Annotated in this window: 50 protein-coding genes and 2 pseudogenes; 27 read left to right on the plus strand and 25 right to left on the minus strand. The window is 57.5% G+C overall.

The annotated features are described in order from the left end of the window. Positions 1–353: 353 nt before the first annotated feature. From FQ187_RS25535 to FQ187_RS25545, 3 genes are all read left to right on the plus strand, one after another. Complete coding sequence (locus tag FQ187_RS25535; RefSeq protein WP_149631594.1) at positions 354–1,163, plus strand: glycosyltransferase family 2 protein; 810 nt, start codon at positions 354–356, stop codon at positions 1,161–1,163. Between the two features lie 84 nt (positions 1,164–1,247). Next, on the plus strand, positions 1,248–2,051 hold the full coding sequence (locus FQ187_RS25540; protein WP_149631595.1) for a 2OG-Fe(II) oxygenase: 804 nt from the start codon (positions 1,248–1,250) through the stop codon (positions 2,049–2,051). A 91-nt stretch (positions 2,052–2,142) separates the two neighbouring features. After that, entirely contained in the window at positions 2,143–2,628 is a 486-nt protein-coding gene (locus tag FQ187_RS25545; RefSeq protein WP_178122765.1) for a GNAT family N-acetyltransferase, read from the plus strand. Between the two features lie 44 nt (positions 2,629–2,672). On the opposite strand, the gene FQ187_RS25550 is transcribed toward FQ187_RS25545, so the two are convergent. After that, positions 2,673–2,981 (minus strand): panthothenate synthetase, encoded by a 309-nt coding sequence (locus tag FQ187_RS25550; protein ID WP_149631596.1) that lies wholly within the window; start codon positions 2,979–2,981, stop codon positions 2,673–2,675. A gap of 292 nt (positions 2,982–3,273) precedes the next feature. Here FQ187_RS25550 and FQ187_RS25555 point away from each other — a divergent pair, with 292 nt between their 5' ends. Genes FQ187_RS25555 through phnE form a run of 4 tightly spaced genes read left to right on the plus strand, consistent with a single transcriptional unit; the run spans position 3,274 to position 6,504 of the window. Next, positions 3,274–4,125, plus strand: a complete 852-nt coding sequence (locus tag FQ187_RS25555; RefSeq protein WP_149631597.1) for a putative selenate ABC transporter substrate-binding protein — start codon at positions 3,274–3,276, stop codon at positions 4,123–4,125. Then, entirely contained in the window at positions 4,122–4,919 is a 798-nt protein-coding gene (locus tag FQ187_RS25560; RefSeq protein ID WP_149631598.1) for a phosphonate ABC transporter ATP-binding protein, read from the plus strand. The genes FQ187_RS25555 and FQ187_RS25560 overlap by 4 nt, the downstream gene beginning before the upstream one ends. Beyond that, complete coding sequence (locus tag FQ187_RS25565) at positions 4,913–5,740, plus strand: ABC transporter permease (protein ID WP_149631599.1); 828 nt, start codon at positions 4,913–4,915, stop codon at positions 5,738–5,740. Before FQ187_RS25560 ends, FQ187_RS25565 begins: the two co-directional genes overlap by 7 nt. Then, positions 5,737–6,504 carry a phosphonate ABC transporter, permease protein PhnE gene (gene phnE, locus FQ187_RS25570; RefSeq protein WP_149631600.1) on the plus strand — a complete coding sequence of 256 codons (768 nt, stop codon included), beginning with the start codon at positions 5,737–5,739 and terminating at the stop codon, positions 6,502–6,504. The genes FQ187_RS25565 and phnE overlap by 4 nt, the downstream gene beginning before the upstream one ends. 26 nt (positions 6,505–6,530) lie before the next feature. On the opposite strand, the pseudogene FQ187_RS25575 reads toward phnE, so the two are convergent. Next, positions 6,531–6,857, minus strand: a pseudogene (locus FQ187_RS25575) (hypothetical protein); the annotation flags it as partial. Between FQ187_RS25575 and FQ187_RS25580 the strand changes: the two are divergent. Next, entirely contained in the window at positions 6,762–7,652 is an 891-nt protein-coding gene (locus FQ187_RS25580) for a LysR substrate-binding domain-containing protein (protein WP_149631637.1), read from the plus strand. The pseudogene FQ187_RS25575 and the gene FQ187_RS25580 overlap by 96 nt on opposite strands. A gap of 294 nt (positions 7,653–7,946) precedes the next feature. Further along, positions 7,947–8,165 carry a hypothetical protein gene (locus FQ187_RS25585; RefSeq protein ID WP_134418621.1) on the plus strand — a complete coding sequence of 73 codons (219 nt, stop codon included), beginning with the start codon at positions 7,947–7,949 and terminating at the stop codon, positions 8,163–8,165. On the opposite strand, the gene FQ187_RS25590 is transcribed toward FQ187_RS25585, so the two are convergent. Beyond that, complete coding sequence (locus FQ187_RS25590) at positions 8,153–8,389, minus strand: LysE family transporter (RefSeq protein WP_256667441.1); 237 nt, start codon at positions 8,387–8,389, stop codon at positions 8,153–8,155. The two genes, FQ187_RS25585 and FQ187_RS25590, sit on opposite strands and share 13 nt — an antisense overlap. A 37-nt stretch (positions 8,390–8,426) precedes the next feature. Next, a complete protein-coding gene (locus FQ187_RS25595; protein WP_149631601.1) occupies positions 8,427–9,515 on the minus strand; it encodes a DUF3616 domain-containing protein in 1,089 nt (362 codons plus the stop codon). 347 nt (positions 9,516–9,862) lie between these two features. On the opposite strand from FQ187_RS25595, the gene FQ187_RS25600 reads away from it, so the two are divergent. Next, positions 9,863–10,531, plus strand: coding sequence for a polysaccharide lyase family 7 protein (locus tag FQ187_RS25600; protein WP_149631602.1), 669 nt, complete (start codon positions 9,863–9,865; stop codon positions 10,529–10,531). A 16-nt stretch (positions 10,532–10,547) separates the two neighbouring features. On the opposite strand, the gene FQ187_RS30565 is transcribed toward FQ187_RS25600, so the two are convergent. Together FQ187_RS30565 and FQ187_RS30570 are read right to left on the minus strand one after the other, a co-directional pair. Then, the gene (locus FQ187_RS30565; RefSeq protein WP_256667442.1) at positions 10,548–11,759 is read right to left on the minus strand and encodes a M48 family metallopeptidase; all 1,212 of its coding nucleotides are present in this window, start codon (positions 11,757–11,759) and stop codon (positions 10,548–10,550) included. 51 nt (positions 11,760–11,810) lie between these two features. Next, positions 11,811–12,488, minus strand: coding sequence for a hypothetical protein (locus FQ187_RS30570; protein WP_256667443.1), 678 nt, complete (start codon positions 12,486–12,488; stop codon positions 11,811–11,813). Between the two features lie 237 nt (positions 12,489–12,725). On the opposite strand from FQ187_RS30570, the pseudogene FQ187_RS25610 reads away from it, so the two are divergent. The 4 genes and pseudogenes from FQ187_RS25610 to FQ187_RS25625 all read left to right on the plus strand — a co-directional run. Beyond that, positions 12,726–12,968: pseudogene (locus tag FQ187_RS25610) on the plus strand (phage infection protein); the annotation flags it as partial. A gap of 156 nt (positions 12,969–13,124) precedes the next feature. Then, positions 13,125–13,688 (plus strand): chorismate mutase, encoded by a 564-nt coding sequence (locus FQ187_RS25615; RefSeq protein WP_149631603.1) that lies wholly within the window; start codon positions 13,125–13,127, stop codon positions 13,686–13,688. Between the two features lie 68 nt (positions 13,689–13,756). After that, complete coding sequence (locus FQ187_RS25620; protein WP_149631604.1) at positions 13,757–14,185, plus strand: nuclear transport factor 2 family protein; 429 nt, start codon at positions 13,757–13,759, stop codon at positions 14,183–14,185. Between the two features lie 181 nt (positions 14,186–14,366). Next, on the plus strand, positions 14,367–16,082 hold the full coding sequence (locus FQ187_RS25625; RefSeq protein ID WP_149631605.1) for an amidase: 1,716 nt from the start codon (positions 14,367–14,369) through the stop codon (positions 16,080–16,082). Between the two features lie 64 nt (positions 16,083–16,146). Here FQ187_RS25625 and FQ187_RS25630 read toward each other — a convergent pair whose 3' ends face one another. Both FQ187_RS25630 and FQ187_RS25635 read right to left on the minus strand, forming a co-directional pair. Then, positions 16,147–17,208 (minus strand): sterol desaturase family protein, encoded by a 1,062-nt coding sequence (locus FQ187_RS25630; RefSeq protein ID WP_256667446.1) that lies wholly within the window; start codon positions 17,206–17,208, stop codon positions 16,147–16,149. A 97-nt stretch (positions 17,209–17,305) separates the two neighbouring features. After that, on the minus strand, positions 17,306–17,695 hold the full coding sequence (locus FQ187_RS25635) for a cytochrome c family protein (RefSeq protein WP_149631606.1): 390 nt from the start codon (positions 17,693–17,695) through the stop codon (positions 17,306–17,308). 113 nt (positions 17,696–17,808) lie between these two features. Between FQ187_RS25635 and FQ187_RS25640 the strand changes: the two genes are divergently transcribed. Next, a complete protein-coding gene (locus FQ187_RS25640) occupies positions 17,809–18,117 on the plus strand; it encodes a hypothetical protein (protein ID WP_149631638.1) in 309 nt (102 codons plus the stop codon). Here the strand turns inward: FQ187_RS25640 and FQ187_RS25645 are convergent. Together FQ187_RS25645 and FQ187_RS25650 are read right to left on the minus strand one after the other, a co-directional pair. Further along, positions 18,101–19,375, minus strand: coding sequence for a glucarate dehydratase family protein (locus tag FQ187_RS25645; protein ID WP_149631607.1), 1,275 nt, complete (start codon positions 19,373–19,375; stop codon positions 18,101–18,103). The two genes, FQ187_RS25640 and FQ187_RS25645, sit on opposite strands and share 17 nt — an antisense overlap. Then, entirely contained in the window at positions 19,372–20,346 is a 975-nt protein-coding gene (locus tag FQ187_RS25650) for an MFS transporter (protein ID WP_178122766.1), read from the minus strand. Before FQ187_RS25650 ends, FQ187_RS25645 begins: the two co-directional genes overlap by 4 nt. Before the next feature lie 106 nt (positions 20,347–20,452). On the opposite strand from FQ187_RS25650, the gene FQ187_RS25655 reads away from it, so the two are divergent. The 4 genes from FQ187_RS25655 to FQ187_RS25670 all read left to right on the plus strand — a co-directional run bounded on the left by FQ187_RS25655 (position 20,453) and on the right by FQ187_RS25670 (position 24,161). Further along, complete coding sequence (locus FQ187_RS25655; RefSeq protein ID WP_149631609.1) at positions 20,453–21,355, plus strand: LysR substrate-binding domain-containing protein; 903 nt, start codon at positions 20,453–20,455, stop codon at positions 21,353–21,355. A gap of 255 nt (positions 21,356–21,610) precedes the next feature. Then, a complete protein-coding gene (locus FQ187_RS25660; protein WP_149631610.1) occupies positions 21,611–22,171 on the plus strand; it encodes a YSC84-related protein in 561 nt (186 codons plus the stop codon). A gap of 273 nt (positions 22,172–22,444) precedes the next feature. Continuing rightward, the gene (locus FQ187_RS25665; protein ID WP_256667447.1) at positions 22,445–22,888 is read left to right on the plus strand and encodes a phospholipase D-like domain-containing protein; all 444 of its coding nucleotides are present in this window, start codon (positions 22,445–22,447) and stop codon (positions 22,886–22,888) included. Positions 22,889–23,300: 412 nt separating this feature from the next. Continuing rightward, complete coding sequence (locus FQ187_RS25670) at positions 23,301–24,161, plus strand: phosphotransferase (protein WP_149631611.1); 861 nt, start codon at positions 23,301–23,303, stop codon at positions 24,159–24,161. Between the two features lie 15 nt (positions 24,162–24,176). Here FQ187_RS25670 and FQ187_RS25675 read toward each other — a convergent pair whose 3' ends face one another. From FQ187_RS25675 to FQ187_RS25700, 6 genes are all read right to left on the minus strand, one after another. Then, positions 24,177–24,635: an N-acetyltransferase gene (locus FQ187_RS25675; protein WP_149631612.1), complete on the minus strand. Its 459-nt coding sequence runs from the start codon at positions 24,633–24,635 to the stop codon at positions 24,177–24,179. A 119-nt stretch (positions 24,636–24,754) separates the two neighbouring features. Continuing rightward, a complete protein-coding gene (locus tag FQ187_RS25680) occupies positions 24,755–26,167 on the minus strand; it encodes a cytosine permease (RefSeq protein ID WP_149631613.1) in 1,413 nt (470 codons plus the stop codon). Between the two features lie 50 nt (positions 26,168–26,217). Beyond that, a complete protein-coding gene (locus FQ187_RS25685) occupies positions 26,218–26,958 on the minus strand; it encodes a TorF family putative porin (protein ID WP_149631614.1) in 741 nt (246 codons plus the stop codon). Positions 26,959–27,068: 110 nt separating this feature from the next. After that, positions 27,069–28,811, minus strand: coding sequence for an amidohydrolase (locus FQ187_RS25690; protein ID WP_149631615.1), 1,743 nt, complete (start codon positions 28,809–28,811; stop codon positions 27,069–27,071). A gap of 18 nt (positions 28,812–28,829) precedes the next feature. Continuing rightward, the gene (locus tag FQ187_RS25695; RefSeq protein WP_149631616.1) at positions 28,830–30,698 is read right to left on the minus strand and encodes an amidohydrolase; all 1,869 of its coding nucleotides are present in this window, start codon (positions 30,696–30,698) and stop codon (positions 28,830–28,832) included. Between the two features lie 149 nt (positions 30,699–30,847). Then, positions 30,848–31,870, minus strand: coding sequence for a helix-turn-helix transcriptional regulator (locus FQ187_RS25700; protein WP_149631617.1), 1,023 nt, complete (start codon positions 31,868–31,870; stop codon positions 30,848–30,850). 223 nt (positions 31,871–32,093) lie between these two features. Between FQ187_RS25700 and FQ187_RS25705 the strand changes: the two genes are divergently transcribed. The 5 genes from FQ187_RS25705 (at position 32,094) to FQ187_RS25725 (ending at position 34,884) form a co-directional block, all read left to right on the plus strand. After that, positions 32,094–32,393, plus strand: coding sequence for a hypothetical protein (locus tag FQ187_RS25705; protein WP_149631618.1), 300 nt, complete (start codon positions 32,094–32,096; stop codon positions 32,391–32,393). Between the two features lie 101 nt (positions 32,394–32,494). Then, positions 32,495–32,842, plus strand: coding sequence for a metalloregulator ArsR/SmtB family transcription factor (locus FQ187_RS25710; protein WP_149631619.1), 348 nt, complete (start codon positions 32,495–32,497; stop codon positions 32,840–32,842). Between the two features lie 71 nt (positions 32,843–32,913). Next, positions 32,914–33,384, plus strand: a complete 471-nt coding sequence (locus FQ187_RS25715) for an arsenate reductase ArsC (protein ID WP_149631620.1) — start codon at positions 32,914–32,916, stop codon at positions 33,382–33,384. An 11-nt stretch (positions 33,385–33,395) separates the two neighbouring features. Continuing rightward, entirely contained in the window at positions 33,396–34,088 is a 693-nt protein-coding gene (gene arsH / locus FQ187_RS25720) for an arsenical resistance protein ArsH (protein ID WP_149631621.1), read from the plus strand. An 85-nt stretch (positions 34,089–34,173) separates the two neighbouring features. Then, on the plus strand, positions 34,174–34,884 hold the full coding sequence (locus FQ187_RS25725) for a bifunctional 2-polyprenyl-6-hydroxyphenol methylase/3-demethylubiquinol 3-O-methyltransferase UbiG (protein ID WP_149631622.1): 711 nt from the start codon (positions 34,174–34,176) through the stop codon (positions 34,882–34,884). Here the strand turns inward: FQ187_RS25725 and FQ187_RS25730 are convergent. From FQ187_RS25730 to FQ187_RS25750, 5 genes are all read right to left on the minus strand, one after another. Then, positions 34,853–35,431: a DUF4157 domain-containing protein gene (locus FQ187_RS25730; RefSeq protein WP_149631623.1), complete on the minus strand. Its 579-nt coding sequence runs from the start codon at positions 35,429–35,431 to the stop codon at positions 34,853–34,855. The genes FQ187_RS25725 and FQ187_RS25730 overlap by 32 nt on opposite strands. A gap of 96 nt (positions 35,432–35,527) precedes the next feature. Continuing rightward, the gene (locus FQ187_RS25735; RefSeq protein WP_149631624.1) at positions 35,528–35,857 is read right to left on the minus strand and encodes a DHCW motif cupin fold protein; all 330 of its coding nucleotides are present in this window, start codon (positions 35,855–35,857) and stop codon (positions 35,528–35,530) included. 180 nt (positions 35,858–36,037) lie between these two features. Next, positions 36,038–37,186, minus strand: a complete 1,149-nt coding sequence (gene yiaY / locus FQ187_RS25740) for an L-threonine dehydrogenase (protein ID WP_149631625.1) — start codon at positions 37,184–37,186, stop codon at positions 36,038–36,040. Between the two features lie 747 nt (positions 37,187–37,933). Continuing rightward, the gene (locus FQ187_RS25745; protein ID WP_149631626.1) at positions 37,934–38,884 is read right to left on the minus strand and encodes an alpha/beta fold hydrolase; all 951 of its coding nucleotides are present in this window, start codon (positions 38,882–38,884) and stop codon (positions 37,934–37,936) included. A 62-nt stretch (positions 38,885–38,946) separates the two neighbouring features. Then, the gene (locus FQ187_RS25750) at positions 38,947–40,152 is read right to left on the minus strand and encodes an MFS transporter (RefSeq protein ID WP_149631627.1); all 1,206 of its coding nucleotides are present in this window, start codon (positions 40,150–40,152) and stop codon (positions 38,947–38,949) included. Positions 40,153–40,257: 105 nt separating this feature from the next. Between FQ187_RS25750 and FQ187_RS25755 the strand changes: the two genes are divergently transcribed. After that, positions 40,258–40,899 (plus strand): TetR/AcrR family transcriptional regulator, encoded by a 642-nt coding sequence (locus tag FQ187_RS25755; RefSeq protein ID WP_149631628.1) that lies wholly within the window; start codon positions 40,258–40,260, stop codon positions 40,897–40,899. A gap of 424 nt (positions 40,900–41,323) precedes the next feature. On the opposite strand, the gene FQ187_RS25765 is transcribed toward FQ187_RS25755, so the two are convergent. From FQ187_RS25765 to FQ187_RS25775, 3 genes are all read right to left on the minus strand, one after another. Beyond that, on the minus strand, positions 41,324–42,538 hold the full coding sequence (locus FQ187_RS25765) for a serine hydrolase (RefSeq protein ID WP_149631630.1): 1,215 nt from the start codon (positions 42,536–42,538) through the stop codon (positions 41,324–41,326). A gap of 88 nt (positions 42,539–42,626) precedes the next feature. Further along, positions 42,627–43,367 carry a TorF family putative porin gene (locus tag FQ187_RS25770; protein WP_149631631.1) on the minus strand — a complete coding sequence of 247 codons (741 nt, stop codon included), beginning with the start codon at positions 43,365–43,367 and terminating at the stop codon, positions 42,627–42,629. A gap of 88 nt (positions 43,368–43,455) precedes the next feature. Next, positions 43,456–45,195 (minus strand): amidohydrolase, encoded by a 1,740-nt coding sequence (locus FQ187_RS25775; protein ID WP_149631632.1) that lies wholly within the window; start codon positions 45,193–45,195, stop codon positions 43,456–43,458. Positions 45,196–45,301: 106 nt separating this feature from the next. Here FQ187_RS25775 and FQ187_RS25780 point away from each other — a divergent pair, with 106 nt between their 5' ends. After that, on the plus strand, positions 45,302–46,216 hold the full coding sequence (locus tag FQ187_RS25780; protein ID WP_149631633.1) for a LysR family transcriptional regulator: 915 nt from the start codon (positions 45,302–45,304) through the stop codon (positions 46,214–46,216). A gap of 573 nt (positions 46,217–46,789) precedes the next feature. Further along, positions 46,790–47,188 (plus strand): hypothetical protein, encoded by a 399-nt coding sequence (locus FQ187_RS30575; RefSeq protein WP_149631634.1) that lies wholly within the window; start codon positions 46,790–46,792, stop codon positions 47,186–47,188. Between the two features lie 233 nt (positions 47,189–47,421). On the opposite strand, the gene FQ187_RS25795 is transcribed toward FQ187_RS30575, so the two are convergent. Then, complete coding sequence (locus FQ187_RS25795) at positions 47,422–48,117, minus strand: tRNA (adenine(22)-N(1))-methyltransferase TrmK (protein ID WP_306108658.1); 696 nt, start codon at positions 48,115–48,117, stop codon at positions 47,422–47,424. Positions 48,118–49,161: the final 1,044 nt, after the last annotated feature.

Below are 49,161 nucleotides of genomic sequence, written 5' to 3' on the forward strand. Positions count from 1 at the left end.
CGCGACTAGAGGAAAGAACCATGAATTAAGGACAGGAAAGGCCTGTTTTTCGACCGACTCATGATTTTTTGAACCTCAAGCAGAGAGGGCATGAAAAATCGGTGGGTACTTCAGACCTTCCCTAGCGGGACGTGTAACGAATTAAGTCACGGATGTTTACCTACAGCGCAGATCCTTATACGATGAAGTCCGCATATACTGCTCTCCATCAGGTCCGGGTAAGCTATGGTTATTATGCACAACAAAGCGGCTTAACAAATTGTGCTTTATAGTCACGCAAAATTTTGCGCAGACAAATAAGCGAAAGCTGCGTACAGGCTGAATTACATGTAATATCAATGGGCGCCCGAACAATGAACAACACTAGTTTCCTGGCTGACAGCTCTAAAAACTTCAGCATAGTTATAGTCAATTACAAAACACCAGAAATCACCAAGATATGCTTAGACTTATTGCACCAGCATGTGGGCAGCCTTAGCGTCCCAATATGGGTAGTTGACAACTATTCCGCCGATGAAAGCACTGAGTATTTACGAACTCTTGACTGGATCAATTTAATCGAGCGCTCTGTTTCCGAACCAGAACCTGGGCATATCGCGCACGGCAAAGCACTTGACCTGGTTTTGGAGCGAGTTGAAACTGATTATTTATTTTTGATGCACACCGACACATTTGTTTTCGATAAAAATGTTTTTCCGATGATGCTGAATAAATGCTTGAAAAACCAAAAAACCGTAGCCGTCGGTTGTGTTGAGCAAATAAATCGCGGCACAACCAGAACACTTTGGCGCTTTAGCTCACGACTATTCCAACACCATTTCAGACGTATGAAAATCTCCATCGGATTACGCTCCAGAGAACCAAGACCGTACAAAGAAGTCTACTTGAAGAGTTTTTGCACATTGTGGAACTGCAAACTTATCAAACAGCACAACATGCATTTTTCGATGGATGATCGTGTGCCAGGCTACACACTCCAAGACCGCATGACCGAACTTGGCTATGTCGTTGAAATGTTATCACCGCGTAAAATCTTCAGTTATCTGGATCACATCCAGGCCGGCACTGTCGCAGCGGCTGGCGGCTATGAAAAGACTCATAGACGAACCAAAATGTACAATAATATCCTTAAGCGCCTGAAGAAAGACGACAGCAAAAGTTAAGCTACGAAGAGACGCAACGAGCAGGGCTGCTGGACTCTGCTTTAAGTCACCGACAAGTATTTATATTAAGTTATTGGAGCGGTAATGGCACCCATCACTCAAGCACTACCTATGACCCTCTCTCCGGAGCTTGATTTCGACCAGAACGCCGCCAGCGCCTTGGGTTCCTCATTGGCTAGTCGCTATATCCAGGCTACGCCATTTCCGCACATTGTCATCGATAATTTCTTGGATGAAGAGCTGATTGCGAGTATCTGCTCGCACTTCCCAATCGAGCCAACCAACAACGAAATGCTCTACGAGCGCGGCTATAAAGGTCAACAAAAACGTCAAATCAGTCCCAACGAATGCACCCCCTACTTAAAGACTGTTTTCAACGCCTTTAACTCAGCCCCCATGTTGCAGTTTCTTGAAAAGCTCACAGGTATTGAAGGCTTGATACCCGACCCCTACTTTGCTGGTGGCGGCTTGCATGAAACAAAAAGTGGTGGTTTCCTGGGGGTACACTCGGATTTCAGACTCAACAAAAAGCTTAATGTTGAGCGTAGGTTAAATATCATAATTTATCTAAATGAAGACTGGCGAGAGGAATACGGCGGCAACCTTGAACTCTGGGATGTCGACATGAAGACCTGTCTTAAAAAAGTCCTGCCCATTTACAACCGATGTGTCATTTTCAATACCGACAAAGACAGCAATCATGGACATCCAGAGCCTTTAACAACTCCAGAGCACATCACGCGCAGGTCTATAGCGCTTTATTACTACACCGCAGGGACCATGGTGATCGATCCCGCACAAAGAAATAAAACCCACTACAAGCCAAGGCCCAAAGATCGTTTAAGCCTGAAGTACTACCTGGGCAAACTAATCAAGAAAAAGAACTAGACTACGAAAGCAGCCATTGCGCAACGACAAGGCATTTCCTCCCTCGACACGCTTATGGGACGATAAAGTTTCGCCATCTTCAAGGAAGATCATGGACATTCGATTGACGGAAGCCAAAGACTGGATGTTTTTGAAGCAAGTCCGTCTTGCTGCGCTTCTGGACACGCCGACAGTGTTTGGTGTGAGTTACCAAACGGCCGCTCATTACAGTGACGAGCAGTGGAAAGAACGCGCCTCGTCAGCGGCCGGACCGGAATTCTGGTTGGCCATCAAGGACGATAAACCGGTGGGAATGATCGGTGCCGGGGTCAGTCAAGCGAATCGCTATAACCTGATCGGAATGTGGGTTGAACCCGCTGCACGTGGTTCTGGTGTGGCAGCTCAGCTTGTTGAGGCGGTGAAATCTCGCGCGATCGGAAAAGGGCATGATCGCGTTTTTCTGGATGTCTCCCCGGACAATGCAAGAGCCTCGAGCTTCTATCTAAAGCAGGGTTTCTCTTTCATCGATGAATGGGAACCTTTGGTCAGTCATCCGCATATCACGGTTCAGACCATGCTTTGGACTGTACGGAACTGACCAACAGGCGGATCGGGGCCGTCAGTACCGACCCCAATGGCCTCTCAGCACGCCCACGTTTGCCCGAGTGTCACCAGATCGGCCTTTTGCAGATCCTGTGCGCTCATCACAATACGGAATTTGCAGCTGGCGTTGAAGTTGAGAAAAAAGGGCTCCGCCAATGCGGGGATGTCGGAGGGGTCTTGTACGTCGACCACAAAAATCCCACCACGCTTGCCATCTTGCTCGGTAAAGTACGCTGCCTCCGGTTTGATGCTGTTCAGGATGCGCTCAATAACCTCACCCACCTTCCCCGCTTTGACAAGGGAGCTGAAGGGTTCATTAGGGCACTCGACCATCAGTAACATCCTCATCATTCAATCCTCTGTTCAACTTGCAACCTTGTAGTGTCTTCAAGAATAGCGAAGCGTGAGCTAACCCTCGTGCCGGGTTACGGGCGGTCATGAAACATGGCGATTTCGGGCTGCTAAAAGCGCTAACCCAAGGATCATCCTGGCAGGATCGACTTCAGGCTTGTCGCACTAACAATTGGGCCAAAAGCGGTCAATTTCACTCCATTTCGTTTACCCTCACAAAGTGCCACGCAGCAATCAGCTTGCTGCCTGGCGTATCTACACTTTTGCTTTAATGCACCGGAGAATTTTCATGCTCAACCGTATCCTGGCATTGGCTGTCGGCTTGACGCTGTCTTTTGGCACCCTGTTGGTGCAGGCCGCCGACACCCTGAAAGTCAGCGCGATTCCCGATGAAGCCCCGACCGAACTGCTGCGCAAGTTCAAGCCGCTGGGCACCTACCTGGAACAGCAATTGGGCATGAAGGTCGAGTTCGTTCCCGTGAGCGACTATCCGGCCGTGGTCGAGGCGCTGGCCACTGACCGAATCGATATGGCCTGGCTGGGCGGCTTCACGTTCGTGCAGGCACGCCTGAAAACCGGCAATGCCATTCCGCTGGTACAGCGCGAACAGGACGCCCAGTTCACCAGCAAATTCATCACCGCCGACCCGGCCGTCAAATCCCTCGCCGATCTCAAGGGCAAGACCTTCGCCTTCGGTTCAGTGTCCTCCACGTCGGGCAGTCTCATGCCGCGCTATTTCATGCTGAAGGACGGCATCAAACCGGAAACGTACTTTAGTCGCGTGGGCTACTCCGGTGCCCATGACGCCACTGTCGCCTGGGTCCAGGCCGGCAAGGTGGACGCCGGGGTACTGAACGCCAGCGTTTGGGAAAAACTGGTCGCCGCCGGCAAGGTCGACACCACCAAGGTCAGAGTGTTTGCGACCACCCCGGCCTACTACGACTACAACTGGACGGTACGCGGGACCCTCGACCCGGCGTTGGCGGCCAAGATAAAGGCCGCCTTTCTGGCGCTCGATCCGGCGAACCCGAAGGACAAGGAGATTCTGGATCTGCAGGCCGCCAGCCGATTCATCGAAACCCAACCTGAGAACTACAAGGGCATCGAGGAAGCCGCGCGCGCCGCCGAACTGCTCAAATGACGTTGCATCTGACCCAGGTCAGCCTTACCCACGTTAACGGCGTCCATGCGTTGCGTGGTGTGGACCTGCACATCGGCGCCAGCGAACAGGTCGCCATCATCGGTCCGTCCGGCGCGGGCAAGTCGAGCCTGCTCAACCTGCTGGCCACCGCCCTGCGACCGGACGACGGCGAGCTGCAGGTGCTCGGCGAGCGTGCCTGGCAGCTGTCTGCCCGTCAGCGTCAGCGTCTGCGCGCGCGCATCGGCCTGATCCATCAAGCGCCCCCGCTGCCACCGCGCCAACGCGTGGTCACTGCGGTTCTGGCTGGAAAGCTGGGTCAGTGGGGTCTGGGCAAAAGTCTGCTGAACTTGCTGCATCCGGTGGATATTCCGGGCGCACGCGCGGCATTGGCCAGGCTCGACCTCAGCGACAAGTTGTTCACGCAATGTCAGCAACTGTCCGGTGGACAGCTACAGCGCGTGGGCATTGCCCGCGTGTTGTATCAAGCGCCCGAGGTGTTGCTGGCCGATGAGCCGGTTTCGGCCATGGACCCGGTGTTGGCCGAGCACACGCTGTCGGTGCTCTGTCGCCATGCCCGGCAGCACAACGTCACCCTGGTCGCCAGCCTGCATGCGGTGGAGCTGGCCCTGGCGCACTTTTCGCGCATCATCGGCTTGCGTGATGGACAAGTCCTGTTCGACCTTGCGGCCAGCGACGTCGACCGCGAGTTGCTCGACAAGCTCTACGCCAACGAACAACTGCAATCTCCACCGATTACTCCAGCGCCCTTGAGTGTGCAGATCCCCCGATGCTGACCCGTGATACCCGAGATCCGGCCACCCGGCCCCGCCTGCTGCTCACCTTGCTGGCCCTTGCCCTGCTGTGGCCAGGCATCCGCTTCAGCGAGCTGGACCTCAGTGTGCTGGTGGCGAGTGACAGTCAGAGCGAGATGGGCCGGTTTGTCTCAGCCTTCTGGCCACCGGCCCATGGCGAGGAATTCATTGAGCTGTTATTGCAGGCCACCCTGCAGACCCTGGCCATCGCCACGGCGGGCATGGCCCTGGCGTTGTTGTTGGCCGTCCCCGCCAGCCTGCTGGCCAGTCGGGCTCTGTCGCTGTCTGCCGCCTCCCGTGCCGGCCACCCAGGCTATTGGGGCCAACTGCTGCGTTGGCCGGTACGCGGCTTACTGATCTTCCTGCGCAGCGTGCCGGAAATCGTCTGGGCGCTTTTGTTCGTGCGCGCCGTCGGACTGGGCCCGACGGCCGGGGTGCTGGCCATTGCCATTACCTACAGCGGGATGTTGGGCAAGGTCTACGCGGAAATTTTCGAGTCGGTCGATCAGCGCCCGGCCCACGCGCTATTGCAGGCTGGCAGCGGTCGGCTCGCAGCCTTTTTCTACGGAATCCTGCCCAATGTCGCTGCGGAGCTGCTGTCGTACACGGTGTACCGCTGGGAATGCGCCATCCGCGCCTCGGTAGTGATGGGCTTCGTCGGTGCCGGCGGTCTGGGCCAGCAAATGGATTTGTCGCTACGCATGTTCGCCGGCGGTGAAGTGGCCAGCTTGTTACTGACATTTCTCGTCCTGGTACTGCTCGCCGATCATCTCAGCCGCCTGCTGCGCTGGAGGCTGGCATGAATCGCCTGATCAACCTGGTGCTGCTCCTGTGTATCGGCGCAGCGGTGATCGCCTCGTTCATCTTCCTGGGCATCGACCTCGGCGAACTGGGTGGCAGCGGTAACCTGAAGCAGATGGGCGCTTATGCGCAGCGTTTTCTCAGCCCGGACCTGAGCGCGGGCCATCTGCAAGCCATCGGCCACGGCGCTCTGGAAACCATCGCCATGTCCGCCCTTGGCACCCTGCTCGCGGCGGTAGTGGGTCTGCTGTTGGCATTGCCCGCGGCCGGGCGCTTCGGCTGGCCTTTGCAGAGCGCTTCGCGTCTTGTGCTCAACGCCTTGCGCGCGGTTCCGGAACTGGTGTGGGCTGCGCTGATGGTCCTGGCCGCCGGGCTCGGCCCCAATGCCGGCACCCTGGCCTTGGCCTTGCACACCACCGGCGTGCTCGGCCGGCTGTTCGCCGAAGCGCTGGAAAACACCCCGCCAGAACCGGCCGAAGCCATCCGCTTGCAGGGCGGCAATGCCGTATGGGCGTTCTGTTACGGATCACTGCCCAACCTGTTGCCACAGTTACTGGCCTACATCTTGTACCGCTGGGAAAACAATATCCGCATGGCCAGTGTGCTCGGCTTCGTCGGCGCCGGTGGTTTGGGGCAAATGCTCTATGTCAGCCTCAGCCTGTTCCAGGAGGCTCAAGCCAGCACCGTGATACTGGCCATGCTGTTGCTGGTTTTTGCCGTCGATACTTTGAGCAGCTGGAGCCGTCACCGCTGGGTCAAGGCCTGACTCATATTTATCGTCGCCTGATGAAGTCATTTCGCGGTGGCAGTCTTGAACTTGGTCCAGGTGCGCATGCGCGCCCGCATATCGGACTGGGGGATGTCCTTGCCCGGAATCAGCCGTGCGTAAGTGACCTCATCGAGGTAAATATCCGGGTTGTTGCGCGTGGTCGCATCGACGCTCGGACGTGCGTTGGCATTGGAGGTGGGGTAGCCGAGCGACAGGCACAGGTTGCCGTTCACCAGGTCGGTGACCGGCTGCGACTGGAACTTGCGGATGTACGGGCGAAGTTTCAGCAACAGTTCACCCTTCGCGGCTTTGAAGCCGCCGCCCGGCTGGGCAGTTTCCACAAGGCGGCCGCAGAGTTGCACCTCACCCAATCGGCGATCAGTCAGCAGATCCGTAGCCTTGAGGCATACCTTGAACAACCCTTGTTCTTTCGCAGTGGACGCAGCGTCAGCCTGACCGATGCCGGTCACGACCTGCTCAGCACCACCCAAGCGTTGCTGCAACAACTGGCCGTCGGCATTCGCCGCCTTGGGCAGTACCAGAAACCCAACCAACTGGTCCTCAACACCACCCCGGCACTCGCCCGTCACTGGCTGCTGCCACGCTTGGGGGATTTTCGCCGCGAGCATCCGGATGTTGATCTGTGGATTTTCAGTACCGATGAACTCCCGGACATGACCACCCAGACCATCGACCTCGCAGTGCGCGATGACATCAGTTCCCAAGCCGAGTGCAGCTTCAAGGTGCTGCACGCCGACCGCCTCTATCCGGCGTGTCACCCGAACCTGTTGGCGCTGCCACGCGAACAGCGCACAACCCTTCACGGCGAGCGGGAAATGGATTGGAGTCACTGGGCGGTGGAGGCTGGCATCGATGTCGGCCAGAAAGATCAGGGGCTGAATTTCTCCGACCCCGGCCTGCTGCTGGACGCCGCGTGCGCGGGGCTCGGTATCGCCCTGGTCAGCCAGTTATTGAGTCGGCAGGCGCGCGCCCAAGGATTGTTGCAACCCTTGGTGGAGCAAACCATTCGCGGTCCGAACTGGGCCATGCTGATCCACCGTGACAGTGAGAACAATGCGCTGGCGCGAAGCTTCAGTCAGTGGCTGCTGGGTAACCTGGAAGCGGCAGACCCGATGACTGAGTGAAGCCCTCACCCCACGGTTCGCGCAGCGCGTACTTTCGCGTATCGCGAGAGTCCGATCTTGATGCCAACCAGGATGGGGGCGGCGACTACCATCGTTGCGCGTCTCCAACCTGAAGGACTGGCTGCCCATCCAACGGCCCAAGGATCTTGTGGCTATCGGAGACTCCATTTTTGTTCGCGTAGATACCGAGCAACTAGCAGCCGTCGCTCATAGTCGGTAGGTTGCCTCCACCCAAGCACCACCCATTGGCGGTTTGGCAGGACCCGCCAGAGTTCACCATCAAGTGAGGTTCAAATGGACAGCACACCGGGGCTGGAAATCGAGGAGGCCGCCTATAACGAATTCTTCGGCCTTTGGAACCAGGGAATGTTCGAGAAGCAGCGCCTGGGTCAAGCCTTCTATAACTATTTCCGCCTGCATCGCCTCACCGACCAAGCGTCCTTGTTTGGCCTCTATGAGGCTGACGGGGAGAAAGCGTTGGTCACGATTTCACGCCTGTTTCAGATCAAGTAGCCTCTCTTTCTTGGATTACTCAGAGTCAGCACGGCTCCGGCGAGAAGGCCCGCGCCTGCTGAGCGCTTTGGAGGTGCCTGCATTTGTTCGGTGTTCTTTGACCATAAGTTCCAGGCGATGAACAGGATAAAGGCAACGCCGAGCCATTTCACCGCGATGAAGACCGACTCGAACTGCTGGGTCAGTGCGGCAAGTCCGAAGGTGGCGACCAGCAGCCCAGGCAAACTGATCTACAGGCCGCGTTGATGTCGATGTGCGTGGCTAATCCAGGATGAACAGGTCCCCTTCCACATCCGTATCGCCGTGTTTACGACTCTCCGCCGCAGAGTCGTAGACGATCAGCAGAGCCTCCCCAAGCTGCTCGCCCGATTGGAACAGACACATGCCCTCAGCGTGATCGTTGCCTTGCCCGAAAGGCACCTCCAGCACCTTCTCCAATTGATCGGTGAAGACCACGCGTTCCTCGTCGGACGCGAAACCGCCGCGCCAGCGGAAGACCGTTACCGGACCGTCCTGCTCCATGGTGGGGCCCGCCAGGATCAGCAGATCGTCACCGCGGGTGCACAGGTCACGCAAGCCCAGGCCATTGAGCGCGAAGAAGTGCTTACGGTAGCGGCGCCCATCCGGACCGATCTTCTTCAGCACCAGCGTGTCAGACGAGGCGTCATTCAACTCGGGTTCGATCTCCAACAACACGGCCCAGCCGCGTAGAACCGGTCCACGCAGCCCCAGCAGAAGGCGCGAGCCGATCGCCACCAACCCTTCGATATCGAAGCCGTTGTCCTTACCCGGGATACGCAGGAAGTCGCGTAGCTGAGGATCTTCAGCAATCGCCGCGGTCAGGTCGTTACCGACTTCGTTGCCCTGCAACCGCGCCGCCGTACGTCCATCGGCATCCACTTTCCTGGCGAGTACATAGCTGTCGTTCTGCACCACAGGGATGCGGGCCAGCAGAAAGCGATTGCCGTCCGCCTCTACCGTCGACAGGCGCTTGATATTCTTCTGTGCAGAAGTGCCGGCCTCGGCCTTCTTGCGCTTCAGGCTATGGGAGCCCACCACCCAGAGGTAACCACTGTCATGGACATAGGCCAAGCCCTCGATATCGATCTCGGCGTCTTGTTTCGGTAGGGGCAAATCCAGATATTCCAGGAGTGGAAATGATTGGTGCTCGTCGCACCTTACGCCGCCGCCGGGCGTAGCATTCTGGATTTTCAGGCGTTCCAGGCTCGTGGTTTCGTCGTTCGCCACCCAGAGTGTGTCGTCAATCTGCTGAGCGACCGAAAGGCCATCGCGCAACGACGCAAACGCCGGATCAAAGCTCAACAGCGCAAAATTGCTTCGGTCGCTCATGAGCGGTCTCCTGTCTTTATGACGCGGCGCGCCGGTTATTCAGAACCAGATTCTGCGCGTGTTCTTCGTCCAGTGCATGCACTCGTCCTGGCCGACCGGTCCACCGCTGATGGTTTGGTTCCTTCGCTGCCGCAAGCCAACCCACAATAGTTCCGTCAACTTCCAAAATAGCCGACTAACGGTAACGCCCGTGGGCACAAAGCCTGCAATAACTCCATCGACGAACATTTGACGTCAATCTACCGCCATACGAATTTCCTAATCAGCAGACCCAACTGACACAGCTCAATAGCGCAGGTTCGAGCGCAACTGTGGCCGCAACATTCTCCGCATACAGGATTCTTGACATGATCGACCTCGCCACCTGGAATTTAAGCATCCCTGAAGGCAGCCCACCGGCCACCATAGAAACGCCTCGACTGGCGCAAGGGTTCAAGGACCAGTATTTCAGTTCTGAAGCCGCTACCCTTTCCTTCTGGGCACCTGTGACCGGTTCCAGGACGGCCAACGCTATTTACCCGCGTAGCGAGTTGCGGGAAACCTATAGCGATGGAACGCTGCGCAACTGGCAGTATTCAGCGGCGGATAACACCCTGCGCGCGAGTCTGGCCGTCAATCAGGTTCCGAGCACCGGCAAGATCGTGATTGGCCAGATTCACAACAAGGACAGCAACAGCCCCATGGTGAAGCTGGAGTACCAGTACAAAACGTCGACTTCGACGGGAAACATTGTCGCCAAGGTGCGCATGCGTCCCGACGATGAAGAAGGCCAGGTCATTACCATTGCGACGGGTGTGCCGCTCAACCGCGACTTTTCCTACCAGATCCACCTCAGCCCGAAGGGCGCGCTGGGCATCAGCGCAGCAGGATACAACTGGAGAACCACCATCGACCCGAGCTGGAAGACCAAACCACTGTATTTCAAAGCCGGTGCGTATGTGCAGGACAACACCGGCTATCCCAGCGAGGGTGGAAAAGTGACGTTCAGGATACTGGAGATCCATCACAAAATTTAGTCGCTTCATTGGGTCACTACCGTCGGCACGCCGATCCGAAGGGTGAAGACTTTAGTGGATTTCCTCGTCGATCGGCTACCAAGTGGCTAGCTGTCAGTGAACTCAACCGCGCAGGCCGCAGATGCCCTCGAAGCCTTTCAAAACCATTGCGTGCGCATCCAGTGGGATACGCTGCTATCGCAGGCGGGTGTCGAAGGTGGCGGCACGCATCCTTACATGGTGCCATCACGTTCACTATCGCAAAAAAGGCGAGCGGGACAAGGAATGCATCAGATTGGTGGCGGAGGCTTCCCAGAGAAGAGTTATCCTGAATTATGAACGCTCTTTCCTGCGCCCGGTGCTGGATTGAGTTAACTAACCTTAAGGGGGCCGGTCGATTGCGCAGCTTCGGCATCCAGTCCAGTCGTCTCAGGCATTCCGCATAGCCGTGCAAGCTCCACACATTGTCCAGATGCCAGGACGCACGGCTGAGGGTGTTGTCCAGTCCCAGATCGGCTCGATAGGCCTGCAGCGCTTCTTCTACCCTGCCCTGCTCCAAAAGCAACGCGCCCAACGCATGTCTGACCGGTTGCATCCAGCCCCATGGCTCGTCGTAAGGCAGGTTGTCGTCCAGTGACAGCGCCTGGCGCAAGTGGGCGAAGGCGTCGTCGTAATTGCCTTTACGGTACTCGATTTCCCCGCTCAGCATGCCTGCGGCAACCGCCAGAATGTCGGTGCATTTATTGTTGAACAGGTAGCGTGTGTCCGGCACTCGGGTCCAGGCTTCGAGGAGTAGTCGCTGTTCGGCTTCTGCGGCGGCGATATACCCGGTGGCCGCATGCGCCACGCCTCTGGCGTAATGCAGCATCGCCGTGGTCACGCAGTACAGCGCCTGGTCGTTCGGCAGCGGGGTGGCGAGGATGTCCTGCCATTTGCCGAAGCGTATCTGCACGTGGACCTTCATCGACACGAAGCCCTCCAGCCAGTCGGCCATGGGCGGTTGCTCCACGCGCAGCAGTTCTTCCCTGATGGTTGACATCAGTTGATCGGCGGCTTCCAGGGCCGGTTGGTATTGCCCGAGGAACATCGCCGAATAGAGTTTGAAGTGGTAGTTGTGGCATCGATACAAGGTGTAGAAGTTGAGCGGCCCTTCCTGTTCCAGGTATTTGCTGTCGGCCAGAATCGCCCGGCTATTGGTGACCATGGCCCCACGGTAGTCACCGCAGAGCACGTCGATGTGCGACGGCATATGGCGCAAATATCCCGCATCCGGCACCAGGTCACGCAGGACATCGCCGGCTCACAACGCCCGCTCCGGGTAGGGCGACATTTCCAGGGTGTGGACGTACATGTGCAGCACGCCGGGGTGCGGCGCATCGCCGTGCTGCGCCATCCGCCGTAGCGCCCGTTCCAGCACGTCTACCGTTTCAAGCGTGTCGGCGCCCGGCGCCGGTTTACCGGTTTTCAGATCCCACAATTGCCAGGGTGTGCGGTCGATCAACGCTTCGGCAAACAGCGCAACGACATCGGGATCTTCGGGAAAGGCTTTGTAGACATCGCGCATGGACGCCGCATAGGCATCGTTCCAGGCGAAGAGTTGGTCGAGGCTGGAGGCCTGATCGGCCTGGTAGCGTTGCTCCAGCGCCCGGATCAGCGCCTGTTCCACCGGTGTTGCGCCGTCGATATGTCCCAGCGCGGTTTGCGTCGCCAGTCGGGCCTGGGCCACGGCCTCTTTCAACTCCTGTTCGATGAAGGCATCCCAACGCTGGTTGTAGTTGGGGCCCGAAGCGTAGGCGATGCCCCAGTAGGCCATCGCGCAATCGCGGTCGTGTTCGATCGCCTTTTGGAAACAGCGTATGGATTCGTCGTGGTTGTAGCCGTAGCACCATACCAAGCCACGATCGAACCAGCGCTGGGCCTGGGACGAGTGGGTCGTCACCGGGCGGCTGTAGGTGCCCAAATCGTAATAGTCGTGCATCGATTTATCCTCTCGACCAGAGCAGGGAACCTCGCAGGAAATCCTTGCGGACGTGGAGAGCCTCGACAGTTCAAGAGGTCCAGCATACCCCTGCGGTTCTGGCTGAGCGGCAGAGCCGACGACAGGAGGATCATTGCCGGCGTCGATAGTCACCATCAACTCAATGAAGTTCTCATAAAAAATCCGCGGCGTAACATCAGCGCCATACCCAACAACTACACCCCGGAGCACACCATCATGAAACGCCAAATCCTCCTCAGCATCGCTTTCTCGGTTTTTGCAGTTAACGCTTTCGCCGCTACCTCTGCTCACCCGGTTGTCGCTGAAGGCGGCTCGGATCGTCTGATTGAAAGTCGTGTGGCTGAGGGTGGTTCGGATCGTCTGATCGAAAACCGTGTGGCTGAAGGTGGTTCGGATCGTCTGATCGAAAACCGCGTGGCAGAAGGTGGTTCGGATCGTCTGATCGAAAACCGCGCCGCATAAATGAATAGCTTTACCGAAGCACTCAACGAAAAGCCCGGCCTGACAAGCCGGGCTTTTTCGTGCACAAAATAAATCGATCCCTGCTTAATGCCTCCGCCGCACCTGTGATACTTAACACCTGATTGTAAGTCCCGTACCCGATGAGGTTTGCCGATGCCCCGTTCCCCACATTTACCGCAATTGCTGATCTGCGCCGTCCTCGGTTTACTCGCCAGCAGCGCACAGGCCAGCGCGCCCTCCCCGGCGCCGGATAGCTTGCAACCGCTGCTGGTAACGTTGAACGAACGTCTGAGCATTGCTGATCTTGTGGCGCTGACCAAGTGGGACAGTGGCAAATCGATCCAGGACAGTGCCCGGGAAGCGCAAGTCGTCGCCAACGCCAGGAAGCTGGCCGTTGACCGCACACTGGACCCCGACGAGTTCGCTGAATTGATCGCCGCCCAGATTGAAGCCAACAAGCTGGTGCAGTACGGGCTGGTGGCTCAATGGCGAGCGGCTGGCAAGGCGCCGGACACGCCGCGGCCAGACCTCGCCAATCAAATCCGGCCACAGCTCGATGTGCTGCAAAACCGCCTGTTGCAGCAATACGCTGACTTCGCGCCCTATCGCAATGACCCGGAATGCGAGAACTGGCTGGCCACGGCACGATCCGGCCTGATCAAGGACAGTCTGCATGGTCAGGCACTGATACGCGCCACCGGGGAACTGTGTCGCTGAGCGATCGTGAAACACTGCATGTGCAACACTGAAGCGTTTGCCAACCAACAAAAATACAGGAGTTGAAAATGTCTGAACTGAAACTGCATCCCAAAGCCGCTGAATCCCTGAACCAGTGGCACGACATGATCAGCAAGGGTGACTTGAGCGCCTTGCCCGGTTTGTTGGACCCTCAGGCGATATTCCGCTCCCCGATGGCTCACACGCCTTACCCGGGTGCAGCCGTGGTATCGATGATTCTCAACACGGTCATCGAGGTATTTGAGGATTTTGTCTACCACCGGGAACTGTCCACCGCAGATGGGCTGAACGTCGTCCTGGAGTTCAGCGCCAACGTCGACGGGAAAGCGTTAAAGGGCATCGACATGATCCGGTTCAACGAACAAGGAAAAATCGTTGAGTTTGAGGTGATGGTCCGTCCCTTGAGTGGCCTGCAAGCCTTGGGCGAGCAAATGGGACAACGCCTTGGCGCTTACCTTGCGGCCAGCAAAGGCTGAAGACGTTGCATCGCCTTGGGCGATGCCTCTGCTCCCGGCTTGGTGTTAAATAGAGCGCGTAAAGCAGCGCAACGAGAACACCGATGAATACCCATTTTGAGATTAGTGATGTCCCTGAGCCCAACATTCAGCGTGATGGAAACATTCATCGCGTCGCCCGTCAGCAGACGGTGGTAACAGCATGATCGAGGTCACCGAAGTTTCCATTGCCGAACTGCGTGCTGCGCTCGAATCTGGCCAAACCACTGCGGTTGAGCTGGTCCAGGCCTATCTCGCCAGGATCGATGCCTACGACGGACCTGACACGCCCACCGCCCTCAACGCGGTGGTGGTTCGAAACCCCGAGGCACTGAACGAAGCGCAGGCGTCCGATGCCCGTCGGGCCAAGGGCGAGACGCTGGGTCCGCTCGATGGCATTCCCTATACGGCCAAGGACAGTTACCTGGTGAAAGGGCTCACTGCCGCCTCCGGCAGTCCCGCCTTCGCGAACCTGATTGCTTATCGCGATGCATTCACGATCGAACGGCTTCGCGCTGCTGGCGCGATCTGCCTGGGCAAGACCAATATGCCGCCGATGGCAAACGGCGGCATGCAGCGCGGGGTCTACGGTCGTGCGGAAAGCCCCTACAACGCTGACTATGTCACCGCCCCCTTCGCCTCGGGTTCATCGAACGGCGCCGGTACGGCAACCGCCGCCAGTTTCGCGGCATTCGGTCTCGCGGAAGAAACTTGGTCGAGCGGACGCGGCCCTGCATCGAACAATGGTTTGTGTGCCTACACGCCTTCGCGCGGGGTGATCTCGGTGCGCGGCAACTGGCCGTTGACGCCGACGATGGACGTTGTCGTGCCGTTTGCCAGAACCATGGCCGACCTGCTCGAGGTGCTCGACGTGGTGGTGGCGGATGATCCCGACACCCGTGGCGATCTGTGGCGGATGCAACCCTGGGTGCCGATTCCGAGTGTCGCTTCGGTGCGTCCCGCTTCCTATGCCGAGTTGGCCGTGAAGTCCGATGCACTGGCAGCAAAGCGTTTCGGCGTGCCCCGTATGTACATCAACGCGGATCCGGATGCGGGCACGAGCGATGCGCCTGGCATCGGTGGTCCGACGGGACAGCGAATCATCACCCGTCCTTCCGTGATCGGGCTCTGGGAAGAGGCACGCAAAGCACTAGAAGCCGCTGGCGCCGAAGTCATCGAAGTCGATTTCCCGCTGGTCTCTAATTGCGAGGGCGATCGCCCGGGTGCGCCGACCGTATTTACGCGGGGCCTGGTGTCCAAAGAATTCCTGCATCATGAGTTGTGGGACCTGTCGGCCTGGGCGTTCGATGATTTTCTGCGGGCCAATGGCGATCCCAAGTTGAACCGCTTGGCCGATGTCGACGGACCGCTGATTTTCCCCCACGACCCGGGCACGCTCCCCAACCGGGAGGACGACCTTGCCGCAGGCATGGACGAGTACGTGAAGATGGCCGAGCGCGGCATCACACCGTGGGACCAGATCACCACCGTTCCTGACGGACTGCGCGGACTTGAACAAACGCGTCGAATCGATCTTGAGGACTGGATGGATCGGCTGGGGCTCGATGCGGTGCTATTCCCGACGGTCGCCGACGTGGGTCCGGCGAATGCCGATGTCGATCCGAAGTCTGCGGATATCGCGTGGAGCAACGGCATCTGGGTCGCCAACGGCAACCTCGCCATCCGGCACCTGGGCGTTCCCACGGTCACTGTGCCGATGGGCGTCATGCCGGACATTGGCATGCCCGTGGGGCTGACATTTGCCGGTCGTGCTTATGACGATTCGACGCTGCTGCGCCTGGCTTCGGCGTTCGAATCGATCGGGTCAAAACGACTGATCCCGCCTCGAACCCCACCCTTGCCGGTTGGCCAACAATAGAACCGGCGGGATTGGAGCTTTACACGCTCCCATCCCGACCACTGGTTTAACGTCGCCCCGGCATTCAGCGCCAACGTCGGCGGAAGAGTGTCAAAGGGAGTTTTTCTGCGAGACGCGACGGCCATTCCATGGCACGCCTGGCGGGGATCTTGCGGGCGATGTCCACAAAGGGCATGACGATCAGGCTATAGAGCGTCAGGTAACGGTCGTGATCCTTTTTGCCGGTGCCGAACTGAATAGGCTCGGGCGTCGAGTGCGTGACGTAGAGCGTACCGAACATCCAATCCCAGAGTGACAGGTTGATACCAAAATTCTTGTTGAAGTGTCGGGGCGCGTCACTGTGATGAATCTGGTGCTGTGCCGGGCTGTTCAGCACATGCTCGACCATGGGCCCGAATGAAAGCCAGACATGGCTGTGACGCAGATTGGCCGCCAATGCATTAAGGATCAAGACCATATAGGTCACGCCGAACAAGGTGTACCGGCTGATCTCCCCGCCACAGGCGTACCAAAAGACACCGGCAAAGGCGCCGAGGCAGACGGTGTCAGTCAGTTTTTCGACGATTTTTTCCACAAAGTGAATCCGGCTTGCCGTCGCCGGCACCAGGACGGGCGCGGAATGATGGACTTTGTGGAACGCCCATAGATGCCGGGAATGAAAGGCGCGATGGGCCCAGTAATGGATAAAGTCTTGCACCAGAAACACGCCCAGCCCGTAGAGCAAGGAAAGTGAGAGGTTCTCCCCCACCTGCACGCGCGCGCCCCAAAGATTGTTGAAAAACGAAATGTAGTCACCGGAGCGCAGGACGTACGGGTCAACCAGGCCAACAATGGGCAGCACCAGCGCGACCTTCAGGATGGCCCGCACGAAGTAGTACCGGTAATCCAGCAACGCCGAGGGATGAAAATGAACCCGGTGCCCGCCGATGAACTGCCAGAAAGAACGTGCGTCGGTCAGTCCACGATATTTTCTGAATCGGTACAGGCTATAGGCGATGCTGTAGGACAAGCAGAGAAACACGACGCTGAAGCGGCCGTTCAGATCGAAAATGCCAAGAAACTCGTCTGCAACAGGCTCGATCACCCACTTGATCAGGTAGTCATACAGAAGCGCGAAAACATCCATTAACGGCTCCCCTCCGTCAAAAGGGGGGGATTGTAATTCAGATCGTAACCACCGGGTGTTCCGAGCCGAGCGAATGCCTTTCGAACGTCATAAAACCCTATTGCGGCTGAAACGTCTGAAGGTACGCCAAGAGGTTTTCGATCTTTTCCGGATCGCTGAGCCCCCAGAAAATCATGCGGGTGCCAGGTACCACTTTTTTTGGAGCTTCGAGGTACGCGGTCAGCGTTTCGCGGGTCCAGACAATGCCGGCTGATTTCATCGCATCGGAATATTGATAATCTGTGGTGCTGCCCGAAGGGCGTCCAAAAATACCATTGAGCTGCGGCCCGAATGAACCGCGCGCCGACTCCCCGACCTGATGGCAGCCGCCGCATATCCGCTTGAACAGTGTCGCACCCGCTTCAGCATCGCCGGCCGCTTGAGCTTGCATGCTGAGTAATCCTGCATTGAGCACCAGGGCGAAGGTGAGTACGGCGACTTTCTTCATGTAGGGTTCCAGATCAGTAGGTGTTCACAGCACAAGCTCGCGGAGATTTCACCATGATCGTCTATCCTGTGCACCCCGAATCTACGCTTGCCACGACTTCACCGGAGACATCAGTGCCGCCCCTGACCGCCCGCGAGGTTTACCAGCAATTGCGCGACGCCGCGCTGGAAGTTCGGCTTCTGAAGCGCCTCGACGAACAACCCGAACCAGGCCAGTTACAAGTCGATATCGAGGGCTGGCGTCTGACCCTCGACTTCGACGGCAATCACTTGCGCCACTGCCAACGCTGCCAAAGCCCGGACGGTCGCGAAGGCGTGCTCGACAGTTGGCAACGTTACGGCACGGACCCGGTCAGCTTGCTCAGCACCTGGGAGCTGGCGCAGATCGAGCGTTTGCTGACTGAACTCAAAAACGCGGTTTGACCGCCTTCCACTCCGGCTTGTAACGCTGCATCTGTTTCACGTCATCGCGCTGACGAATGCCGCAAGTCAAGTACTGGTCATGCAGCTTGCCCAATTGATCGTGATCCAGTTCCAGGCCCAATCCGGGTGCGCGGGTGATCTTCACGCAGCCTTCGACGATGGGTATTTTGCCGCCCTTGATCACTTCTTCATCCGGTTCCTGCCACGGGTAATGCGTGTCGCAGGCGTAATCCAGATTGGGTACCGCTGCGGCGACATGGGCCATCGCCATCAGGCTGATGCCCAAGTGCGAGTTGGAATGCATCGACACGCCAAGGCCAAAGGTGTCGCACATTTTCGCCAGCGCCTGGGTGTCGCGCAGGCCGCCCCAGTAGTGGTGGTCGGCGAGGACGATCTGCACGCTGTTCAAAGCAATACTGCGGCGGAACTCATCGAAGTCGGTGACCACCATGTTGGTCGCCAGCGGCAGACCGGTGCGCTTGTGCAGTTCGGACATGCCGTCGAGACCCGGCGTCGGGTCTTCGTAATATTGCAGGTCATCGCCCAACAGTTCGGCCATACGGATCGAAGTTTCCAGCGACCAGTTGCCGTTCGGGTCAATGCGCAACGGGTAACCGGGGAAAGCCTTTTTCAGCGCCGTGATGCACGACACTTCGTGCTCCGGTGGCAGCGTGCCGGCCTTGAGCTTGATGCTCTTGAAACCGTTGGCCTCGATCATGCGCCGGGCCTGGGCGACGATTTGCTCTTCGTTCAGGGCTTCGCCCCAACTGTCGGGTTTGTAGGGTGAGTCGACATGCTGGGCGTACTTGAAGAACAAGTAGGCGCTGAACGGAATCTCGTCGCGAATCGCCCCGCCCAGCAAATCCACCAACGGCACGTTCAACGAGTGTGCCTGCAAATCCAGGAACGCCACTTCGAACGCCGAATACGCATTGCTCACCGCTTTGCTGGCGTGGGAGCCCGGCGCCAGTTCCGCACCGGCAATGCTCGCCGGTTTGTTCGCCGCCACCGTGGCCTGCACGATGCGGCGCAGTTGATTGAGGTTGAATGGGTCGAGGCCGATCAACTGGTCTTGCAGTTGCTGCTGGATCAACAGCGCCGGGGCGTCGCCGTAACTTTCACCCAGGCCAATGTAGCCGTTGTCGCTTTCAATCTCGATGATTGAGCGCAGCGCAAAAGGTTCATGGATACCACTGGCGTTGAGCAGCGGCGGATCACGAAAGGCGATTGGGGTGACGGTGACTCGTTTGATTTTCAAGAAGCGGCTCCCTTTGGATCAGGTTTCAAAGCTGGGTGACTTATAGATTTTTGTGGTGCCGCGTCGGCGGCAGGTTTGCCGGTCAGCAAGTGGCGTGCATCGCCCCGAGGTGCCGTGCGGGCGAAAAAGATCACCACCGCCGCGACCAGTGACGTGGCCGCCAAACCGTAAAGGCCGCCTTCGATGGAGCCGGTTTTTTGCTCCAGGAAACCGAACGCCGTCGGGGCGACGAAACCGCCGAGGTTGCCGATGGAGTTGATCAAGGCGATCACCGCGGCGGCGATGCGAGCGTCCAGATAGCCTTGCGGAATCGGCCAGAACAATGCCGAGGCGGCCTTGAAACCAATGGCGGCAAAACAGATGGCGACGAAGGCGAAGATCGGCCCACCGGTGGTGGACATGAACATGCCGAACGCGGCGATCACCAGGGTCAAGGCCACCCAGGCTTGCTGGTGTTTCCATTTGCTGGCCATGGCGGCGAAGGCATACATCGCGATGATCGAAATGATCCACGGAATCGAGTTGAACAGGCCCACCTGGAAGTCGCCGAGGTTGTCCATTTTCTTGATCATGCTCGGCAGCCAGAACGTGACGCCGTAGATGGTCAGGGCGATGGAAAAGTAGATGAAGCAGAACAGCGCGATCTGCTTGTCGGCCAGCAGCTTGAACATCGACGGCTTGACGGTCTGTGTGGCTTCGCGGGCCTGTTGTTCCAGCACGATGGCATCAACCAGTGCGTCCTTTTCTTCGGCGCTCAGCCATTTCGCCTCGCGCGGATGGGATTGCAGCCAGAACCACACAAATCCACAGAGCACGATCGAGGCAAAGCCTTCAATCAAGAACATGATGTTGACCCGGTCGATGTAGTTGACGATGAACATCACCACGAACAGCGGCAGTACATGGCGTTTGACCTTGGCCGCTGCGCGGGCGAGCACATTCGGGTCCGGCGGACTCTGGAGGGTATTCAAGGGGCGACTCCCGTTCATTGTTTTTTTAGGGACGAGCCGATCATGGACGTGCACATTGATCCCGTCTAATCTAACCTGGCATTCGATTGATACCTGGATTAGATCAATGTTCGAACTGACTCAACTGCGCTGTTTCACCACGGTGGCGACCGAACTGAATTTCCGCCGGGCCGCCGAACGGTTGAACATGACTCAACCGCCCCTCAGCCGACAGATTCAACTGCTGGAACATCACCTGGGTGTCGAGCTGTTCACCCGCACCACCCGCAGCGTCGCCCTGACCGCCGCCGGCCGCGCCTTCTTCATAGAAGCGCAGAACCTGCTGGAGCGCGCCCAGCAAGCCGCCGTCACCGCCCGCCGTTTTGCCGAGGGCGACATCGGCTCGGTCAACATCAGTTTCGTCGGCAGCGCGGTGTATGAATTCCTGCCCAAGGTCATCGCTGAAACACGACTCAAACAGCCGCATGTGAAAATCGACCTGACGGAGATGAACACCTACCAGCAGCATGAAGCCCTGCGTGCCCGTCGTATCGACTTGGGCATTGTTCGCGCGCCTTTGCTGGAGCCGGGGTACGCCACCGAATGCCTGGTGCGTGAACCGTTTGTATTGGCGGTGCCGAGCAGTCATCGGCTGGCGAGCGCAGAAACCGTGTCGGTCAAAGACCTCGATGCGCAGCCTTTCCTGATGTACTCCCACGCCGCCTACCCGCCGTTCAACGAACTGCTGACCGGCATGCTCCGCTCTGCCCGCGTCGCCCCGGAATACGTGCAATGGCTCGGTTCATCATTGACCATCCTGGCCTTGGTCAACGCCGGAATGGGCCTGGCCCTGGTGCCTCGCTGCGCCACCAGCGTGGTGTTCAAGAACGTGGTGTTTCGCGATATCGATTTGGGCGAAGGTGTGCAGAGCGAGCTGCATTTGATCTGGCGCGAGAACAATGACAACCCGGCGTTTGCGATGCTGCTGGAAGGCATTCGAAGGGCTGTGCGGGAGGGATGGGGCGTTTGAGTCTGTCGTTGCCTGGCGTTTCTTTGGGATCATCGACCACTTTGCCTCTGACGACGAACCCGGCCCTTGCGCAGTGGTCCAACCAACTGATGGCATCGCGACTGATCAAAGCCCTTGGGCCTGGTTCATTCAAAAGCGACGCTTTGCATACACACACATCAGGGTGCGTCGGATAACGTTCAGTAAGTTCGGATCCTGTCTGACGCAGGCGCTGACTGCTGCTCCCATCCCCTGCTCCCTTACCGGAGTACGAAAATGACTCAGTCAATGCGCTTCTTCCTATCGATCTTCCTCGCGACAGCATCATTGGCATCAGCGAGCCTCCTGAACACTGCAGGTGCGGCAACCGCCGAGGACCTGAATGCCGACTCCAAGCAAGCGTTGCAAACGCTTTACAAGTCCACACCCTTTGCCAAAACCATTTCGCAGAATGCCAAAGCGGTGCTGGTCTTCCCGAAAATCATCAAGGCCGGCCTTGTGTTTGGTGGCAGCTATGGCGAAGGCGTGCTGATGAAGGGCTCAAAAGTGGATAGTTATTACAACTCCGTAACGGGGTCATGGGGGCTGCAGGCCGGCGCCCAATCGTACGGTTATGCGGTGTTCCTGATGACTGACAAAGCCGTGAATTATGTTCGTGAGACCAAGGGCTGGGAAGTCGGCGTGGGGCCAACCGTGGTCGTGGTTGACGAAGGGGTCGCGAAGAATCTGTCGAGTTCGACACTCAAGGACGATGCCTACGCGTTCATATTCGACCAGCAAGGGTTAATGGCCGGGGTCAGCATCGAGGGAACGAAGATTTCCCTGATCAAGCGCTGAAAGCCTGCCCTTCAACTGGTCTGTCTTTTGAAGCTTGCCGCGTGGGTGCCCCCTCTACCAAGGCGTCTTGTGTACCAGGCAAGACGCCCCTTTGGGACAGGATGCACGGCGAAATTCCTGGATTGTTGAGCGCTATCACCGTCCTCGCCAAGAGGGGGCCTAATGAATCTTCTAACCAGATGTAAGGGCGCATGCATTGCTCTGGTGCTATGCGTGGTTGTGCTCCTGACATTTGTGATTGGCTCCAGGGTTTTGCCGAGGATAGTGCCGGACATGGCTGGCGCGCCCTCTGCGCCAGTGCAACTCGACGGAATACACGGACTTCTGTCAGCCGAGCGCAGCAAAGCCATTCTCGACCGACTCAAGTCCACCGATTCGTGGCTGGTGTTCCATGCCGGACGCGCCTACTACAGAGAGCTGCTGGAGGCCAAGGTCAAGCTGTACGAACGCCGTGATGCGCTACTCCACGTCAAGACTGCCGTCATCGATGGCGTGTGGTCGAGTGTCGGCTCTACCAACCTCGACTGGCGCAGCTTCCTGCACAACGATGAAGTCAACGTCGTTGTGCTGGGCACCGGATTTGGCAAAAAGATGCAGGCGGCATTCATGGCTGACCTGGCCAAGTCAAACGAAATCAAGCTGGAAAAGTGGCAGCGCCGCTCGCTCGCTTTGAGAGCCAAGGAGCAGATGGGGCGACTCTGGGAATCCTGGCTATAAGTCGAGTCGCGCGGTTGCAAATGAGCAACGGAGTTAGGTGTGTTGCGCAATGGAATTGCGAGTAAAGGTGCAGTACCTTGTGTTTGTAACGCCCACGTTTCGCAATCCATTCAAGTTGAGAGGTGGAATTCATGAACAACATCATCTACATCGTCGGGGTAGTTGTGATTGTCGTGGTTATCCTGTCGTTTCTCGGGTTTACATAGAATCGAAGACCGTCTCGTATTGACAAGGCTGTACCCCGCATCGCGAGGCACAGCCTGGTCGCGCTTGACGGCGTACGTGCAGCCAACCCAGCGGTAAAAAATCAACTCTGTGAGTAAGGGTATGCAGCGTCCTGCCGATAACGACAAAGCGTCGCGCTCGATTGTCGGCGTTTTATGGACCGCAAAGCATTTAGCAGGGACTTTACATGCGTCACCTCAGACACCTTACTTCGCCTCTGAATCAGCAAAAGATTGCTGGCGTCACGTTCCATTTCGATTCGTCTGATCAGAACGAACTGGTGACGGTGCTTCAGCGTTTTTTTGCCGAGCCGGATCAACATGCCTTGCTGGATATTCCCGAGGAAACCCGCAGCGTGTTCCTGCTCGAAGGTGAGCGCAAATGGGTGTTGAAACACAACCGCCTGACCCACTGGAAAAAGCAGCTGCAGAATTTCCTGGGCCTCAAGCGTGTGTTCGGGCTGCATGACCTGACCAACGAATTCATCAATCTGTCCGTTGTGTCCGCCAAGTCGGAGTCATCGCCCAGAGTGGCTGCATTCGGCCACGTTGGACGTTTTCCGTTTCTCAAGGAAGAGTATTTGCTGGTCAGTTTCTTCGACAATCATTGCAGCGTCGATGAACGACTGATCGCCCAACCCGATCAGGCGCAAACGCTGCTGTTTGACATTTTCCAACTGTTTGGACAGACGCTGGTCGAGGGGTTTGTGCACATGGACCCACACCCCAAGAACATCCTGATTGGCCCCGATGGCAGGCTGCGACTGATCGATTTCGAATGCTGCGCGCATTCGGTGCTGGATCACGACTTCAGCCTGGGTTTTCTGCTGGGTTACTTCTATCGCTACTGGTTCAACACGTTCATATCGGTTGAACACTACAACGCGTGCTGTGAACGCTACCTGAAGCATCAGCACCCGCAATTGAACCGTGAGGTTTTCCAGGCGGTGTATGAGCGCTTTCGAGACCGCGGTGTTTCCCGTAGCACGCGTTACCGCATCCTCACCTGCCCCAAGGCCCAAGCTGCATTCCTGCACGAGTTGATGTAACCGGCAGCGGTTGGTTCAGCCTTGTTTCAAATCCAGGCAGTAGGTGTAGTAACCCGTATCGCGCACATAGCCCAGCGATTCATACAACCGTTGCGCGCCGACATTGTCCGTAGCCGTTTCCAGCAGCATGCCTTTGGCACCGGTCAACAATGCAAAGGCTCGCGCGGTGTTCATCAGCAACGTGCCGACCCCTTGCCCTCGGGCGGCGGGTGTTGTGAAGAGGTCGCCAAGCAGCCAGGTGCGGTGCGCGTCGATGGAGGAGAACGTCGGGAACAACTGGACGAAACCCAGCGCCTCGCCGCCGGGGGCCTGGGCGAAGAAGATCGCGGATTCGTCCCGGGCAATGCGCTCGGCGATGAACTCGCGAGACTGCGGCAGGTTCGACGGCTGGCCGTAGAAGCCTCGATAGGCGTCGAAGAGGCTGGCGATTTTATCGAGGTGGGATGCGTCGGCGCGCTGGGCCTGGATGTCCATGTTGATCGTCTCCTTGCGGATTGATTTGATGAGCGGGAAAAGGGAAATGTAGATCAAAAGATCGCAGCCTGCGGCAGCTCACAGGTGCAGGCTGCGATCTTTTGGGGTTCACCCAATCCTTAAGGCCTTTCAGCTCCGCTCAGAGCCACCGCCGGCATTGATGTCCTGGCCAGGCCGTAATAAAGAATCCCCGGGACGACCAGACCAACGATCCAGGAAATATCGACACCGCCGAGCTGCGCCACCATCGGCCCTGAGTAGAAGTGCGTATCGACGAAGGGCAACTGGATCAATACACCGATGATATACACGCTGATCCCGCGCATGTTCCAGCGACCATAACGGCCCGCCGGATCGGACAATGCCGGGATGTCATAGCGCTCTTTGTTGATGAAGTAGTAATCCACCAGATTGATCGCGCTCCACGGTGTGAAGAAGGTCAGCAAAAACAGGATGAAGTACTTGAAGGTGTTGAGAAACGAGTACTGCCCCAGCAGTGCGAGCGTGGTGGACGCCGCGACGATCAACAACACAAACACCATCCGCTGCCGGGCGGAAATCTCGAAACGACTGCGGAAACCACTGATGATGGTGGCCACGCACATGAAACTGCCATAAGCGTTGAGCGTGGACACCGTGACCTTGCCGAACACCACGCTCAAGTACAGCAGGGACGCCATCACACCGGTGCTGCCCAACCCGACGATGGTCGCCACCTCGTGACCACGGAAGTTCGCACCGGCCAACGCCGCGGCGAACACCCCCAGCACCATGGACGCCAGGGCGCCCAACACCGTGCCAAGCCCGACGGCAGCGAACGTCTTCCACGACGAAGTCTTGCTCGGCAGGTAGCGTGAGTAGTCAGCCACATAAGGGCCAAAAGCGATCTGCCAGGACGCGGACAACGACACCGCCAGCAGGAAAGTACTCCAGCCGAAGTGACGGTTTTCCAGCAACAGGCCGATATCGTTGAGGGTCATCAACCGGGTAAACAGATAGACGAAGGCGATGATGCCCAGCACGCTGGCCACCCGGCCGACCAGGTGGATGACCCGGTAACCGAAGATCGTCAGAAACGCGATGCACGAGGCAAAAATCAGGATGCCGGCGCTGTCGCTGACATGGATCAATTGGGCAATCGCCTGCCCCGACAGCACTGCGCCGGTGGCGCTGAAACCGAGGTACATCAGGCACACCAGCACAATCGGGATGGCCGCCCCATAGACCCCGAACTGCACGCGACTGGAGATCATCTGCGGCAGCCCGAGCTTCGGCCCTTGCGCCGCGTGCAGGGCAACCACTGCACCGCCGAGTACCTGGCCGATCAGCAAGCCGATGAGTGACCAGAACACATCGCCACCCAGCACCACGGCCAGGGCGCCGGTGACGATCGCCGTGATTTGCAGGTTGGCGCCGAGCCACAGGGTGAACTGGCTGTAGAGGCTGCCATGCCGCTCGGCCTCGGGGATGTAATCGATCGAACGTGTCTCGATCAGGGGACTTCGCTGCTGACTATCGCTGACCTTGGTCATTACGCTGTTTTCCTTTGAGGCGCTTGTTTTTATGGTGTGGGCTCGAACGCTTAGAACGCCTTGCTGGCACTGGCAACCACAGTGGCGGTACACAAATCACCATAGCCGTACCAGCTCGTGCATTCGCTTTTCGACAGGTCGGTATCAATGTAGCTAAGGCCCCAGGTCACGCCCACGAAGTCACGGGTCAACTTGGCTTCCCACTCGCTGTAGGTCTCACGGCTTTCGCCGCTGGCGGACCAGAAAGCCGGGTCTTTGACATCGTTGCGACCCACGCGCAGGTCCAGGCCGATTTCGGCCGGCAATTCGATTTTGTAGCTGAGGTAGGTGTAAAGGGTGTCCTGGTCCTCGCCAAAGAAGTTCGGCGTATCGTTTGAGTAGTAAGCGCCGAGCTTCACGCCATAAACGTCAAGGACGGCGTAGACCTCACTCAGATTGAATTGGCCCTCTTTTGGGTAGTCGTACTTGATGTACCCCAGATCGAGGCTGATGGCCTCGGTCGCCTGCCAGTAGTAGCCCGCGTAATACTCGAGTTCCTGCCGCGTCTTGAACTCGCCGCCGAAGTCGACATTCGAGGTCCAGGCGCCCACGTACAGGCCGCTGCTGTGCATCAGCGTGGCGCCGGCCTGAGCCGCCGGATCACCCAGGGTTTGCGAAATGCCACGGGTGCGGTAGTCGCTGAAAACTCCCAGGGTCATGTCCAGGCTGAAGTCATCGTTGAGTGTCAGTGCCTGGGTGGTCAGGGGTGCCAATACAAGCGTGGCAAGGGTCAATACTGAGCGTGCGTTCATACAAGTCTCTTATTTTTATGGAGGTGCGGGTTATTTCAGCCATGGCGATGCCGAGCCCCTCGTCATACGAGGAGCCAGGCGTCTTTTGCGTGGTGCGGGTGAAGGGAGGGTCAGGACGCGGGCGCGTACACCTCTTTGCCGGCGAAGAAGGTCTTCAGGACCTTGGTGTCGAACAGTTCGTCATCGCTGACCTTGAAAACATCGCGGTCGAGAATGATCAGATCGGCCTGTTTGCCGGGTGTCAGCGAACCAATCTGCTGCTCCAGGCGCAGGGCCTTGGCGGCATTGAGCGTATAGGCGTAGAACATGGTCTGGCGATCGATGCTTTCCTTGGCATTCAACACGCCCAATGGCCCTTTGCGCGTACTGGCCTGAGCGATGGCGTTCCATGGATTGGGGCTGGATACCGGCCAGTCACTGCCACCGGCGATGACCGCACCGGCGTTATGCAGGGACCTGGCGGGATACTGATAACCGTAGGCAAACGCGCTGATATAGGGTTTGACGAGCTCGACGGTGTAACTCTCGCCGGTGGCCCACAGCAATTGCATGGAAGCGATCACGCCAAGCTGCTTGAAGCGCGGAAACTCTTTCGGGTTGACCAGTTGCAGGTGGCTGATGCTGTGAGCCACCGGTGTCGGGTTGAGTTTGCGCGCGTAGGCGAAACCATTGAGTGATTCACGCACCGCACGGTCGCCGACCGCATGCATGTGCACAATCCAGTCGCGCTTCTCCGCCGCCACGACCAACTCACCGAAGTGCGCGGGGTCAATCAGCAGTTGACCGTTTTTATGGCTGTTCTTGAAGGGAACGATGACCGCTGCCGTCTGCCCCGGAAACTCCAGAACGCCGTCAGCGAATACCTTGATGCCAGGAAAACTCAGGTTAGGCACACCCTCGAATTTCTTCATTACCTTGGCCAGTACTTCCAGGTCGGCCGGTCGGCTTTTGGGGTTGGTCAACAGCAGCGCAGCGACGTGGGCATTGAGCTCGCCCTTCTCTGCCAGTTCGCGGTAAAGCGGCAGCACGCCGTAACTCTGCTCGGTTGCCTTGAAATCGAACAGCGAATCGCCACTGCCGGCATTCGCCGCCGCGTCCATCCAGGCGGTGACGCCGTATTGATTGTTGACCTTCACCGCCTCGCGGGCGGCTTTCAACATGATCTCGTCGCTGGGCGCGGGGATCTGGCTGCGTACCTGGTCCCAGCGAGACTCGGCAAAATAACCATTGGGGGTGAAAGCCGCGTCGTGCCCCACATAGCTGCGATCCTGTTCCGACAGGCCTTTTACCAGTGTCGCGTCGATTTTCAGACGCTTGAGCATGGCGTTGTTGGCCCAGCCGGTGTGCCCGTCGATCCCGCTGAGGACCACCGGTTGATCCACCCAGCGTCCCTGATTGAAGCGCTGGCCCAGCTCACGGCTCTTGTCCCAATACGCCGAACTGACCCCGGCGATGCTGATCACGTCACCGGCACGTGCAATGCCCGCCTGATCCTGTTCGATCATCCACTGTTCAAGCTCCGGCAACGGCTTGACTTCATCCAGCAGGTTGGCCCCCATGCTGTCGAAGGCCGCAACCACCGGGTGACTGTGGGTATCAATCATTCCTGGCATCAGCACCTTGCCCGCCAGATCGATCCGTTGTGTGCGGGTGTCGGCCAGGGCGTTGATCTCGGCATTACTGCCCACTTTGAGAATCTTGCCGTCTTGCACGGCCACTGCCTGGACCAGTCCCTGACCGGGTTCGGCGGTGAACACCTTGCCGTTGAACAACACAAGGTCAGCGGCGGCCATGGCTTGCACCGAAGAAAAAGCCAGGGCTGCGGCCAACAGGTTTGGAATAAATCGCGGCATCGGAACGCTCTCTTGTTTTTATTGGACTGGGCGGGCGGCGGATGCCTCGGACAACGCCTTAGGATCAAGGCCAACGAACGGCGCCTTGGCCCACACGACCTGGCCGCCCACTACCGTCAGCAGCACGTTATTTCGAGCCAACTCCTCCTCGGGGACCTGCATGAAGTTCTTGTCCAGTACGATCAAGTCGGCGAACTTGCCGACCTCGACCGAACCGACAACAGTGTCCAGTTTCAGCTGCTCGGCGGCGTTCATGGTGATGGTGCGCAGCACTTCAGTGCGCGACAGCGCCGGGTCGGCATTCAGCCTGCCCGCATACTTGGGGCCGTAGCTGTGCGGGTTCAGCGGATCGCCTGAGCGGGTGACACCGATCTTCAGCGCCAGGAACTCGTCGAGTGGATCGACGGGCCAGTCGCTGCCATACGCTACACGGCCGCCGGCACGGGCGATGCTGCCGGAGGGCTCCATGCGGGAAAAACGTTCGGGACCAAGATGATCGCTGGTGCCATCAACCGTGGACGGCGCCTGCTGGGCCCACTGGAAGGACATGGTGGCGGTCACGTCGAGCGCCTTGAAGCGCCGATAGTCGGCAGGGTCCACGGACTCGGCGTGAGCAATGGCCGGACGGAATCCATTGCCGGGCAGTTGCTGGCGCACGTATTCGATACTGTTCAGTGCATCACGCACCGCGCGTTCGCCGGTGGCGTGCAGGTGCGGATCGAGGCCAGCCTGGACCACCTGCATCAGCAACGGATTGAGGACTTGCGGCGGGAAATACAGCTCACCTAGGTTTTTGCCCGGCATCCACTTCGGCGCCTTATCGGTACCGGCATTACGCAAATATGGCGTCAACATTGCACCGGTATCGGCCGGGGCGTTGATGATGCCATCCATGAACAATTTGACATGGCGCATGCTCACACCCGGCGCAGGTTTGGCATCGCCCTGGTCGTAGGTGTTGGCCAGTGCCTTGGCCTCGGCGATGGTTTTCGCCGGGTCTGCCGCAGCGTCGGCCGGGTCCAGTTTGATCGCCAGCAACGCCCGGGCCGTCAGCTCACCCGACTGCTGCAGGGTAGTAAACGCTTTGCCATTTTCCGGCCCCGACAAGGCATCGAAGAAACTGGTGATGCCTTGCTGGCGCATGGCGTCGAGCGCCGCGCGGGTCTGATTGAGTTTCTCTGCATCGGTGGCGGGCGGCACCACGGCGGCCATGGCCTCGGCGGCTCCGTCTTCGCAGATGCCGTTCGGGTTGCCGGCGTTGTCGCGCATGTACTTGCCGTCACCGGGATTGGCCGTGTGCCTGTTGATGCCGGCAACTTGCAGGCCGCGCGAGTTGGTCAGCACCGTATGGAAGTCGGTGGAACGGACTTGAATTGGGCGGTTGGTCTTGAGCGCGTCCAGTGTCGATTTGTCGGGGTCGCCGTCGAGTCCGGTCATGCCAATGCGGTCCCAGCTGCCCACTTCGAGCCAGACATCGGGGCCTTTGCCCTTGTCGGCATCCAGGCACGCCTGAATGGTTTCCTGGAAAGCCTTGCGGGTCATCGTCTGGTATTTCAGGTCGCACAACGTCATGGCGCGACCGCCGTCTCCCGGATGCATGTGCGCATCGATGAAGCCCGGCATCACCATGCGGCCGGCCAGATCGATCAGCTGTGTCTGCGTGCCGATGTACGAGGAAACCCCTGCATCACTGCCGACATAAACGATCTTCCCACCCGTGACCGCGATCGCCTGCTGCACGGAATTCTTGCCGTCGACGGTGTAGACATAGCCGTTGCGCATGACCATGTCGGCGCCTGTCGAAGCGTGTGTCTGACACCCCACCAGCGCCACACAGGAAAATGCCGTTGTCGCGGCAACGGCGATAAATAGCCTGGAAAATTTCAACTGCCTCACCTCTATTTTTATAGTTTTGGAAGTGGCCCGAACGGACGGTCGCAAGCCCCTGATATGCAGGGCATACCCTATAGAGCGCAGCGGTCGGATGGACCTCCACAAATGAGGAGGGGTAAGGCAATTAGTTGAAATACAGGGGGTTAATCGCGGCGCGTTGCCTGCGCAGGTGAGGTCGATGACCGCAGGACAGAACCCAGCTCCACTTTGCTCTTCACGCCGAGCTGCAAGTAGCAGTTGCGCAGATAGGTGCGCACTGTGGCCGGACTCAGAGAAAGGGTTTTGGCAATTTCCTTATAGGAGTGGCCGGCGGCGAACAGCATCGCAGCCGTACGCTCGCGTGGCGCCAGCACCGCCCCGCGCGACAGTGTTTCGAGTGACAGGATGACGTGCTCGGCGTTGGGGCTAAGCGTCATTGCAGTGCGACCCAGGCGAATCACGCAGGGCGCCTTTTGCAGTTGTGCGATGACATCAAAGGGAAGCATTGAACCACTCCACCCGGGCAACTCGCACTGAATGGCGGCGCACAGACTTGCGCCCACATACAGCAGACTGCCGTCCATCCGGGCGACCCCGAAGTCACTCGCCCCGTTGCCCGTGTCGAAGCGAATCATGTCCTGCACCTGGAACCGCCACAGCTGCAACAGATGGTCGCAGAACGCCGAAAACAACCCGGCCTCGCTGTCATTGAACGCACAAGCATCACCGCCACGGTAGAGACAGACGAAGAACATCAAGCCGCTTTCGGGTAACTCGAAGGTGATGCACATCACGTGGTAGAGGTCGTGGCGCCGTGCGAAGTCGTTCACCTCCTCGCAGGGATCGGTGAACCCGCTGTCGCGCACCACCTCACCGGGTCGACTCAAGGTGTCATGGGAGAATTTGTCGTTACCCGCACTCTTGTGCCATTCGGTGGCAAACGATTCGGGCAGATTGATTCGCCCGTGCATCCAGCTTTTGGGAGGCGCATTGACGCCTGACGCAGACATCTCGCCCCACCAGGCTGACGCGAAGGGCACCAGTTGGCTGAATGCCTGCAGGCCGTCGGCAATAAATTGGGAGGCGCCGCGATCTCGAGCAAGCCGACCCAGGTGCAACACGCAACGATTGAACGCCTTCAGCGTCGCCATCGACGCATTGGCGCCGACCTCATCACCCTCCTCCATTGTTCTCATCCTGTTTACTACATGGCGTATTTTTTCGACGATGCCATAGGCGCGGTTATGGCGTCCAGCGAGCGCTGTCGTACGGTTTACTCCGGCTGTCAGCAAGAATGACCCAGATGCGCTAATTCCGCTAAATCGACCCCGGGGCAGGCACAACATCGTCTAATCTGAATGAAGCACGACCACAAACATGCCTCTAGCCTCTTGATACAGGGGAGATGGGATGACCGGAAAAACAGCGCGCCGATGCTCGTCATGGGGCCTGCTCTCCCTGCTCGCCATCAACCTGGCGCTGACAGCGGGATGTGCAGGAAAAGCTGCGACAGCTCGCTACTCAGCTTCAAGCATAGGCGACAGCTGCTATGCAAAAGCGCTACCCACTGCCGGCGAGGGCGGCCTGGCGTGGGGCTCCACCTTGAACATGGCTCGCAAAAAATCCCTGGATAATTGCATACGCTATGCCGGCCAATCCGATGGCACGCCCAATACCTGCAAAGTGGTGTTGGCGGAGTGCAAAAATTAAACTTCCGGCGGGTCGTCTTCCTGACGTCGATCTGATTTGGTTTGCTCACTACATATGGATAACCGTATATTCGGATAACCACATGTATTGAAGACACCTCCATGCTGAACCCTGCCGCCGTATTCAAATGCCTGTCCGACGAAACTCGCACACGGGCCACCTTGCTGATCACACGTGAGGGAGAGTTATGCGTCTGCGAGTTGGTCTGCGCCCTGGACGACAGTCAGCCGAAAATCTCCCGCCACATCGCGCAGCTCCGGGCATGTGGCCTGCTTCTAGATCGCCGTCAGGGTCAGTGGGTGTATTACCGGCTCAACCCCGAACTGCCAAAGTGGGTTCGCACCATTCTTGAGACAACACTGGAAGCCAACGCCGACTGGCTTGAGGAAAACAGCGCTCGACTCAAAGCGATGGGCGACCGTCCTATCAACGCTGCCGCCTGCTGCTGACCCATCACCTTATCTGCCCTGGCCTTGCGCCTGGGCGTTTAGCACCTGCCCGTCTGGAAAGAGGAGTCGCCATGCGCGTTCTGTTCCTGTGTACCGCCAATAGCTGTCGCAGCATTCTGTCCGAAGCGATGTTCAATCATCTCGCACCGCAAGGCTTCCAGGCGATCAGCGCCGGCAGCTTCCCCAAAGGACAGGTTCTGCCGCGCAGCCTGACCACGTTGCAAGAGGCCGGGATTGCGATCGACGGGTTAAGCAGCAAAGGTAACGACGCCTTCGAGGCCAACCCGCCGGACATTGTTATCACCGTCTGCGACAAGGCCGCCGGTGAGGCCTGCCCGGTCTACTTCGGGCCGGCTTTGAAAGCCCATTGGGGATTGGAGGATCCATCAGAGGTCAAGGGTGATGAGACGGTCGTCGCCGCTGCATTCCACTCGACGCTTGCGCGCATCGAAACACGCTGCCGGGCGTTCCTCGCCCTGCCCTTCACCCAACTTGATCGCGATGCACTGAAGCGCGAACTCGACCGCATCAGCACACTGTAACGAGAGCCCCCATGACCCACTCACTGCCTAATCTCGACGCGTCATTGATTTCGTCCATTGCAAGTGACGACAGCCGACACAAGCCGCGAATCCTATTGTTGTACGGGTCGACCCGCGCACGGTCATTCAGTCGGTTGCTGGTTGAAGAAGCAGCCCGTCTGCTCGAACACTTCGGTGCAGAAACGCGGATCTTCAATCCATCGGGACTACCGCTACCGGATGACGCACCTAGCGATCACCCGAAAGTTCAAGAGTTGCTTGAGCTGATGCAATGGTCTGAAGGACAGGTCTGGTGTTCACCCGAGCGCCACGGCTCCATGTCTGCCGTATTCAAGGCCCAGATTGACTGGGTGCCGCTGGCCCTGGGCGCCGTTCGCCCGACCCAAGGGAAAACGCTCGCCGTCATGCAGGTCAGCGGTGGCTCCCAATCCTTTAACGTGGTGAATCAGCTCCGCGTGCTGGGACGCTGGATGCGGATGTTCACGATCCCTAATCAATCTTCCGTGCCGAAGGCTTTTCTGGAGTTTGACGAAGGGAACCGCATGAAACCGTCCTCGCTCTATGACCGGGTGGTAGATGTCATGGAAGAACTGGTGAAGTTCACGTTGCTGCTGCGCGAGCGCCCGGATCTGGTTGACCGCTACTCCGAACGCAAGGAGTCAGCGGAAGAACTGACTCAGCGGGTGAATCAACGGTCGACTTGAAGGCTGGGATGAAGCCAGTAAAGCGTCTGCGATCCACCCGCACTTGTCCTATCCTTCTATCCAACCAACAACTCCGGTCACCGATATGCCCGCCCCCGAATCCACCCTCCTCGACAGCTGGCACCACAACGCCCAATCCTGGATCGAAGCCATCCGCACCGGCGCCATCGAAAGCCGCCTCAAGGTCACCGACCAGGCAATCCTGCTAGCGGTGCTGGGCCGCCAGCCCGAGCGTGTGCTCGACCTGGGCTGCGGCGAGGGCTGGCTGTTGCGCGCGCTGACTGAACGAGGCATCGAGGCGGTCGGTGTGGATGGCGATGCGACGCTGGTCGAGGCGGCGCGGGCGGCGGGCTCTGCGCAGGTGCATCTGGCGAGCTATGAAGCGTTGGTGGAAGCGAAGGTGGACATCGGCCGCGACTACGACCTGATCTGCGCCAACTTCGCGCTGCTGCACCAGGACATCATCCCTCTGCTCGCGGCCATGAACGCCCTGCTCGCCCCGGGCGGCGCGCTGGTGATCCAGACGCTGCATCCGTGGACCGTGGCGGCGGGCGACTATCAGGATGGCTGGCGGGAAGAGACCTTCACTGGGTTCAAGGGGCAATGGCAACCCATGCCGTGGTATTTCCGCTCCTTGTCCAGTTGGCTCAATGCGCTGGACATGGCCGGTTTTCAGCTGGCCGCCCTGCAGGAGCCGCAGCACCCGCAAAGTCCTGTGCCGCAGTCATTGCTGTTGGTGGCCGAGCAGCGGGGGTCGGTACTCTTCAGTAATTCCCTTCCCGCACCAACCGCCTGACCTCAGCCTGTATGGCATAAGCCGGCGCCTCCACAGCATTGAAATCCTGTGTATACCGCTGGGCAAATCCTTCTACCCCCCACTCCTGATATTGCTGCACATGCTTTAATTCGTGAGCCCAGAGCGCGACGTCCTGTTGTGCGGTTTGAGCGTCCCGGAAGAGGATGATGTCGATCAGCGTCACGGCACCGACATCGGGGTTTTGCAGCATGGCCGTGGCGGCGCTGAATTGGCCGTTGTCGCTCACTTTGTAGCGCGCGGTATCGAGAACGCTGGGGTCGTACCAGCGCAGCAGTTGCTCCCGGATGCGCGGTGGAATGGGTTGGATGCCGGCGCTGGCTGCTTCAGCGCGGGCTTGGGTCAGCCACAGCGCCAGGGCAGGTCCCGCGATCTGGTAGATGCCATCAGGCACCAGGTCCGGTAGGCAGATGCAGCCGTCCAGGCACACTTGTTTCTCGCCAGGTGGGCAGGCGTTGGTCTGGGCTGGCACTTCAAGAGTCAGGCAAAGAACAAACAGCGCCACCAGGCGCGTGGTGATGGACGGCATTGAGCGCTCCAGGGACGGACGCAGCGCGAACAGTGGGTCACAATTGATCGACGATCCGCATGGCTTTAGCGTAGTCCCGAACGAAGCGCCCCAGAGTTAATCCACGACGAACAACTTAGCGCCAGTGGTGCTGAAAGATCGATGCCCCTCAGCGTTGCTGCCCACCTGATAGCTCATCCCGGCGGTGAGCGTGAACTGACGACCATCCTCCAGCTCCGTGTGCAACTCGCCTTCCAGGCACAACAGGATATGACCTCTCCAGCACCAGTGATCGGCCAGATATCCGGGACTGTATTCAACCATCCGCACACGCGTTGAACCAAACTGGCAAGTTCGCCAATAGGCGGTACCCGTCTGTCCAACATACTGGACAGGTTCGACAGTCGACCAATCGGTCGTACCAAAGGGAATAGCCGTTAGATCCATGGTTGCCTCATCAATGAAAGAGTGTCTGTGGACCGTACCCATCCAGTACCACTTTCGATAGACACAGATGCCCCGCATTTATGAGATACAGGCTCGAGTAACCCGTGAAGAACCAAAAAAAAGCCCCGCACTTCAACCGAAGGCGGGGGCTTTGATCTGGCTGGCGTCACATCACATCGGTTACATCGCGGTATGGAAAATCTGCTCGATCTCGTCCTGATTGGCAGGACGCGGATTGGTAAAGCCGCAGGCATCCTTCATGGCATTACTTGCCAGGATCGGGATATCGTCGGCCTTGGCGCCCAGTTCGGCGAGGCCGCTCGGAATACCGACATCCGAAGACAGTTTACGGATGGCGGTGATGGCCGCGGCGGCGCCTTTTTCCGCATCCAGATGCTGGGTGTCGACACCCATTGCGTTGGCGATATCTTTAAACCGGGCCGGGCATACGCTGGCGTTGAAGCTGGCGACATGGGGCAGCAGGATCGCATTACAGACGCCGTGAGGCAGGTCGTAGAACCCACCCAGTTGGTGCGCCATGGCGTGGACATAGCCCAGCGAAGCATTGTTGAAGGCCATGCCGGCAAGAAATTGCGCGTAGGCCATATTTTCCCGGGCGGTCATGTCGTCACCCTGGGCAACGGCAGTGCGCAGGTTGGCCGAGATCAATTCCACGGCCTTGAGTGCACAGGCATCGGTGATCGGCGTTGCCGCAGTCGACACGTAGGCTTCGATAGCGTGGGTCAGCGCGTCCATGCCGGTGGCGGCGGTCAGGCCTTTGGGCATGCCTGCCATCAGCGAAGGATCGTTGACCGACAACAGTGGGGTGACGTTACGGTCGACGATGGCCATTTTCACGTGCCGGACTTCGTCGGTAATGATGCAGAAACGGGTCATTTCACTCGCCGTGCCAGCGGTGGTATTGATCGCGATCAACGGCATCTGTGGCTTGGCGGATTGATCCACGCCTTCGTAATCACTGATGTGCCCGCCGTTGGCGGCGCACAGGGCGATGCCCTTGGCGCAGTCATGGGGTGAACCGCCGCCCAGGGAAATAATGAAATCACAGTCGCTGCGACCAAGCAGCTCAAGGCCTTTCTCGACATTGCTGACCGTCGGATTCGGTTTGGCGCCGTCAAACAGGGTGGAGTTGATGTCCTGCTGAGCCAGAAGTTTCGCTACTTTGTCGGCCACGCCGGCCTTGGCCAGGCCTGCATCAGTGACGATCAAGGCTTTACGGAAACCATATTTGCGGATTGCGAGCATTGCTTCGGCGAGACTGCCAATGCCCATCATGTTCACGGATGGAATGAAGAAGGTGCTGCTCATGATAAATCCTCTTTTATTCTGGAAACCCGGTAATCAGGTGAGGTCTTCTACTCATATCGCAGGCTGTGAGGCTGGTCTGATTGTCATCATTGACGAAGTTCAGCGGGAGACGTGCTGCATCAAGTGTTCAGGCGAACAGTGTTTTAAGATGCAGAGGTGGATGGGCCATCGCAGCCGGTATCTTTTGATCATGGGATTGAGCCTAAACCTATGACGCCAGACTGGAATGGTCCTTTAGCTTTCATTGGCACCTCCTTTAGTACTGGGAGGTAATGCGCCCCGACAAGTCCGGCGCGAGACCTGTGGGAGCCAGGCTTGCCCCAATGGTCAGTTAAGGATATTCAGGTGAACTTCACACCTGTGGCGAGGGAGCTTGCTCCCGCTGGGGCGCGCAGCGGCATGTCTTGGCTTTGCGAGACTGGGTAGATGACTTGGTCGGACGCATACGGATCAATCGACAGGCAGAAATCGGCCGATTCTGTTGAAAAAGTCGGTCATGGTTTCCACGGCAGAAAAATACGCGTCTGAGATTGAAATCCTTACTTTTGGCAGAGGCTTTCGGGCTCAGATTTCACGTAGCAGCGGGTAAAAATGGCGTTTTCACCAGTCAACATTCAGGGCATTTGGGCGAACCGACTTTTTCAACACAATCGGCCAAAAGCGGACATTTGCCAAGCCCCGACCACGGTTCACACCGGTGGCTGCCGCGCCTCAAATAGCAGCCACCTTACGCATCAAGAGCATCCGTCAGTTATTCAAGAATTTGACCACCAGAGGATTCAATTCAGCGGAGCACTCCTCCGGCAACCAGTGCCCACAATTGGGCAAGACTTGGCCTTGTACATTGGTCGCGTACTGTTTCATCTGATCCACTTGAAATTGCCCCATTCCGCCGTGCCCTCCACCGCCGATTGCCAGCACGGGCATGTTCAAGGAAATCTTCGACAGCTCGACGTTTTCAGTGATCGATTGATTAAGCGCTCGGTAGTATTCGAACGACGCGTTCAGCGTATGGGGCTTGGCGTATGACTTGGCGTAAAGATCGAGCAGCTTAGGCGTAAAGGCATCCTTGTTGGTCGCGTGTTCTTTTATGAAGTGCGAGAGGAAAAATTTTTCATGCCCTGTGATCAACTTTTCGGCCAATTGGTTGCCAGCGGCAAAGAAGCTGAAATGCCAGACCAGTGACTCACCCTGTGGTGAGAATGCCGGGAAATCGTACATGCGCTTGTCGGGAATCGGTGCCTCCATATACACCAGTTTCCTTATCTGGCTTTGGTGCGTTACTGCCATTGGATAGGTGTTCCAGATACCGATGTCATGCGCAACCAGATCAAACGGCTGATTGCCGCTTAGCTGTGTCGCGAGGGCGAACAGATATTTCGAGACGTCAGTGCCGGTGTAACTGGTCTTGGGCGGTTCCGACTCGCCCAGGCCCGGTAAATCCACCGCAACTACGGTGTGAGTCTTCGCGAGTTCGGGCATCAAGCTGTGCCACTCATACCAGGCTTGACCAAATCCGTGGACCAGGTAAACCAAAGGCCCGGAACCGCCCTTCACATAGTGGAGCCTGACGCCGTCTATGGTTTTGAATTCACTCTTGAATCCCGCTGAAACAGGAAACTCTGCCGCTTGAGCCAAGCATGGCAAAGCCAGGGTGATTGCGACTGCGGCGAGGGCCAATCTAACGCGCTTTTTCATTTTATTTATCCATCAAGTTATGACTGAAAATTACGACCATGCGAAGGCGTGCTATCCCCCGATCAATGACTGTGGATCGCCTGGGTGGTGTGCCGTTGACCTTGCGGAAAACCATGCGCCCGTGCCCGAAATGCAATGGCCAGGCTGATCAATAGCAACGCCAGCAACACGCCCGGAAATGCACTCGTTCCCCATTGGCCGAGTAACACGCCACCCAGCAGTCCACCGCCGGCAATAGCGCTGTTCCAGACCACTACGTTCATGGAGAGCGCAACGTCAGAGCCCTTACCTGCGGCGTCGGCGAGTGCTGTTTGCAGCAGGGTGGCCGCGCCACCAAAGGTCAGCCCCCAAATGAAGACACCCACGTAAATGGCCGCGGCGGAGCCTGAGAACACTCCGATGAAAATCGAAACCGCTGCGAATGTTGCAAGGCTGGCCAGCACGGTTGTTCGCAGGTGCCGGTCAACCAGTCGGCCCGTGAGCCAGATGCTGGCAAGCGCCGCGACACCAAATGTGAGCAATACCAAATCGACGTCACTGTTCAGCCCAGCCTTGGAAACGAAGGGCGCGACATAGGTGTAAAGAATGTTGTGGGCCAGCATCCAGGTGAAGACGACAGCCAATACCGAGCGGACGCCTGGTGTGAAAAACACCAGACGTAACGGCATGCGCTGTGAGGATGATTGGCCTGGGTAATCCGGCACTTTGATCAGCACCCAAACGATCAATACCAGGGTCATGCCGGACATCAATCCAAAGGCCATGCGCCAGCCCATGAATCCACCCAGCCAGGTTCCCATCGGCACACCCAACGACAACGCGATGGGCGTACCCACCATCGCCACCGCCAATGCGCGCCCCTGCATATGTGGGGCGACCATGCGCCGTGCATAGCCCGCGATAAGGCTCCAGGCCAGCCCCGCTGAAACCCCAGCGAAAAACCGTGCAATCAGCGTCAGCCAGTAATCGGAAGACAGCGCCGTGAGGGAGTTGAATGCCAGGAAGCCGACAATGGTCACCAGCAGTACCGTTCTGCGGCGCCAGCTTTGCGTGGCAATGGTCAGCGGGATTGCCGCCAGCAACGACCCCAACGCATAGACTGTCACCATCTGTCCGGCCAGAGACGCAGAGACACCCAGGCCACTGCCAATTTCGGGCAGCAAGCCCGCTGGCAAGGTCTCGGTGACAATGCAAAGGAAACCCGTCATGGCCAGTGCAAGTAATGCCCCAAGCGGAAGCTTTCCGCTCTGTCGCTCATCTGTAGTCATTTGTCACCTCACATATATACCGATCGGTATAATATGGAGATGTGCCGCCATCTAGTCAACGACTTATATATCGATTAGTATTTAATTGATCGAAAGGAGGTTCACATGGCACAGATGGGACGTCCACGCACCTTTGACCGTGGCGTGGCGATTACTCAGGCGATGCATTTGTTCTGGGAGCACGGCTATGACGCAACATCACTCAGCCAGCTCAAGGCAAATATCGGCGGCGGCATCACCGCACCCAGCTTCTACGCTGCATTCGGCTCAAAGCAGGCGCTGTTCAATGAGGTGATGGAACGTTATCTGAACACCCACGGCCGGGTGACCGATAGCCTGTTTGACACCACGCTCTCCCCGAGAGAGTCGATCGAACTCACGCTGCGGCGCTCCGCGAAAATGCAGTGTGAGCCCGACCACCCCGCAGGGTGCTTGGTGGCGCTGGGTCTGTTGAGTGCCTGCACGGATGAGAGCAAAGCCATCTCGCAGCCGCTGGCTGACGCCAGATCCTTGAACCGTGCCAGGATGGTGGAGTGTGTCGAACGCGCTATCGCATCCGGGGAGCTGCCAACCACGGTCGTGCCCGAGGCATTGGCCACGGTGTTTGACAGCTTTCTGTTGGGGATTTCGGTACTGGCCCGAGACGGTGTGCCCCTCAAACAGATAGATGACGCGGTGACGCAAATCATGACGTTATGGAATGCGTCGTGTATCGGTCGTCCGGCTATTGGTTCAGGCAAATCTTAAACGGCAGTAAACAGCGAAACCTCGTTCCCAGCAAACGCATCGGTATCGAGCCAATCAGACTGAAAGGCGCTCTTGGGCTATTGATGAGCGTGTTGTACCTGAAGAATGTCCGCTTTGGGTCGATTCTGTTGAAAAAGTCGGTTTGCCCAAAATGCTCTAATACTGATGGGTAAAAACACCTCTTTTGCACGCGGCTACGTGAAATCCGAGTCTGGAAGCCTCTGCTGAAAGCAAGGATTTCAATCTCAGGCGCGTGCTTTTCTTCCGTGGAAATCAAGCCGGACTTTTTCAACAGAATCGGCCATAAGCGGTCAGTCGTATGTGCTCATGGAAAACTGATGCGTTTTTTTGCCCCAAAAAAAAGGGCGGTTTCCCGCCCTAAAAACCAAAGGAAACGACCTTTGGTACATGGAGCCGTTACTTGTTAGTCAATGCTTTTTGCAATTTCGCGGAAAAGCTCGATGGTTTCGTGTTCGCGCCAAGAACTTTCATCGCCAGTATTCCCATAGTCTCTAGGGGCTGACAGTTTGACGATTACAGTGTTGTAGTCGGGACTCACGTAAATGAACTGGTTATAGACACCAATGGCCGAGTAGTCGTGTTGATCACCCTCGGGAATCCACCATTGATACCCGTATCCCATAGTGCTGTCGCTGTTGGCGCGCTTTCCAGGCATAAGGTGCGGGGCGTCAGGGGTAATGGAGGCTTTAACCCAACTTGCCGGCACAATCTGCTTACCCTGGAAACTCCCCTTCAACCGAAATAGCTCCCCCAAGCGGGCATAGTCACGTGCAGTGGCGTTGTACCCGCCGAAGGCCATCGTGTGGCCAACATTGTCCTTGATCCAATAACTATCCTGCGTAGCACCGAGCGGCTCCCACAATTTCTCCTCAGTGTATTGTGCCAACGACTTCTTCGTCGCGGCTTCCAGGACAAGCCCTAGAACCAGTGTGTCAGCAGAACAGTAGCGATTGAAAGTGCCGGGCGTAAGTTCCCCCTTTATGGAGGCGACGAAGTCTACGAAAGAGGAACCACTCGCCATGGCATGGGCAAGTCGCATGATCTCGCTATTTGGGTCAGAGTAGTCTTCGTTCCAATGCGCCCCCGATGACATCTGCAAGATGTCCTTGAGCTTCACACCGTCGTACGCCGAGCCCTTCAGCGCGGGAAGGTATTTCGATGCCGGATCATTGATGCTTTCGATGCTTCCTTCAGAAACGGCAATGCCGTATAGAGCGGATACAACGCTTTTAGAGACAGACATCGACAGCCAGTGCTTATCTTCCCCTCCCGTAGACCAATAGTTCTCGTAGCGAATCTTACCGTCCTTGATCACAAGCAGCGCGGAGCTTTCTGTCTGCGATAGAAAATCCTTGGTGGCAAACGTACGGCCTTCATAGCTGTAGGTTTCCGGCAGCTTGATTGCCTCAGCGACGGGCCACTCCACAGGCTTACCAGACTTGGAAACTTTGTCGGTGGGAAAGATTTCTTCCATGCGATAGAAATTTGAGTATTGTTCCGAGCCACTAAAAAGCGTACCTACCCATTCCGTAGGATTATTAGCATGGTTAATCGTGTCGGCATGTGAAGCCGTAGAAGCGCCGAGCATAATGGCGAGGGCGACCTGTTTTAGTCTCATATCATTATCCAATTCAATTTAAGATTTCGGCCGAGTAAAAAATTTGAACTTCAGCAGAAGTTAGAATTTTTATGATGCTCGCTGGCGATCAGAACGTCTTACTGGCGCTGACAACGACGGTCGCCGTACAAACGTCGGTGTAACCGTAGTAACTCGCGCACTCGCTCTTAGAAAGATCCGTGTCGATATAGCTTAACCCCCAGTCAACACTAAAGGCGCTGCGGGTCAGCTTGGCTTCCCATTCGTGATAATCACCGCGAGCCTTGCCACTGTTTGAGAAAAAAACATCATCCTTGAAGTCAAAACGACCATAACGGACTTCCAGGCCTACTTGATCCACGACTTCATGGCTGTACCCCAAATAGGTGTAAAGCGTGTCCTGATCTTTCCCTACGAAGTTCTTTACGTCGTTTGAATAATAACTGCCAGCTTTGAAGCCATAGGCTTTGAGAAGTGCGTAGACCTCACTCATGTTGAATTGCCCTTCCTTGGCATAGGTGTACTTGAGATAACCCACATCAAGGCTGACTTCTTCAGTGAATTGGCTGTAGAAGCCGGCGTAGAAGTCCTGTTCCAAGCGCGTTTTCAGGCTCATTCCAAAGTCGACGTTCGAGGTCCAGACGCCCGCATAAGCACCGCTACTGTGTATTAATGTGGCCTCCAACTGCGCCGCTGGGTCGCCCAGCGTCATGGACAGTCCGCGGCTGCGGTAATCGCTGACCACCTGCGGCTTGAGTTGCAATTGCAGATTGTCAGTCAGCGGGACGGCGCCGGCGGCGAAGGGGAAAAGTGAGCAGCCGACCAGGGTCGTCAGGGCAATGCGATGCATAGGTGGAGTCCTGTTTATTATTATTGGCAGGCAAGGCTTCGCCGTTCCCGTGTCCAGAAGGACACAGGGTCAGGCATACGCCGGAGGGTTATGGCTGGCTGTAAACTTCGCGCCCGGAAAAGTAGGTCTTGAGTACTCGGGTGTCAGCGAGTTGCTCTTCAGGCACGCTGAACACATCGCGATCAAGGATGATCAGGTCAGCCTGCTTCCCCGCAGTGACCGAGCCGATCTCTTTATCTAAACCAATCGCCTTGGCGGCGTTGCGGGTGTAGGCATAGAACATCGTTTCCCGGTCGATATCCTCATCCTTGTTGAGTACACCTTTGGGGCCCTTGCGGCTTATTGCCTGCCCAATGGCTTTCCACGGGTTGGGGGTACTGACCGGCCAGTCGCTTGCACCCGCAATGGTCGCGCCATTTTTCAGCAATGAACGCGCCGGATACATGAACTGAAACTGCATTGCACTGATGTAGGGCTTGAGTAAATCAATGCTCAATTCGTCTGCGGAGGCCCAGTACAGCTGCATGGAAGCAATCACGTTCAGTGGTTTAAAGCGGGCGAACTCTTTGGGATTAACCATCTGCAAATGGGTGATCGAGTGTGTCACGCCACTCTGCCTGTCGTGGCGTGCCTGCTCGATCCCATTGAGCGACTCGCGTACCGCACGGTCGCCAATTGCATGTACATGAACCAGCCATCCACGGGCATCGGCGGCGCTGACCAACTCACCGAAATGCGCGGGGTCGATCAACAACTCTCCAGCTTTTTTTTTGTTGTTGTAGGGGGTCAGCAACGATGCCGTTTGAGCAGGAAACTCGGCGACACCGTCGGCAAATATCTTGATGCCAGGCAGGCTGAGATTGTCGACGCCAACAAACTGCTTTCTGACCTCATCCAGCACGTCCAGATCCGCAGGTTTGCTCTTCGGATTGGCAACCATCAGTGCGGCCACCCGCAACTCCAGTTCACCTTTTTCCGACAATGCCTTGTAGACAGGCAAAACTCCCAACGTCTGTGCAGTGGGCTTGAAGTCGAATAGCGCATCGCCTGGCATGGCATTGGCCGCGGGGTCCATCAGAGCAGTAATGCCCAGGCTGTGGTTAAGATTGCGCGCCGCCCGACCCGCAGCCATCAACTGATCAAAGGAGGGAGAAGGAAGTTGAGACATCACCGCAGACAATCCAGCATCCGCAACGAATCCATTGGGGGTGCCGTCCTCATGGTGACGGATGGTTGCCACTGCTTCACCCTTGAGTGACTTGACCCGCTCAGCATCGATACCTGCTCGCTTGAGCATCGCCTTGTTGGCCCAACCGGTGTGGTAATCCCAGCCTATGAAAGCAATCGGCGTATCAGCCCATTCACCGTGATTGAAGCGCTGTTCAAATTGAGCCACTTCACTCCAGTAGGTGGAAGGAAAACCACCCACACTGAGTATGTCGCCGTGCCGCGCCTTGCCATCGTCTCGCCATGCGCGCAAACGCTGCTCTAACTCGTCGAAGGGCAGCATTTGCCCTTCAAGGTCGGCCGCCTTGAGTTTGACTCCACCAAAGATCGCATGGCTGTGGCTATCGATGAAGCCAGGCATAACGACCTTGCCTTTCAAATCCACCACTTGGGTCATGGCTTCTTTCAGCGAAAGAATCTCGATATCACTGCCAACCTTGAGGATCCGGCCATCGACTACCGCGACGGCTTGTTGCAGCGGCTGACCTGGCTCGGCCGTGAACACCTTCCCGTTGTACAAGAGCAACTCGACAGCTGCCATGCTTTCCATTGATGAAAAAGCAATCGTCACTGCTAAAGTCGCCCTGAGGACATTCTTCATTGCCTCTACACTCTTTTTATTAGAATGTTCGAGAGACTAGCCAAGTCAGCGGATGTAAAGAATACTCGAAGACCGAAAGACATACTTTCCAGAAAGGTAAAAGTGGATGGACCAGTTGGGCGCAATAACCATGTTTGTCGCCACCGCAGATCAAGGCAGCTTCACCCGTGCGGCCGCCTATTTGGGTAAAACGACTTCCGCCTTGACCAGAGCGGTGACCCACCTTGAGACAGAGCTGGGAACACGTCTGTTCGAGCGCTCTACTCGCCGGATTGCTCTGACAGAGGCCGGGCAGATCTATCTGGCAAGCACTCGGCAGGTGCTGGTTCAGCTCCAGCAGGCCCGGGAAGACATTGACCAACTCCAGCAAGAAATGTGCGGCATCCTGCGCGTGGCTGCTCCCCCCTCCTTTGCCCCAGCCTTTCTCAATGTGGTATGTCGTCGCTTTCTCGATCAATATCCCGACATGCGCCTCGACGTCGAACTCACCGATGAATTGGTGAACCTTATCGAAGGCAACTACGACCTTGTCGTGCGCGACGGGCCTGTCGACCAGCCCGATATGATTGCGCGGCCGCTGACAGAAAATCGCATCCTGCTCTGCGCCAGCCCCAGCTATCTGCAACGCAAGCCACTTGAGGTTCTGCCAGAAACATTCGCAAAGCATGACTGGTTGATCTTGCGCCACCCGTTGTTGAACCCCCATTACTGGTGGCTGACACATGAAGGAGAGCGCCAGCGCATATCGCAGCCAACACCTCGTTTGGCGAGCGACAACTACGACTTCCTGTTCTCCGCACTCTTGGCCGGCATGGGTTTGCAGTTCTGTCCGCAGTGGAGCGTGGCCCCCTACCTCAGGCGCGGTGAACTGGTGCAGGTGCTACCCGACATAGTCCCAGAACCGGACCAATTCGGATCGAAAGTCCATGTAATCTATCCAGTCCACAGGCGCCATACACGCAAGCACCAGGCTTTTATCGAGTGTCTCAGCAACTACTTAGACGAGGAGGCGCTTCACTGACAGTGAATTGCCGCTGACTCTGTAGAAACAAACGACAGGCAGCTAAGGGGGCAGCTAAGGGTCGTTTTCAGCCCCTCGTGAGGGGCAGAAATCGGCCGATTGTGTTGAAAAAGTCGGTCCTTCCAGACTGCCCGCGTACTGACTGCTGAAAACGCCTTTTTTGCGCGCAGCTACGCGAAATTTGGGCCCGGGAACCCTCTGCTCAAAGTAAAGATTTCAATCTCAAGCGCGTACTTTTCTGCCGTGGAAACCATGGCCGACTTTTTCAACAGAATCGGTCAATTCGGGTCAGTCGTCACAGGCAGAAATTGACCGTTGGCTGCCTTCCGCGAAAGGCCGCTTTGGATTGTGGATTCAACCGGTAGCTATCGGCCAGAACGGACATCGAGATAGCAAATCTCAAAAGGGGCCGAACACTGAGGCCGTTGGCTAATTAAGCAGCGGCTCCCTAGAACTTTTCCCTATTTATCTGTCTATGTGGATAGGCACATCCGCTCGGTAAGCGCGAACCCGCAGGCTTCCCGCAGCCAGATGGCCACACGTCCAATTGTCAATCAGAGGTTGTCTTCTCTCATGAAATTCCATGACCCACGGATGGTGCTCTTCGGCCTGTTCGCGTTCGCGGCAGTGGGCTCGGCATCAGCAACACAGATGAAGACCTCAACCCCTGTTTTCGCAGCTGAAGTCACAGCCGTACAGGCTCCTGTCCAGGCAGCCGGCAACCCTTGGCCGACCTTGGCCAGTATGGCCGGCAAGCAGCCAGGGCCGTTGCTTGCCCATGACGACCGATACTGGCATGACGGCCGTTGGCACGATCGTAGAGAAGATTGGCGCCGAGACGACTGGCGTAGAGATAATTGGCGTAGAGAGCAAGCCCGCCGAGAAGCTGAACGCCATCGTGATTGGGAGCGCCACCAAGATCGAGCCATGCGGCACCGCTACGAGGACGATGACCGCTACTATCGTCGCTAGTGCGAAGCCACGGGATCAATCCGCCTGCAACACGGGCGATACTCCGCCAACCTGCGAAACCAGAACTCAAACCGACCCTCATGCTGCATTGAAAACAGGCTCGTGCGCGAGTCCGATCGGAATGCTCATTTACAACCAGTAAAGTCGAGCGCGACCCCGGCCATTCCTCGCCTCTTTTTCGGCTTTCACTGATCGCCGCTCGGCGACTTTTTTGTACAAACCCTGGACCGGACTCAAGCCAGCAGCTCGGTGATCCACCGGGCCTGCCGGGCGATGTCTTGCACTTTCTCCTCGGGCACGGCCTGCCGCGCACGGGCGAAGTGGGTCAGGGTCTTCTGCTTCTCGCGCAGCATGCGCTGCCACTTGATCAGGAACGCCGGGCTGCGTGCCTGCATCTGCAGCGGGCCGAAGTAAAGTTCCTCGGCGGTGTATATCACCGGCCCGGCGCGCTCGGCGACAATGATTTCGTAGTCGAAGCGATTTTCCCGCAGCAGTTCCTCACAGAGGATGCGGTAGCCATTTTCCATCAGCCATTGGCGCAGTGGCTGCTCGCCGCCGTTGGGCTGCAGAATCAGGCGCTCCTGGCCGCTAAGACGCGCCTTGCCGCTGTCGAGGATGTCGCGGATCGTCTCGCCGCCCATGCCGCAGATGCTGATCGCCGTGATCCCGTCTCCCGGCTCGATCGCCGCCAGGCCATTGGCCAGGCGCACGGTGATCCGCTGGTCCAGGTCGTTCTCGCGCACGGTGCGTTCGGCCGAGTGGAACGGCGTCAAGGCCACCTCGCCGGCCACCGCCGCCGCGATGGCGCCACGACGCATCAACGCCACCGGCAGGTAGCCGTGATCCGAGCCGATATCGGCCAGGCGCGCACCTGCTGGCACATGCGCCGCCACGCGCTCCAGGCGCACGGACAATGTCTGTTCGTTCAACCGCAGTTCCTTTTTCAGTGTCCGCATCAGGTCGATATCAGCAGGTCGCGAATGGCTCAAGCACCTGTGGTATTGCCGTACCCACATTGAGAGAAATCCCCCACAAATGGGCTGTATTACCCGCATCCTGTTTCAACTTTTTTGATGGAGAACTGGCCACAGAATCAGGCAGCCCCGCTGGCGGGGAATTATAAGCTGTTAAATTTTTTGGCATAGAGAATGCTGTGAGTTGAATAGCGCATTAATTGAGGGTTTGAAGCTGTTACCACTGGAAAAACAGTTTTCCTGGGGCACTCCCTATACAGACAACCGTTGCCTTGAAAAACACCTGCGCCGCAGATCAGGCGCGCATTGCTAGCCCTTCTGAGGAGTCACTTTCATGCGCGTCGAGCCGCTAATCCTCACGCTGGTACTCATTCTTTTCATTTTTGCGATAGGGGCAGCCTGGAGTCTTATCAGTTTGTTCAGCAGTTAAGAGTCAGTGAGAAGGAGTTGCGCGACAGTCATTTACTGATAATCCGTCGAAGACCGCATTTGGCCAATTTGGATCGCTGCCTGTTGCTCTAGATCCGTAAGCGTCCGGCAAACACGTCTAGGCAAAGCAAAACGGGCCGCAAGCGTATGCGTCTGGCCAACACACCTTCCTGACCCTGACGCCAAAGGCGATGGTGTCCACTTAATTTAAGTGGACACCATGTCTTGGCTTCGCGGGGCGGGCTAGATGACTTTGCCGGACGCATATGAAGAAGCGCCTCGATGAACTCTCAAACGGCAAGCCACGGCACGACGACGAAATAGGCGTTCAACAGGTAAATCCCGGCCAGAACCAGCAACAGCACGCCGCGGTTCGAAGGCTTTGCGCAGTGGTGCAAGCTTGCTGAGGTTTTCCAGCCAGGCCATGCTCCCGGCGGGTTCGCCGTAAGGGGCCGGGGAACACACCTTCCGAGCCCGAGCAATAAGGGCGATTGTGTCCGCGTATTTTTAAGCGGACGCAATTACCCTTAATGCCAGGATCGTCATGCGCCAACGTAAGTCATACCCGAA

This window comes from Pseudomonas sp. ANT_J28, from assembly GCF_008370005.1.
Classification (GTDB): Bacteria; Pseudomonadota; Gammaproteobacteria; order Pseudomonadales; family Pseudomonadaceae; genus Aquipseudomonas; species Aquipseudomonas frigoris.

What these genes read in the sequence shown, in the direction of transcription:
- FQ187_RS25535 (WP_149631594.1), top strand. Translation starts at nt 354, where the DNA reads ATGAACAACACTAGTTTCCTGGCTGACAGCTCTAAAAACTTCAGCATA.
- FQ187_RS25540 (WP_149631595.1), top strand. Translation starts at nt 1,248, where the DNA reads ATGGCACCCATCACTCAAGCACTACCTATGACCCTCTCTCCGGAGCTT.
- FQ187_RS25545 (WP_178122765.1), top strand. Translation starts at nt 2,143, where the DNA reads ATGGACATTCGATTGACGGAAGCCAAAGACTGGATGTTTTTGAAGCAA.
- FQ187_RS25550 (WP_149631596.1), bottom strand. Translation starts at nt 2,981, where the DNA reads ATGAGGATGTTACTGATGGTCGAGTGCCCTAATGAACCCTTCAGCTCC.
- FQ187_RS25555 (WP_149631597.1), top strand. Translation starts at nt 3,274, where the DNA reads ATGCTCAACCGTATCCTGGCATTGGCTGTCGGCTTGACGCTGTCTTTT.
- FQ187_RS25560 (WP_149631598.1), top strand. Translation starts at nt 4,122, where the DNA reads ATGACGTTGCATCTGACCCAGGTCAGCCTTACCCACGTTAACGGCGTC.
- FQ187_RS25565 (WP_149631599.1), top strand. Translation starts at nt 4,913, where the DNA reads ATGCTGACCCGTGATACCCGAGATCCGGCCACCCGGCCCCGCCTGCTG.
- phnE (WP_149631600.1), top strand. Translation starts at nt 5,737, where the DNA reads ATGAATCGCCTGATCAACCTGGTGCTGCTCCTGTGTATCGGCGCAGCG.
- FQ187_RS25585 (WP_134418621.1), top strand. Translation starts at nt 7,947, where the DNA reads ATGGACAGCACACCGGGGCTGGAAATCGAGGAGGCCGCCTATAACGAA.
- FQ187_RS25595 (WP_149631601.1), bottom strand. Translation starts at nt 9,515, where the DNA reads ATGAGCGACCGAAGCAATTTTGCGCTGTTGAGCTTTGATCCGGCGTTT.
- FQ187_RS25600 (WP_149631602.1), top strand. Translation starts at nt 9,863, where the DNA reads ATGATCGACCTCGCCACCTGGAATTTAAGCATCCCTGAAGGCAGCCCA.
- FQ187_RS30565 (WP_256667442.1), bottom strand. Translation starts at nt 11,759, where the DNA reads ATGCCGTCGCACATCGACGTGCTCTGCGGTGACTACCGTGGGGCCATG.
- FQ187_RS30570 (WP_256667443.1), bottom strand. Translation starts at nt 12,488, where the DNA reads ATGCACGACTATTACGATTTGGGCACCTACAGCCGCCCGGTGACGACC.
- FQ187_RS25615 (WP_149631603.1), top strand. Translation starts at nt 13,125, where the DNA reads ATGCCCCGTTCCCCACATTTACCGCAATTGCTGATCTGCGCCGTCCTC.
- FQ187_RS25620 (WP_149631604.1), top strand. Translation starts at nt 13,757, where the DNA reads ATGTCTGAACTGAAACTGCATCCCAAAGCCGCTGAATCCCTGAACCAG.
- FQ187_RS25625 (WP_149631605.1), top strand. Translation starts at nt 14,367, where the DNA reads ATGATCGAGGTCACCGAAGTTTCCATTGCCGAACTGCGTGCTGCGCTC.
- FQ187_RS25630 (WP_256667446.1), bottom strand. Translation starts at nt 17,208, where the DNA reads ATGGATGTTTTCGCGCTTCTGTATGACTACCTGATCAAGTGGGTGATC.
- FQ187_RS25635 (WP_149631606.1), bottom strand. Translation starts at nt 17,695, where the DNA reads ATGAAGAAAGTCGCCGTACTCACCTTCGCCCTGGTGCTCAATGCAGGA.
- FQ187_RS25655 (WP_149631609.1), top strand. Translation starts at nt 20,453, where the DNA reads ATGTTCGAACTGACTCAACTGCGCTGTTTCACCACGGTGGCGACCGAA.
- FQ187_RS25660 (WP_149631610.1), top strand. Translation starts at nt 21,611, where the DNA reads ATGACTCAGTCAATGCGCTTCTTCCTATCGATCTTCCTCGCGACAGCA.
- FQ187_RS25665 (WP_256667447.1), top strand. Translation starts at nt 22,445, where the DNA reads ATGGCTGGCGCGCCCTCTGCGCCAGTGCAACTCGACGGAATACACGGA.
- FQ187_RS25670 (WP_149631611.1), top strand. Translation starts at nt 23,301, where the DNA reads ATGCGTCACCTCAGACACCTTACTTCGCCTCTGAATCAGCAAAAGATT.
- FQ187_RS25675 (WP_149631612.1), bottom strand. Translation starts at nt 24,635, where the DNA reads ATGGACATCCAGGCCCAGCGCGCCGACGCATCCCACCTCGATAAAATC.
- FQ187_RS25680 (WP_149631613.1), bottom strand. Translation starts at nt 26,167, where the DNA reads ATGACCAAGGTCAGCGATAGTCAGCAGCGAAGTCCCCTGATCGAGACA.
- FQ187_RS25685 (WP_149631614.1), bottom strand. Translation starts at nt 26,958, where the DNA reads ATGAACGCACGCTCAGTATTGACCCTTGCCACGCTTGTATTGGCACCC.
- FQ187_RS25690 (WP_149631615.1), bottom strand. Translation starts at nt 28,811, where the DNA reads ATGCCGCGATTTATTCCAAACCTGTTGGCCGCAGCCCTGGCTTTTTCT.
- FQ187_RS25700 (WP_149631617.1), bottom strand. Translation starts at nt 31,870, where the DNA reads ATGGAGGAGGGTGATGAGGTCGGCGCCAATGCGTCGATGGCGACGCTG.
- FQ187_RS25705 (WP_149631618.1), top strand. Translation starts at nt 32,094, where the DNA reads ATGACCGGAAAAACAGCGCGCCGATGCTCGTCATGGGGCCTGCTCTCC.
- FQ187_RS25710 (WP_149631619.1), top strand. Translation starts at nt 32,495, where the DNA reads ATGCTGAACCCTGCCGCCGTATTCAAATGCCTGTCCGACGAAACTCGC.
- FQ187_RS25715 (WP_149631620.1), top strand. Translation starts at nt 32,914, where the DNA reads ATGCGCGTTCTGTTCCTGTGTACCGCCAATAGCTGTCGCAGCATTCTG.
- arsH (WP_149631621.1), top strand. Translation starts at nt 33,396, where the DNA reads ATGACCCACTCACTGCCTAATCTCGACGCGTCATTGATTTCGTCCATT.
- FQ187_RS25725 (WP_149631622.1), top strand. Translation starts at nt 34,174, where the DNA reads ATGCCCGCCCCCGAATCCACCCTCCTCGACAGCTGGCACCACAACGCC.
- FQ187_RS25730 (WP_149631623.1), bottom strand. Translation starts at nt 35,431, where the DNA reads ATGCCGTCCATCACCACGCGCCTGGTGGCGCTGTTTGTTCTTTGCCTG.
- FQ187_RS25735 (WP_149631624.1), bottom strand. Translation starts at nt 35,857, where the DNA reads ATGGATCTAACGGCTATTCCCTTTGGTACGACCGATTGGTCGACTGTC.
- yiaY (WP_149631625.1), bottom strand. Translation starts at nt 37,186, where the DNA reads ATGAGCAGCACCTTCTTCATTCCATCCGTGAACATGATGGGCATTGGC.
- FQ187_RS25745 (WP_149631626.1), bottom strand. Translation starts at nt 38,884, where the DNA reads ATGAAAAAGCGCGTTAGATTGGCCCTCGCCGCAGTCGCAATCACCCTG.
- FQ187_RS25750 (WP_149631627.1), bottom strand. Translation starts at nt 40,152, where the DNA reads ATGACTACAGATGAGCGACAGAGCGGAAAGCTTCCGCTTGGGGCATTA.
- FQ187_RS25755 (WP_149631628.1), top strand. Translation starts at nt 40,258, where the DNA reads ATGGCACAGATGGGACGTCCACGCACCTTTGACCGTGGCGTGGCGATT.
- FQ187_RS25765 (WP_149631630.1), bottom strand. Translation starts at nt 42,538, where the DNA reads ATGAGACTAAAACAGGTCGCCCTCGCCATTATGCTCGGCGCTTCTACG.
- FQ187_RS25770 (WP_149631631.1), bottom strand. Translation starts at nt 43,367, where the DNA reads ATGCATCGCATTGCCCTGACGACCCTGGTCGGCTGCTCACTTTTCCCC.
- FQ187_RS25775 (WP_149631632.1), bottom strand. Translation starts at nt 45,195, where the DNA reads ATGAAGAATGTCCTCAGGGCGACTTTAGCAGTGACGATTGCTTTTTCA.
- FQ187_RS25780 (WP_149631633.1), top strand. Translation starts at nt 45,302, where the DNA reads ATGGACCAGTTGGGCGCAATAACCATGTTTGTCGCCACCGCAGATCAA.
- FQ187_RS30575 (WP_149631634.1), top strand. Translation starts at nt 46,790, where the DNA reads ATGAAATTCCATGACCCACGGATGGTGCTCTTCGGCCTGTTCGCGTTC.